Here is a 57,671-nt window from a genome sequence, read left to right on the forward strand (position 1 = left end):
CAGTTGGAGTCATGACTTAATGGTATATAGCTGGGGCTATGTATTCCGTTGTCATGCCGGTAGAAAGCCTAAATCCACCCCTGATAAAAGCGATTGCTTTTTCATTAGCCTCTGAATTCCTTGACTTTATGGCTGGAATCGGCTAACTTCACTCTAAGTTTTTTAACGGTCTCTACCGTTTAGAAGCACGCTGCTTCCACGGCTCGCCCGCAAAACTTAGGCCTTTTCAAGGCTAATCAATCCGCTTTTTATGCCCTCTTTCTGCCAACTGCCTAGCAGAATAATTTTAAGAAAGGAATTAAATACAACGCCTACATAAAACCTGTTTGCCTATGTAAGCTATGAAAAGCTAAACTAAGCAATTTATGTGGTTTCCACCAAGGCAGAATGTTGATTAAAGTGGTACTGTCCAAATACGGCAGGTCCAGTGGGTCGGTAAAATAAGGTCCGCCCGCTGATGGCAAATAGTTGAGTTGATTGAATTACTTTAACAGCTTTTGAGCCCTACAATGTCCAGTCCGCCCGTTGATGAAGATGCCACAAAGTGAAAGCATAAATTGCTGGCTAGTTACTGCTGAGTGTGCTACAAGGTGCTGAGCAAATTGGTTTTATGTGATGTTAGCTGTATGCTTTAATCTGCTATTTTCCGCATGTAGAAATCTCCGCTATCGTACTGGTCAACATACTCTTCTTGATAGCCTTTTTGCTGTTCGTCTAAATGGATTTCCCATGTTCCGACAAAAGCTTTCTCCTCCTCATCATAGGTTGCGATGTAGTTAATTTCTACTGATTCTGAATTATCGTCCGCAACTATATTTCCGTCCTCGTCTTGGAAAACTAAACGGTGATATTTCTTAATAAAACTAAGGATTCCATTTTCATAAAATCCATTAATAGTTCCAGGTTCATTTTCTAAGTCCAGATCGATTGACTTGCCTTTAACTTCTCCCTCAGTTTCAATAAGCTCAAATTCAAAAGAGTCAATATTTAGGTCTTCTTGATTGTCCATTCCAGTCTGCTGAACATATTGACCGATCCATTTGCCGTTTAAATTATCCATTGTTTCGTAGAGTGGTTACAGCTAACGCCACTGTATAAATTCGTGGCTGATTAAAAGTATAAAAATTTGCGTTAACTACCGAGGCAATCCGCAGGATTGGCTTATTAAATTAACTTTTACCAATAAGGCAATCCTGCGGATTGCTGGGCTATCTACAAAGAGCGGAAGTAAGAATAACCTACAGAACAGCCATGATTTATACAGAATGTTGTGGTTTTTTTATCTGTCCCAGCCGTCAATTAGATATGTCTTTTCGGTCAGTTTTTGCTCTGTTCCATTCTCAGAAGATTTGAACCAAAGCTCAAATCTTGCTGGATAATATTTTTCAAACGTCCCCTCATAAATAACTGATTGTCCTTTGTACATTTGATACTTTGATGAAAATTCAACGATGGAATGCATTGTCCTCTCGGTAAGTTCTTCTGAGGATAGCCTCTCATTAGTAGTCAGTTCAAAGGCTTTAATGTATAACTCTCCCTTTTCTGTTGGTTTATGCCACATGTAGAAGTCATATCCTGTGTAGCCAGAACCTACGATTTCAATTTTGCTTGCATTTGCTTGAATTGCCTCGAGCGAGTCAGTTTGGACCGCAGTAAGATGCTCAGGGGCTATCTTAAAACCGTGTCCTTCTGCTAACTCGATGTTTGTGAATTTTCGGTCATGCGCTGACGAACCAAAATAGTATCTCTCCCCTAATATGAATAGGAATCCAATAATTATCAGTGCTATTAGTCTGATTTTCATATGCTCTAATTAACCACAACGCCACTGTATAAATTCGTGGCTGATTAAAAGTATAAAAATTTCAGTTAACTACCGAGGCAATCCGCAGGATTGGCTTATTAAATTAATTTTCAACAATAAGTCAATCCTGCGGATTGACGGGCTTTCTAGGAAGAACTGAAGGAACAATAACCTACTAACAGCCATGATTTATGACAGAATGTTGGCAGTAGTATTTTACTTCATAATCCATTTCTTTCAGTCTTTATATTGAGTCGCTTTAATTCTATTTCAAAAAGGTCAATATTCTTTGTCTTGGTTTCAATTCGAAAATCATCATTTTTTAAACTTGAGATTACCGTCAAATGTGGACCACCAAAACGACCTTTAATATTATTAAAACGAATTTCTTTAATTGAAGAAATAGGAAATCTTGCTTCAGCTATGGGAAACGGTAATAGTGGTCGCTTTATAATCAAGTCACTGTCTGTTAAGTGGAATGTCTTAAGCTTCCTAATCAATTGAGTTAGTCCGAAAATCACAAGTCCAACTCCAAGATAATACATTGAATCTACAGTCGTAGACCTTACCAATAACACTATTCCAATTCCGATTTCAATGACTGCATCAAGTACAAAGGGAATGTTTTTAGCTAAATCTAATTCAATTTTGAAATGCTCTTTCATTTTATTACTGCCAACGCTAAGAATATGGCTTGGTGGCGGTTTTCGAAGTGGTTTCCTCTCTGCTCGCACCAAAGTTAATTAAATGTACAGAATTTTCTTTTACCGTTTCTCCCGCCATAAGCTATATTTGATGTTGGCGGCTGGCTCTTTTTATTACGCTTTTATCTATTTATCGATTCTCTCCAGTTCAACATTTCAGCATAAATTGCATTCTCTGATGACGTGTCTGAAATTATCATGTCATATGAAAAACTCTTGATATCAATCAAATACTCTGTCATAAGTCTTGATTTGTAATAGTAGTTGGGGGCTTTACATCCGCCTTCATCAATGGCTATCCAAATGTCTGCTGATTTGCTCTCAAGGTCAATGTACCTATCAATCTCTTTAGTCAAGCTGTAATCTCTATCTAAAAGCATTTCCCGCCTTGAAACATATTCAGGATAGCCTTCTAACTTCCAGAATTCGGGATGTCTAAATGGATTGAATTTCCACTTACCGTACTCGTAGTCCTGTAGGCAATGAACAATTTCATGAGCAATCAAATAGGTTAAATTCCCTTCACATTTTTGATAAAATGTTGGGAAGAACAAGTTCCTTTGTATATCAACTTCCACCTTAATTATAATATTATTATCGGTGGCTCTTGCAGAGGGGCCATGTCCCAAAAATTTGCCGTCTATATTATTAAAGAATGACTTGTTAGCTAGAAAGATGTCATATTTGTATCCTTCGTCATAAAGTTCAGATTCCTTTATAAGGTTTAATGCATCGTCCAATAGTGATTTGATTTTATCGTCAATTTTTTCGTTGGAATAAACATTAAATTGTTTGTGTTCGATCTTGTTGGCAAACAACGGCTCTGGAAAGAAAATAATGGTTGCCAGTCCTGAAATGCTAACCAATCCCATTAATAATGTACCTGCAAAAATTCTTTTGACTGCTTTTTTCATAATTTATCAATTTAATTGCTCAACTGCCCTACCTTGCCGCCAACATTTCGATAGTGACATAAAAGCTGTCACTATATCTCTTGTAGTTTCACCCGCAATCTAGTGGATTTTTAATTCTTTTAAAAGTATCGGTAGCTACGTGTGTATAAATTTCTGTGGTTTTTGTTGAATTATGGCCTAATAGAAGTTGAATGTGACGTAGGTCAGTTCCAGCCTCAAGTAAATGAGTTGCAAAAGAATGTCGTAGCATGTGGGGTCTGACAGCCTTATTAATATTGGCATTTTTGGCAGCTTTGGCAACTATTTGCCGAACACTACTCCCGCTATATGGCTGTCCTTTTTTCCCTTCAAACAAATAGTGAATTGGCTTATACTGTATATAGTATAAACGCAGTTTCAAAAGTAGTTTTTCACTTAGTATACTAAATCTATCCTTTTTACCTTTTCCTTGATTTACTCTGATTGTCATTCGCTTACTATCTAAGTCGCTTAACTTTAAATTTAATAATTCACCTCTTCTTAGTCCTGAAGAATACAATAAGCTGATGATGCATTGATGTTTGATATTATATGTTTTATTAATCATTGTTAATACTTCCTCTTTGCTCAAAATTTCAGGGAGGCGTTCAGTTTTCATGGGGCGTTCTATGTCATAAAAGCGATTTGGCATTCCTTCAACTACTTCATAATAAAACTTTATGCTGTTTATGGATAAGTTAACGAATGAATCAGAGTACTTTCTTTGAGCTAATCCTTTTAGGTAGTTTTTAATATCTGTTTCATCTATGCTCATTAGTTTCCTAGTAGGAAAGTGCCTTCTAAAACGGTCAAAGCAAGCTGTATAATTCTCTGCTGTTTTTAATGCATACCTTTTCAGTTCTAATTTTTGAAAGTATACTTCGGGTATTTTAGGGTATTTCTGTCTTAAGTCGTCAATTTTTAACCCTTCTCCATACGTGTTGACCGGTTTGTTCCGCGCGAAATACTTCATATTTACCCAGGCCACACCTTTAAATGTCTTTATTACAGTATAAAAATTCTGTTGTGTATTTGGTAGGTACACCATTTGGTATTTTTCACTCCATTTGACACCTGATAGTGTTTTAATTAAAGCCTGAATAACCTTGTCAGGATAGAATTGAATCCCTATCTTCTTTTCATTATTAATTAATAAGTGCTTGAGCGTTATTTGTTTTTCGAAGGCCATAGCTTGTTTTTTCACAAACACCGACAAAAATTTATATAAATGAAAATGTATCCGTAGATTTAAACGTTTAATAAACGTTAAAATCTACGGAAATGAAAACATGTTTAAACTGCGGGAAGGAGTTAGAAGGTCGAGCAGGGAAGAAATTCTGCACCCCTTATTGTAAATCGAGCTACCATTATGAGCGAAATAAGCAAAAGGAGAGTAGCCTATTTAAAAAGATAGATAAACAATTAAAACTCAATAGAAGAGTATTGAAAAATTATAATCGAGCAGGAAAAGCTACTGTACGTGCAGAGGAGTTATACAAACACGGCTTCGACCCAAAGTTTTTCACCCATTATTGGAAGAATAGTAAAAACCAAGTTTACCTCTTTTGCTTTGAATTTGGTTTTCTTTCCTTCAAAGATGATAAGGATGTCAGAAAATTTACCCTTATCAAATGGCAGGATTATATGGAGAATTAGAGTTTAAAGCCTAGTTGCTGGGTGCTAGGTTCTAATAATACACCCCTATAATCCCCTCAAGGGGATAGCTTTGTCCATGCTTTTTAATTAAGGTATCTATCCAATAGATGACAGGTTTAGAATTCTCGTAATCAAATAAATCAAAGCCAATAAAAAAACCCTGAAATTCTCATTCCAAGGTTGTAAATAATTTGTGAATCAGTCTAGAATCTAGATTCTAAAATCTAGCATCTTATTTTCTACTATAATTCGGTGCTTCTCTGGTTACATGCACATCATGTGGATGGCTTTCTGCCACACCTGCAGCCGTAATCTTAACAAATTTAGCTTCTTTCAGCTGCGTTAAGTTTGCAGCGCCACAGTAGCCCATTCCGGCTTTCAAACCGCCTATCATCTGGTGCAAGACCTCTGATACTAACCCTTTAAATGGCACTCTTCCGGTAATTCCCTCTGGAACCAATTTTTTGATGTCATCTTCCGCATCTTGAAAGTAGCGGTCTTTACTTCCCTCATTCATGGCTTCAATGGAACCCATTCCTCTGTAAGACTTGAATTTTCTTCCTTCAAATAGAATCATCTCTCCAGGTGCTTCTTCCGTTCCTGCTAAAAGAGAACCGATCATAACGCTATCAGCACCACCAGCTAAAGCTTTGACGATGTCACCGGAGAAACGAATACCCCCATCGGCTATAATCGGAACGCCTGTGTCTTTAATTGCTTTATAGGTTTCGTAAACTGCGGACAATTGCGGGGCACCAACTCCAGCAACAACCCTAGTAGTACAAATACTTCCAGGACCCACTCCTACTTTCACCGCATCGGCACCTGCCTTCACTAAAGCAATAGCCGCTTCGGGTGTTGCAATATTGCCGACAATCATTTCCAAATTAGGATAAGCTTTTTTGATGCGAGCAGCCGTGTCAATTACGCCTTTGCTATGTCCATGTGCCGTATCAATTGTTACAACATCAACTCCGGCTTTTACTAGCGCATCGATTCTTTCCTCAATGTCTCCTGTTACGCCCACCGCAGCGCCAACTCTCAGCCTTCCGTATTCATCTTTACAGGCATTCGGCTTATCTTTTTTCTTCAGGATATCTTTATAAGTAATCAAGCCCATCAAAATACCTGCCTTATTAATGATTGGCAATTTCTCGATTTTATGCTCTTGCAACACTCCTTCAGCACCTTCTAAATTGATGCCTTCTTCAGCGGTAATCAATTGCCCGCTCGTCATTACTTTCTCGACAGATACTTTGCCGTCTTTCTGAAATCTTAGATCACGATTGGTTACGATGCCCAATAACTTCTGACTGGAATCTACCACCGGAATACCACCGATTTTATTTTCCCTCATGATTTTTAGCGCATCACCAACGGTGCTCTCGATATGCAAAGTGATCGGGTCTAAAATCATCCCGCTTTGAGATCGCTTCACTTTTCTCACCTCCATTGCTTGCTGCTCAATGGTCATGTTTTTATGAATGAATCCAAGACCACCTTCCAAAGCTATAGCAATGGCTAAATGGTGCTCTGTTACCGTATCCATAGCAGAGGAAACCAAGGGAATGTTAAGCGTAATATTTCTAGTTAATTTTGAGGAAGTGTCAGTGTCTCTAGGTAAAACGTCTGAATATCCAGGAAGCAATAATACGTCATCGTATGTCAAAGCTTCGTAAACGAATTTGGATGTGTCTAAGCTCATAATGCAAATAATTAGCTGTGATTATTTGCAGGGCAAAAGTACGAACATACTTTCATTATTTAAAATTTGTTGCTAATATTATTTTGTTAAGCATTCATAAATATTATCTATATGAGTTTACCCCTTCTGCTACTGCTCTCTGCTGTTATTTTAACAGTTGCTTATTTCACCTATGGTCGATTCATCAGTAAAAAATTTGAAATTAAAAATGACAAACCCACGCCCGCTCACCTACAAGCAGATGGAGTCGATTACGTTCCCTCTAATAAATTAGTAGTATTGGGTCATCATTTTGCCTCTATTGCGGGTGCTGGCCCAATTGTAGGCCCCATTATAGCTGTCACTTTTGGCTGGATTCCCGCAGTTATTTGGATTTTAATAGGCGGCATTTTCTTTGGAGCTGTTCATGATGTAGGCAGCATGGTGGCTTCCTTGCGCCATAAAGGAAAATCTATAGGTGTAATCATCCACCAATATATTGGGAGAAGCGGAAAAAGGCTTTTTCTAATTTTCAGCTTTTCTACTTTAATTCTTATCATCGCTGTTTTTGCAGATATTATTGCTAAAACCTTTGTTAAAAATCCGGGAGTAGCCTCAACTTCTGCCTTATTCATCGCACTTGCAGTGGCTTTCGGCATTTTCAACAGGAAATTTGCGCATAATAAATCCAGTTTTACTTGGCTTTCAATCATTGGCGTTTGTTTAATGTATTACTTCGTGATATTGGGAAACAGCCTTCCCTTCGAATTATCTTATGTTTTTGGGTGGTCCTTTTACTTGCCTATGCTTTTGTAGCATCTGTCACGCCTATGGCTGTTTTGCTGCAGCCAAGAGATTATCTCAGCAGTTTTTTATTGTATGGGCTTATTTTACTGGCGATAGTGGGTGTAGTAGTAGCTAATCCTGAAGTAAAAATGGACCACAATATCATTTTTAAAAGTGAAGACATTGGCTATTTGTTTCCGGTACTGTTCATCACTGTTGCTTGCGGAGCCATCAGCGGTTTTCATTCTCTTGTGGCTTCAGGCACAACATCTAAGCAGCTCAACAAAGAAACAGATGCCAAAGTGGTCGGCTATGGCGGCATGCTAATTGAGTCATTCTTGGCCATTATTTCTGTTTGCGCAGTAATGGTGATTAGCCGTTCTGATTATGCAAGTAGTTTAGCAACTGATGGCCCTGTTAATATGTTTGCCGATGGAATGGGCTTTGTCATTTCTTCTTTAGGCATTGAAGAAAGCCTAGCTGTAAATTTTGTAGCGCTCACTATTTCAGCTTTTGCGCTCACTACTTTGGATACTTGCACTCGCTTAGCACGTTTTACTTTTCAGGAGTTTTTTGAAGAGACAGAAGATCGAAATGTCCAAAAGCTTACACAAAATAGGTTCTTGTCAACTACTGTAGTCGTTCTGCTATCTTCTCTATTTCTATTATCCGGGGAATTCACCACCCTTTGGCCCATTTTCGGTTCTGCTAATCAACTATTGGCTGCTTTAGCATTATTAGCGGTTTCCGTATGGATGATTAAGTCGGGTAAGAAAGCTGGTTTTCTACTCATCCCTATGTTTTTCATGTTTGTTGTCACACTCAGTTCTTTATTTGTTCTGGCATTTCAAAACTTTAACAAAGGGATTTATAGCATATCCATAATAGCAGGACTACTATTTATACTGGCTATCGTGCTGCTGATTTTGGCAAAGCGATGTTTGAAGAAAGAAGATGAGGCTTTGAAAGTGTAGCTATCATAACATTCCATTTTCATTGACTATTTCAGCTGGAATTTCCTGACCTATATCCCATAGTTCCACAATTTTCCGCTCACTGAATTTAAAAATGTGGACTAATACAAAGCCTGAATCCTGCTGGTTTTGTTTCACCTGAGAATGTACGGCTACCAGTTCCCCATCAGCTAAAGCTCTTAGAATTTTCAGTTCTTTTTCGGGATTATTTTGTGCATCTTCCAGCATGGCGGTCATTAGGGATTTAGCATCTCCTTTGAAATAAGGATTATGATGTTTGAAACTTCCTCCCACAAATTTTTCAAAGGCGGCTTTTATTTTTCCTTTACCCACCATCATTAAAAATTCCGTAGCGATCTGTTTTTCAGTTTGCATGATTAAAAACTTTAATTGAAGATAAGAGATTACTACTATTCCGTATAGTTTCAGCTTGAATTTAAACTTTTTTGATACTAACTCTTTCCATTTTTAGTAACTTCCGTTATGGAAAACCAAAAACATCTTTTCAGTATTCCTGAAGATATGCATTATCTAAATGGTGCGTATATGTCTCCCAACTTAAAAGCCGTGGAGCAAGCTGGCATTGCAGGAGTCATGAGAAAAACAGACCCTACTTCTATTCAAGAAAATGATTTTTTTCAGCCTGCTGAGGAAGTTAAAACGCTTTTCGGAAAGTTGATCAATGCTTCCCCTAAACAAATAGCACTTATCCCATCTGCTTCTTATGGATTAATGAATGCTATCCGGAACGTGCCGATTCAGAGCGGTCAGCATGCGATTACGGTAAGCGAAGAGTTTCCGAGCGATCACTTAACGCTAAGGAAATTTTGCGAAGATCACAAAGCAGAATTGAAAGTGATCAAACCTCCACACATCATTAAGGGCAGAACCCACGGCTGGACAAAGAAAATTGTTGACAGTATTAATAATGAGACAGCAGTGGTGGTGATGTCCTCTATTCATTGGATGGAAGGCTTGAAGTTTGATTTGAAAGCGATAGGTGAGAAATGCAGAGCTACCAATACCTATTTCATAGTAGATGGCACTCAGTCAGTGGGGGCTTTGCCGATGGATGTGAAAGCATTCCATATCGATGCCTTAATATGTGCTTCCTACAAATGGCTATTGGGTCCTTACTCATCCGGCTTAGCTTTTTACAGCGAGCAATTTAATCAAGGCCAACCGATTGAGCTTTCTTGGATGACAAGAAAAGATGGCAACGATTTTAGTAAACTCACAACTTACCCTGAAGAATTTGGAGATGGAGCAATGCGCTACAATGTGGGTGAGTTTAGCAATTTCATTGCATTGCCGATGCTTAAGGCAGCACTAGAACAAATCCTTGGGTGGGGCGCAGGAAACATTCAAGACTATTGTTTTGAATTGCTGACACCCTTGAGGAACTACCTTGAAGCAAAAAAGCTTGAAAAAGATGAGGACCAAATGGTAAGTGCCCATTTATATGGTTTATTCTTAGCTGAGAATACTGATTTGAACAAACTAATGGACGACATAAAAGCGCATCACATTCATTTGTCTGCAAGAGGAAACTGTATTCGAATATCCCCTAATGTTTATAATGATACAGATGATATTCAGGCATTGATTGAAGTTTTAGATAAGCATTTATAATTTTGTCTTGAATTTTAATAGTTAACCTGACTCATTCTAAAAATCGATATGGCCAAACAACTCATCTATACAGTTAAAGAAGGGAAATCAAGAGGTGCTAAGTATTGCGCTATGCAGGAAAGGAGCCAACAGCAGCTGAGGGACAAACTGTATGACTGGGGTTTACATGGCGATGAAGTAGAAGAAGTAATCTCCTGGTTGATATCAGAAGATTTTATCAATGAAGAGCGCTTTGCACAAAGCTATGTAAGAGGTCATTTTAGGCAAAAAAAGTGGGGAAGGCTTAAAATTAAACAGGGCCTCGAGCAAAAGAAAATATCTACTTACTGCATAAAGATTGGAATGAAGGAAATTGATAATGAAGCTTATCAAGACACCATCAACTCCTTATTAGAAAAAAAATGGAAAACGCTAAAAGAATCTAATCAATACATTAAAAAACAGAAAGCAGTGCGCTATTTATTGCAGAAAGGATACGAATCTGATCTGGTTTGGGAGGCTATTAAGAAATTGGCTGATTGAATGTTACAAACCTAAAATGTGATTTTGGAGGACAAAATTCCTTAAATAGACAGAAGCATAATGATTTTCAGCAGGAGCTTATAGTACTACTATCCATTTTTTTACTTTGATTTGCCATTATCATCACCCAATGAATCCAAGTTTTTGATGTTTATAGGTATTGGATTATTCTCCTGATATATTTTAAGCTCCAAAATATCAGCTGGCATAGAAAACCCTTCAGCTATAAGTGCTTCAACTACTGCTTTCATAACAGAGCTCTTTAATACCGTGATCGATCCCAGGAAATCATTGGTATTTATCCAGAAATAAATCTTTAGGTTAATGGTACTGGAAGCAAATTTCTCAATGATTACAAATGGCGTCAACTCCTTAGAAGAAGATATATCTTTTTGGGCATTAAGTGTGGTCAATATTAGTTCTGTAGCAGCACTTAAATCAACACCATAATCCAACCCTATAACAAATTCATGGCGCATGAGTCCATCGCGTGTATAATTAATTAGCGGATTTTTAATAATGAGGGCATTGGGAATAAAGATATCTCTTCCATCAAAGGTTCTAATATGGGTATTTCTAAACGTCATAGCTTGCACTTGACCCATGTGGTTATTGATTTCAATAATATTACCAATATTGAAGGGTCTACTAAAGGCTAAAAAGAACCCTGCAAGAAAATTTTCTCCTAAATCCTTAAAAGCAAAACCTAGTATAAGCGCTGTAACACCGGCACCTGCCAGTAATCCACTTGCAGCAGTCCCCAAACCTATTTGATTAAGAAAAAAAACGATTCCTACTATTATGAAGAGCAATAGCACTGATCTGCCAATAAAATTGAGAAGCAATTTATCCTTAATCCTATTGCTCAATCTGTTTTGGACGAGTTTTCTGCTCAGTATACCAATGAAAATAAAAAAGAGTAGTAAAGCAAAGCCCACCGAAAATTCCGGGATTCTTTCAATTACATTCCCGAAATAGTTTTCAAAAGCAGAGAGGAGTCTTTCTTTCATTATAAAAAGTTCTTTTAGAAAAGTTACTATTATTGCACTTAATAATTACTGAAAATACCAACTTCTTATCAAATTCAAGCTTCTAGCATTAAAATTATCTTTCCAATATGCTCACTGCTTTCCATCAGTGAATGTGCCTTGGAAGCTTCTGCTAAAGGAAAGGTTTTATAAACAACCGGCTTGATTTCTCCTGTCTCTAATTTTGGCCAGATTTGTTGCCTCAGTTGCTCGGCAATATCCCCTTTAAAAGCTGGTGAGCGAGCCCTTAAAGTGGAACCTGTAATCGTCAGTCTTTTCACCATCACTTTCTTCATATTGAAGCTAGATTCCGCGTCTTTCATAGTGTTAATAATGACTAGTCTCCCATCTGGCTTCAAAATATTGATATTTTTAGCCGTATAATCTCCGCCCACCATATCTAAAATCAGGTCGACTCCCTCCGTGCTGTCTTTAATAACTTCCTGAAAATCCTTCTTTGTATAGTTAATAGCCAGTTCAGCACCTAAATCCATCGCAAATTTACATTTTTCATCTGTACCTGCTGTAGTGAAAACTCTGCCTCCCATGCTTTTTACCATTTGTATGGCTGCGACACCGATACCTGAAGTGCCTCCATGCACTAAAAAGCTTTCTCCCTTTTGAAAATGCCCTCTATCAAAAACATTGGACCAAACCGTGAAAAAGGTTTCGGGCAAAGAGGCCGCTTCTATAAAACTTAAGCCTTTGGGTATGGGTAAGCACTGCACTGCTGGAGCAGCAACTTCAGTAGCATATCCTCCACCAGCCACTAAGGCACAGACTTTATCTCCAATTTGCCAATCTTGAACATCATCTCCAACTTCTTTAATAATTCCGGCCACTTCCAGTCCGGGAATGTCATCAGGTGCTCCCTCAGGTGCGGGATAGCCGCCCATTCGTTGGAAGACATCAGGCCGATTTACCCCTGCCGCCTTCACCTTTATTAAAATTTCATTTGCTTGAGGTTTCGGGCTTTCCCGTTCTTCTAGTTGGAGCACTTCTGGCCCACCTGGGTTTTCGATTATGATTGCTTGCATAGTTGAGTAGTCTGTATTGTGCTTTAATAAACGAGTATTACCTTATAAGTTTAGGTTTAAATTAAAATGATACGAGGATAGCGTATATAGATAATTCAGAAAATATTTCACCTTTAATTCTAGTCTCTTCGGTATATTTCTAGATCTGTGGCATCGTTCTTAACCTGATAACTTTAAAACCCGACAACCTAGAAAGGATACCCTATCCCGAAATTCCAGGTTATATTTTCCTCTCGCCAACTCTTATCCCCTAATTCAAAGCTGTCCTGCCATTGAAAGCTATTTGCACCAGGTTTACGAATAGGGGTGGCAACATCCAGTCGAATAACAAAAAATTCAATATCCAATCGTAAGCCAATGCCGGAGCCGATAGCGACCTCGTTAATCCAATTGGAAGTGAACTGCCCATTTCTATTGTCTTCATTTTTTAGCCAAACATTACCTGCATCTGTGAAAACGGCCCCTCTCAAATAGGAGATCAAAGGAAAGCGATATTCGATATTTGCTTCTATTTTAATATCTCCAGCTTGATCAAAAAAGCTAGTCCCATCCGTTTGATCCTCAGGCTGGTAATTACCAGGCCCAAGCCTTCTAATCCTAAATGCCCTTACAGAATTAGGCCCACCAGAAAAGTACTGTTTGGAATAAGGAAGGCTCACAGAATTCCCGTATGGCAAACCGATTCCTGCAAATATTCTACTGACAAGACGACTATCATCACCTAGCTCCTGATAGTTCCTTAGGTCAAAATCAAAGCGTGAAAATTGTGCATAACTTTGCCCCCAGAATTTTTTATCATCACCCGTAACCCCCCCTATATTTTGCGCCAAAGCCAAAGCATTACCTGCGAAATCAGCATTGAATGAGAAGTAAAAACGATTGCTTTTTATATTTCTTACTAACTGACTCCACTGGAAGCTATAATTCAGGCCCGGAATAAACTGTTGCTCAAAACTTCGAGCTAAGAAAGGATTGCTATTTTTTAAATTTATAAAGGCCTCACTTTCATTTCCAATATTTATATAGTTTATGGACACGGGATTTAAATTATGCGTTACAAAAATATTGGGGTTCCACTCGAAACCATAAACAGCTAAAAAGGAATTAAGATTGAACCACTGCGAACGATTCAGTAATTCATAAGAAAGTTTAAATTTAGTCTTAGGAATCGAGTAGCGAAATTTCTGACCAAGTGGCAAAGGAAAAATCATCCTAGGCACAATTAATTCCGCTGAAACCCCCGTTTCTATAGTGCTTAGGTTCGTTGAAACATCTCCACTGTTGAGCTGTGCTTCGTAGCCTATTTTGCTAGATAGCCTCAGAGCCTCCCCTCCTTTAAAAAGATTTCGGTTCAAATATTCAAAATTTAAAGAAGGACCTACGAAATTATTAGATTTACTCACAGCTTGTAATTCTGCTCGGAATGAACGCTTACTCAGAGGAGACAGGAAGACATTCGCTGTTAGCTGGCCCTTTCCATCTGTTAAAACACTATCTTCTCTATAGCGAATATTAACAAAACGGTAAGTCTTCAAAGAATTCAGTCTTTTATTCGTCCATTTTTCTTTTTGGGGATTGTAATAGTCTCCTTCTTTTATAAAAAGGTAAGGATAAAGTCGATCTGGTCGGAAGAATTCTTCAGATTGAATAAAATTAACTCCTTTTAAATTCGTAGTATCGGAGCTTTTAGGATCTCCTGAGGTATCTAAGGAGTATTTAGGAAAAACATTTATATTGTCTATTACATAGGGAACCAAAGCTAATTCTGAAGCATTATCTTTTATGCTTAGCTTCAGATTTGCGGTGTTTTCTCTTTCAGAATTAAGGGTGTCTGCTTCGAAAATCAAATTATTGGAAGTGAAATAGTAGTAGCCTTCCTTTTTTAAGAATTCTGAAATTTCTGTTCGGGTTGATTTTAGTTCTTCTAAGGAAAAAGGAGTACCTTTTTTGATTGGCTGCTCCAGCTCAAGGTAATTCTGAATCAGGCTATCTACTTTCTTGTTGCCCACTCTTTGAAAACTTATAGAATCTATCATTAAGCGATTTCCTGGAGCTATTTCATATTTAATAAAGCCCGTTTTCTTATTCTTCTTGATTTCATACTGCACTTTACTGTTGAAATAACCCAAATTTTCCATTCGGTTTTTCATCAATTTCTGCACATTATTGGTGTTCACTTTATCCAAGAGTACTGCATCCTCTCCAATGCGCTTATTGACCCATTTTGCGTAGAAACCGGCTTCTTCATCTTCCACTTTTTGATGAGCCCAAAGCCCCAGTCGCAGGCCGCCAATCTTTTCATTGGGTCGGGGTTTGTTTACTTCCTCTAAGCCTTCAAGTAATTCCTTTTTATATTTGATGTTTTCTGCATCTTTTATATTCAGTTTTCCACCCGTGTAGAGTCGCGTGCCTTCCTCCAGTTTTTGAGTAGTTTTACAAGAATAAAAACTCCCTCCTAAGAGACTGACCAATGCGATATGTAGGAACACTTTTCTCACTTTTCTTTCTCTTCTTTTGACTGCGACCAAAGCTCATTGAATTTTTCAAATTCTTTACTGAATTGAATGGAAATGCCCGTTACCACCACCTGACCGTCAATTAAGCCCTCGTACTCATTTTTTCTGTAGCCTCTTAGCTTATAGCGACCATCTTCAGTTAATAAATATTCCACCATAATATTTCCAATGATGTCGGTGGCTTCCTGTTGAGTCCTTTGCTGACCTTCCAAGTCAACCTGACTTCCTACCTCTACCCTAAAACGGTCATTGAATAAATTCTTGCTTAAACTGACATCCAATTGCGTTCTATCCTGAGGTGTCCCGCTTTGATAATCCTCATAAGAATTGAGGTCAAGGTTGAGATTTACGCCTTTTACATATTGACTACTTAACTTATTTAATTGGTTACTCAAAATCTGACTGGCACTGTTTCTTGCAATGGATTCAGAATTCGGTCCTCCGCTACTGCTGCCGCTTGGGAAGAACTGGTTTAACACTAACAAGGAGAAAACCTGCTTGTTAAGTCTAGTTTCATCTGCATTGATTGCTTGAATTTGTTGATAAATATTTCCGCCCAGTGCTCCACGGCTTGTTTCTGGCATATCCAGTCCGAAGGAAATTTCAGGCTTGCTTAAGTTGCCGTCCACAAATAGTTGAACCAGAAAAGGTAGTTTCTGACGATACTGTGTTTTGACCTGATCAGATGCGGAGGATATTTGATCCTGCATTAAGGTATTTACTGGCGTTTCCGTCTTATATAAGGCAGTTATATCCAAAATAGCTTCATAAGGATCACCAGACCAGCTTATTCTACTACCAGATTCTATGTCGAATCTGCGCTTTACTAAATCATAAAGGCTTAACTGATAATAGCCATTATTCACCTCTACATTCCCGTTCAAACTTATTGCTCCATTTTTTCTCAAAGTGAAATTTAAATCCGTATCACCAGAAACGGTTAGGTAATCACCTCTTTTCTCATCCACAACTACCTTGAATTTTGCGTTTTTATCCGTATTGATAATAGCATTCAAATCGACCCCATCAATATTTGCACTTCTCTGTAATTCTGATTCATTTGAAGGAATAGTGTCGGAAGCTTGAAAGGGCTTAGTAAACCTGACGATACCCTCTTGTTCCACAACATCTACTTCCGTTTCAGGAATGATGTATACTAAATCCGTTTTTTCATTTAAACCAACCTTAGCCTCAATCTTTGGCTGATCAAGACTTCCTTTCCATGTTATTGTGGCATTAAAGAAGGCTTGCCCGTAAAATAAGTCGCTATCTTCTTTTGTGGTGTTGAGCAGTTGAAAGTTATCAGCAGTCAGGCTTAGATCGAACTTCGGATTGAGAAGGTTCTGGGTGGTGATCTGACCATTCAACTGCATTTTTCTGCTCTGTTCGTCTAAGATTGTGAAATTATTCAGATTTATTTTTTCGTTCTTTAAAGAGATGACTTCATTGGGCAGTTGATAGGTCATATTAAGATAAGGAAAGAAAAGTGAAGCATCTTGGAAATTAAGGTTTCCATCATAAATGAAATCTTCTGGCGTCCCACTGAAATTGAAATGCCCCACTAAATTTCCGCTTGCTTCTTTTATTAAGCCTTCAGAAAAACTGGTTAAAAAGGGAAGAGAAACGCTGTCCATGTCAAGCTCCAAGTCAAATTCAGGAATCTCAGAGTTGTTGTCAAACCATCCTTTGCTTCTCAAGCTTACTTCGCCTTTAGAGTTCAAGCTAAATTGATATCGGTTTGCAGATTCTTGTCTGGCATCTAGGCTCAAGTTCCCTACTTCCTGATCATAAATATTTAAACTATCTAACTTCAATGAGGCAGAAAACTCTGTCAGATCTTCTAAGTTTTCCAACTCTATCCCACCCTTTATAATACCTTTAACTGGACTTTCTTCAGCATTAATAATAGCAAAGAAGTTTTGAATTCTGAAATTCTCGAAATTCAATTGCAAGGAGTTTATTTGATCTTTCAGTTCGGTTTTCAGTTCGAATGATTGCTTTTTTCGCTCAAAAATCAAATTGCGAATTTGCAAACTAGCCGTATCAAAATAAATTCTGTTTTCAGGATGCATATTCCAGTGTGCAGCGTTCAGAATCAGATTTTCAGGCTTTATTGACCAAAACAAAGAGTCTGATTTCCTTTCAGAAATAGCATCCACATGGAACAAGCTATCTGATGAAGCGTCCTCTATAAATAAATTAAAAAACGCTTTCTGAGGCGTAATGTCCGCTTTCAATATAGTAGGGTAAATATTTAGATCGCCAGAAGTAATTCGCTGAAAATTGGTATTTATATGGAACTCCTTAGCTGAATTGTTGACAGTTAAATTGAAGCTATCCAAATCGATATTTTGATAGTGAAAATCAGGAATCAGCAACTGGAAATCGATTAACTCCTTATTGCTATTGTAGTGTGCTTTAGCATCAATCGGTTTAAAGCTGATGTCCAGCGGAAGAAAATCCAGAAGGTTTTGACTTTCTTCAGCCCGCATATTGAGCGCAAAACGCATAGGTCTATCAGTGGTGTCAACTTGAAAGATCTTTGCTTGCTGAAGCTTCGAGGCATCCAAATCTGCTAAAGCGAGCTGACTAAAAGCATGATTCATATTGAAATTAAAGTCAATATTTTCCCATTTCAATTTCACTGCAGCACTGTCATTAGAATTAAACGCTTTCAAATCTAAAGGACTGAATCTGATAGTTTGCAAAGGGCTGGTCAAAATCGTTTCAGATAAATATGCTGTCATCGATTGGTGTAAACTATCCAATTCAACATTTATGTTGGCTTTAGTGCCTACCCAAACGGCTGTGTCAGTGATATTGAATGCCAGCAAGTCTAGTTGCTTAATGGTAGCTTTTAGACTCATTTTTTGCTGAACAGAATCTATAGTTCCCATCGCGGATAAATCAAAATCTGCAATAGAATCAGAATAATTACTTTTGAAATCTAACTGACCTCTAACAAGCGAAGCCGACATATTAATCGTATCAAAATCATTAGCCAAATAACTAAAATTACGAATAGTGACTTCAGCCTTGGTGTCCATTTCTGAAGGCTTTAATCCTTTTCCTTTTATAGCAATGTCAATATCTGCTGTACTGAAGTTTAAACTATCTTGTAACCATTTATCCAATTCCAAATCAGATAAGTTGATGTTAGCTTCATAACTTTCTGGTTCATCGGAATTGAAATTACCCTTTAATTTTAGTCTACTTTGGTCGTCTATTTCTGCTCCAAAGTCCGCATTTAATTGTCCTTTATTATAGGCCCCGTTTCCTGTTAATATGATCTTTTGAGGATAATATGAAGGGTAATCTGGAGGCATAAAATAGGAGAAATCGGAGACATTACTTTTCAATTCCACGTTTTCTACTGAGGCAGATATTTTCTCAAATTCTTGCCAATTTTCAAGTTTCGCCTTGAGGGCAACCGAGGTTTGCTTTCCGTATAGCAAGCGGAATTGTTGTAAATTCATGTTTTGTGGATCACCCTTTATCTTACCGTAAAGCTTAACGGGATATTGCGACAAGGCAAGCAAACTGCTATCGTCCTTTAAGCTTGGTGCAAAATAAAAAGCATCTTTTATATTTAAAGTGGTCGGCAATCTTAAATCAAGGTTGAAGAAAGTTTTATAAAAGCTCCCTGCGAATAAAGAATCAATAGAGGAAAAATCTATGTTGGCCTCTGTATTTAGGATGGAGTTGGAAGTCTCCAGTTTAAAGTCTTTTAATTTCGCAGATTTGGAATTAAAATTGATGCCCCCGCTTAACTCTTTCAATTTAAAATTACCTCCATCAATAGCAGAGAAATTGATGTTCTCAATGCCTAAATTCTTTGGTTTATATGTAGCATTTTGCAAGTTCAACTTGATGTCTTGAAACTGCATATTTTCAGGATTAAACCCTGCAATATTCTTTATTTTTCCCGGTGATTTGATAGCTAAATCTGAAAGTTCAAAACTGAAAGCATTTAGATTAATTTCAAAATCAGGAAATTCAAATGGAGTAGGCACGGTATCGCTTTTTTGAGTTGCAGAATCAGTAGAAATAGGAAGTCTCATATGAAAATGATTGATCTTATTTTCAAACTCTTCCGCTCCAATTTCATTCTTGCTCAGATCTAATTCTGCATTTCTGATTTTGAGGTAATCAACGAGTGTTGATAATTGCAAACTGTCAAATAGCGTTTCATATTTTACATCAACAGTGTTCAAATTCAGCTTTTGCACAGTTATTTTCGGCAAGCTGCTTTCTGTACTGTCTGCTTCAGTTTGTTCAAAAGCTTTTCCTTGAGAATAATGTCCTTTCACATTTTGAAGTACAAATTCTTCAACATCAAAATGCAAGCTATCCAAATCAAAAGCATCGAAAGAGATGTCCAGTTTATCTAACTTCAGATCAGTATCCATTTCTACACTTACATCACGATACTTTAGATCAATGTCTGCTAACAAAAGCTGGCGAACATTGATTTTCGTAGAGGAAGTTGTATCGGATTCTATATTCTGCTTTTGATTATTAGAGCTTTTAGTGCTATCAGTAGCAAAGGCATCGATCAAAAACTGATAGTTAAAGCTGCTATCAGCAGAGTTGTTATGAACTCTTCCTTTAACTCCTTTCAGCTGCAGATCCTTCACGTCCACATTTCCATCTAAAAGTGGTTTCCAAGCAACATCCACTAAAATGGAACTGGCATAAATTAAAGTGTCTTGAGATTTATCTTCGGCATATAGCCCCTCAATCTGAGCAGCTCCAAGGAAAGTGATGTAAAGCCGCTCGATTTCAAACTTGGTCTGGGTTTTATCGCTTACATATTTAGTGGCGTAATTGGTGATTTTCTGCTGCACTGCCGGCAACCTTAAGGAAAGGACGAAAGTCACCAATAGCAAAAAAATGCCACTCAGAATATATAATATGATTTTGCCGGTTTTCTTCAATCTAATAGTAAAAGTACGATTTTAGTTATTAATACAGCTTTAACCTAACGGCAGAATTCACTTTAAGATATGTATTGCACACAAGATTTCCTGTGGTACCTACTTATTAGACTTAGCAGTAGGTAAAGAATTTAAAAATATGTATTAGAAATACGGAATAATCTAATCTTGATGGAAGAATTAGAACCCCTCTTGTAAGCATCCACACTTAAAAACCATTCATCTTTGAAATTTTTATGCCGGGAGTGAAAAGTTCCTTGAGTCTTAAACATAGCAATACGATGATTGTAAACTTAAAAAATGCTGCACTATGTCAGCAAAAAAGTTTACTCTAGATTTTGCTAAAAAAACCAATTAGTCGACCCCTGATTTCATGAATTTTATTAATTCAATCTTTTTATGTTAACGCTGGTATCAAATCTCTAAATTCAATTCCATATTTTTTGTAGAAAGCCACTCAAGATGTATAGCCTTATTCGCTAAGACTAAGTTGCCATTCTATATCAAATTCTTCTTCCAAGTATGTATTCAAAGACCTCAACCCGATCTTTTTTCTTCTCCTATCCACTTTTTCAGGTTTTCTTATAGCGACTGGACTTGCTGCTCCATATCTATGTTCAATTTGAGTACCATAAAGCTGTTCTCTACCTTTAGAAATTAAGAATCTGTCTTTAGCATTGGCATAAACCGAAGCGCTTACTTTGTCATCTCTGAAGGCTTCGCTTAAATATGGAAAGCACTGTAACATTAATACATCTGGTGCTTTTATAACTATTTCAACTATAGCATCTGAAGCTAATGGGGTAACATCTGCAGCTGTAGGCCAACCATAATTAACTAATAAATATCTGAGTCTTTCAATATTTTCTTTTCTAAACTTTTCCTCTTCAATCGAAAGCATAGGATATAAAGAGGAGGAGCCAAGACTGCTGTTCTCTGATGAAAAACTTGCTAATTGGGTCCTTCTGACATAGGTAAATCCTTGATCTTTTATGATCATTCTGAAAAGCTCCTTAGCAAATCTTGGATTGTTAATTTTTGAATGATTCCTTTCATATCTCTCTATTTGGAGATCCTCTATTTTTTTCCATCTTGGATCTGAAAGCAAATTTAAAAAGCTTGGGTCCTGCAAAGCAGCTAAATTCTGGTCATATTCAACTGCAAAAGGTAAATAATAGAAAGCAGTATCTCGCATTTCTGGCTGCCACATTAGTGCTGCGGTAGTTGCAATTCGATATGCCGTCTCTCTTGAGGGTATTTCGCTCATGGATTTTTTGTATTTCTCAAGAGCTGGTTTTAAAAACCCCAATCTTTTAAGGCTATCTGCCTCTTTTAATAAGTCTTGACTGTGGCTGACTTTGGTTGCTAAGATTAGCAAGACGAAAATGAGTGTCTTTTTCATAATTGTATTTGTTTTAATGATACCACAAGCTTACCATCAATTCTTCTTCTATGAGGAAATAGTCGATGGATAACTTCTTTCGAAAGTCACAAGGCAAATATTGCTGTCTAAAATGCTTATTTGATAAGTCAGGAAAATAAATGCCTTAATCATCCTTTAAGCCTTTATATTATGAGATTCACCTAATCTAGATTTTAAAGAGATATCAACTCGAAATAATATTATATATGAAGAAATGGAATCTGGCTATCAATTTTTTTCCAATTTCATTAACTTGAGATTAAAATTTGAAATATGGATTTAGGCGTAAATATTACCGGAGCGTATCATTCTTCATTTGGCAAGCTGGAGGGTGAGACGCTCTATTCTTTATATGAAAAAGCAGCCATTGGCGCTTTGCAAGATGCAGGAATTGAAGCAAAAGCTATCGATGGGGTTTTTGTTGGAAATTATAGCGGAGGATCCTTCAATCATCAGGAAAACATTGCGCCTTATGGTGTGAATGCATTGCCCGAAATGCGTCATAAACCAATGTACAGAACAGAAACTGCCTGTTCTTCAGGCTCTTCTGCGATTCACATGGCGATTATGGCCATAAAATCAGGTATGATGAAGCGGGCTTTAGTAGTAGGTCTGGAAAAAATGACCCATTTAGAAATTGCCGGAGTAACTCAAGCTTTATCGCTGGCCACCTATTGGCCGGAAGAAGGCAGCCAATCTGTAACCGCTCCCTGTATGTTTGCAGACTTAGCGAAAGGTTGGATGAAAAAACACAATTATTCCGAAGCACAATTAAGACCATGGCTAGCTCAAATTTCAGCCAAAGCCTATACAAATGGTGCCCAAAACCCCTTGGCCCATTTGCAGAAACCCAAAAGCGCAAAAGACATTCTGGCACTTCCTGATGAGAAGAATCCTATCATTCATGCCCCACTTCGATTACATGATTGCTCTCTAGTTTCTGATGGATCCTCTGCTTTGGTCTTGGAACATGACAGTTTAAGCATAGGAAAGGGAGTATCTATGAAAAGTTTTTACAGTGCTAGCGATTATTTGGATAGTTTCGGCAAACATAAATCTGACCATTTTCTAGAAGGCGCTGCTTTTGCAGTGGATAAAGCCTTAAAAGATGCAAGCATGAGCATAAATGATATTAATATTGCCGAAGTACATGACTGCTTTACCATCACAGAGCTTTTATTGTATAGCGCCATGGGAATTGCTCCTGCAGGCAAAGAATTTGAAGCCTTGGAAAATGGGACTGTTTTTCCTGAGGGAAAATTACCCGTAAACCTATCGGGTGGATTGAAGGCAAAAGGTCATCCCATTGGTGCGACCGGTGTTTCTATGCATGCTTATATTTACAAACAATTGATGCAAGAAGCCTGGGGTCATCAAGCCAAAAATGCACAAACGGGTTTGGTTGTTAATATTGGCGGTTCGGGGACTAGTAATGCGGTTTCGGTATTGGGTCGGTAGATACACCATGCATCGAATATAAACACATCATTTATCATGAAACCCATCATCAGACCAATTCCGAATATTATTTTTAATGTATTCTGAAATCCGGTGAAATGATTTTTTATCACGAATAATATGATCATGAAAACGGTCTTGCCATCCAAAATCAGGGTTAATCAATCGTGCACCAACGGTTACACCCGATTTAAAACCGCGAATAAAGGATCCTAAATTTTTTGATTGTGGTCCGAATGTAGAGACGCGATGCCTCGCGTCTCTACCGCGCCCATTCGTACCATGATCCGTCCCCAACGTATTATACCGGTTTTCACCAATCCCAATAATACCATGAAAATGGTTAGGCATCACAATATAGTCGACACACATAAATTCATGTCCGGTCGCAATTCAAATGTTTTTACCCATTCCGATTCTACAATTTTCCCGACATCATTTAATAACATTTCCCCGTTTCTAATTTTACCAAAAAAACATTCTCTAGTTTTTGTGCAAATGGTTACAAAATATTTTGCTTTACTCCTGTAATCCCAATTTTGTAATCGTGCTGATTCAATACGGTATTTGTTTTTGAATTTGTCAGGCATGGTTGATTCGTTTGTTCTATCTAGATAATAAATTTTAATTTCGTAAAAAATTGGTGGAGACGCAATGCATTGCGTCTCCACTGCCCATGATCATCACCAAATTAAACCCAATGCACATCACAAACGCCCACCAAAACAACCAAATACACATTGAACTAACCCTGTAACGACTAAAAACTAGTTCTTAGCCAACAAACTGCTGGATTCTACCAGCTTGATGAATTCTATTCTATACCCATTTTCATCTTTTCCTTTGGCACTTTTTGCTAAGTCTGTCACCAGCTGATAATCGCCATTTTCGATATAATCAGAATCTTTCAACAACATCCCGTAAGTAGCCACAGCCGCTGACCAACGAAAGTTCTCAGACGTTTTATCAAGAGACTTAGCGGTATTTTCTACCGTTGTCACAATTAATTTGCTGACCTCTCCATCAGGAGCTTTGTATCTGAATTTTACCGTGAGTAGCTCATCACCATACGTCACCTTTTCTGTTTTTGGCTTGTTTTGCTGATATTTCAAATCATCAATAGGCTTGAAATAACTATCCACCCCTTTAGGGATAATTTCATATAAAGCAGTAACCGTATGACCAGAACCGAGCTCACCTGCATCTTTTTTATCGTTATTAAAATCTTCATTATTAAGCTTTCTATTTTCATAGCCAATCAATCGATAGGCCGTGACATTGGCTGGGTTAAACTCTACCTGGATTTTCACATCCTTAGCAATGGTAAAGAGAGTACCTCCAAACTCATTCACCAATACCTTTTTCGCTTCTAAAATATTGTCGATATAAGCATAGTTACCATTTCCTTTATCAGCCAATATTTCCATTTTTGAATCTTTGTAATTACCCATGCCAAAGCCTAAAACAGTAAGAAAAACACCTTCTTTTCTTTTTGCTTCGATCAAATCTTCCATGGCTTCATTTGAGCTCGCTCCCACATTAAAGTCTCCATCAGTGGCCAAAATGATTCGGTTATTGCCTTCTTGCATAAAATTTTCTTTAGCGATTTTATAAGCTAATTCAATCCCAGCTCCACCAGCAGTGGAACCTCCAGCCTGTAAGTTTTGCAAAGCTTCAATTATTTTGCCTTTTTCTTTGCCTGAAGTAGGTGGAAGCACACATCCAGCGGCACCAGCATATACCACAATAGAAACCTTATCCTCTTCCCTCAGCTGATCAACCAACATTTTGAGACCTGATTTTAGCAAGGGTAGCTTGTTTTGAGCGAACATAGAGCCTGACACATCTAAGAGAAAAACTAGATTTGAGGCAGGCAGGTTTTGTGTGGGAATTACCTTTCCTTGTAAGCCAATATGTACAAGTTGATGTTTTTCGTTCCAAGGCGCTTGCGACACTTCTGTATTGATCGAAAACGGATCTTGACCAGTTGGTTGTTTGTAGTCATAATTGAAATAATTAATCATTTCCTCAATTCTTACTGCATCTTTAGGAGGATTTTGACCATTGTTGATAAATCTTCTCATATTGGAGTAAGAAGCTGCATCTACATCGATAGAAAAAGTGGACAATGGATTTTGGGTAGCTTCCTGAAAAGTATTTTCGTCAAGACCTTCATAATCCTCTGTATTTGCTTGAGGATAGGGTGATTCAGCAGGTATAGGCCAATAACTTTGATCAGCTTGATAGCTAGCCACTTTTCTTTTTGAAAATATATTCCGCACTGATCGATCAGTGACCACTACTTCCGACAATTGGGCAACATCAGCTTCCAATTGCACATCGATAACACTTCGCCCTTTTATAGGCACTTCCTTTTTCGTCATCCCAATGTAGCTAAAAACTAATATGCCTTTTAGAGAGGGTAATTTGATGGTATAGTTGCCATCTAAATCAGTAGTTACCCCTGCAGCGCTACCCTTCAATAATACATTCACGCCTGGTAAATTCTCGCCACTTTGGGCATCTGTTACTTTCCCGCTTACAGTGATTGATTGTGCGGCTAACATAGCTGAGCTGATCAGAATTAGGCAGCTTATTCTTATTACATCCATTAACTTTTTCATGATTGATAATTTTATGTGAAACATTTTTGTAGACAGGATGCACCCACTCTATAAATTCCATAAAATTATTTTCAGTTTTTTATTTTTTATAAGGAAAATAGGGTCAAATGCATGCTGGAATCCATTAAAGGGCTTTAAATAAAATAGATTTGCCTAGGTAAAACTTCGTTATTTTGCTTTACCTTAAAGCTAGAATTCCACTTTTCTGTATTTTATTGAGCTATAAAAATTAACTTAGCAACTTCCATAGCAGCATTGAGTGACAGATAAAAACGACATACCAGAAGAAAAACGACTGCTTGAGCAATTCTGCGAATCTCAAGATCTTGATTTGTTGGGCAAGTTATATCAGCCTTATATGCACCTGGTCTATGGAGTATGCCTAAAATATTTGAAAGACAAGGATTCAGCTCAGGATGCTGTGATGGCTATTTTTGAAGAATTAGTGTTGAAGCTTCCCAAGCACGAGGTAGAAAACTTTAAAAGTTGGCTTTACGTGCTATCCAAAAACCATTGTTTAATGGAATTGAGAAAGCAAAAGCGTAAAAGGACGGATAATTTTGATTATTCCGACCTTGAGCTTATGGAAAATGGACAAGTGTTGCATCATGAAGAAAACTATACTTTTCAGGAGGACAATCTGGAAAGATTAACTGCCTGTATAGCGCAATTAAAAATGGAGCAAAAGCTTTGTGTGGAGTTATTTTTCTTGGACAAAAAAAGTTATCAGGAAATCACGGACAGCACCTCCTATGAATTAAAAAAAGTAAAAAGTTATATACAAAATGCAAAAAGAAATTTAAAACTGTGCATGGAACAAGGTGGAGAAAGATAACAACCATATTGAACCAATTCGGGAATTAAGCTTAGAAAAAATGCGAGCTTATGTTGAAGGTAGATTGAGCTCTCAAGAGCAGCATCAAGTGGAAAAATATTTACTGAATCATCCTTTTGAAGCAGAAGCTATGGAAGGATATTTGGAAAATCCAGACGCGCTTGCTGACTTACGGATTCTGAAGGCTAAGCTACAGGCTAGAACCACTCCCGAGCAAGAACAAAGAACAATACCTCTGTGGAGAAAAGCTTTGCCATATGCTGCAGTATTTTTATTGTTAATCCTTTCTAGCATACTCATTATTAACTTTTTTCAGCAAGATGAATCTTTTGCCCCCTTGGCTATTAAATCGGAAGAGGCCGTAAAATTTGATCAGAACGAAAGCACTACGAACCCACCCATTGCTTTACAAGCCGAAGCAAAAGAAAAGGAAGCGGATGATCTACCAATGGCTCAAAGCAACGATTCTGAAAGTGAGAAGGAAAAAGAAGTGCCGATTCAAACAGTCGAAGATGCTGAGCTCCTTGCTCAAAATGAAGCAATTAATATTGAGGAGGATTTAATTGTATCAGAGACCGTAGTTCCATATGAAGACACCATTCAAGAGTTTAATGCAGACTCCATGGTGGGAAAAGTAGCAGGAATTGAGGCCGATCAAAACAAACCTTCCGTAGCAAGAAGTAAGAAGGCCACTGCTTTGGCATCGTCAATTGCTCCAACTGATGAAGAAACAGTTATCACATCAAGGAAGAAAAATGCTACTCCTCCAACTATTTCAGGAGAAGTGCTAGATGCTGAAACGGGAGAGGCTATTCCAGAAGCTAATGTAATGGTCAAGGGTACTGCAATAGCCACAAGCACCGGTTTAGATGGTTCGTTTGAGATTGCAGCAAAGCCAAACAATGTACTTATCGTGAATTTTATCGGTATGGAACAGCAAGAATTTGTTGTGAGTGAAGAAGCGGGTAATATAATATATCTAAACGCTGATGTTGCTCAATTAAGCGAAGTAGTCGTAACAACTAGCAAAGACGAAACGGAAAAAGATAATACCTACAGTGATGCTAGGCCCAGCATCGGCTTTTCTGAATACCGTGATTATCTCAAAGATAATTTAAGATATCCTCCAATAGCACTGGAGGAAGGTACGGAAGGAAAGGTCAGATTAAAATTAAGTATCAGTGTAACTGGGAACATTACGGAAGTAGAGGTTCTAAAGAGCGTGGGAGATGGCTGTGATGAAGAGGCAATCCGTTTAGTGAAAGAAGGGCCAAAATGGGAACCTGCTAAAAAGGGAGATACTCCTATAGCATCAAGCAAGAAGATTTCGGTTCGGTTTAAAATTGAATAAAACACCTTTTTTTGTGGCAAGGCTCTTAAATCTTGCTAAAAATGGACTAGTTTAGCAATTTAACTTTAGCCTAAGGTCTGAGGTGTTTTGTAATAGCATATATTATAAAAACCATTTTCAACTGCCACAACCTTTCTATATTTGTCCGTTCAAAAGAGAAACAATATTCCTAATGCGCATAACAAACGCCCATCAGAATAATCTTAGAAACATTGATCTTAGTATTCCTGAAGATCGGCTGATTGTGGTAACCGGTTTATCAGGCTCTGGCAAATCATCTCTGGCTATGGGCGTCATTGCTAATGAAGGTTATCGATATTTTTTAGAGAGTCTTCCGGCTTACAACCAACAAAATGGCCATCTGATCCCCACCGCTGAGGTTGATGATATACAGGATTTACCGCCTGTGATTAAAGTGGAACAATCAAAACGATTTCAGTCAATTAATGCAACTTTTGGTACACTATCAGAGCTAACCGCCATTTTCAGGATTATATTTGCACGCTATGCAGGAGAAGAAAAGATGAGCAAATCGCTCTTTTCTTTCAATCACCCACGGGGAGCTTGTGAAGTATGCAGAGGAATTGGAGAGGCAGAGTATATTGACCTTGACAAACTCATTGGCGATGAAAATAAAACGCTAAGAGAAGGAGCCATCACGACTACCCTTCCAGGTGGCTACATTGTCTATTCACAGATCACAGTTGAGGAGCTCAACAAAGTATGTGAAGCACATGGTTTTAATGTGGATATCCCTTGGAAGGAGCTTACTAAAGAACAACAAGATGTAGTTCTAAACGGAAGTAATAGACTTAAAGTGTTTTATGGTAAACATGGCTTGGAGTCTCGATTGAGATGGGAAGGCATTAAGGCAAAACCAAGAGAAGAGGGCTATTATAAAGGTATGCTGCCGATCATGCATGATATTCTCAGAAGAGATAGAAACCCTAACATTCTGAAATTTGCCAGTTCTAAAGTTTGCCCGAGTTGCAAAGGCGCAAGGATCAAAGCGGAGCATCTTAAGCTCAAATGGCAAGGACTAAATTTTCAAGACTGGATGGCGCTGACTTTAGGCCAGTTATATGAAAACCTGAGTTCGCTTCAGCTTTCGGCTGGTGAAAAAGTGCTCGCAGATAAGATCACCATCCAATTATATGACCTCATTCGACTAGGTATGGAAGATTATCAGTTGAGTACAGCTAGCACCGAAATTTCTTCCGGTGATGCGCAACGAATCAAACTGATCAATCAGGTGAATAGTAATCTGCAGGGCATTTTATATGTTTTTGATGAGCCCTCAATTGGCTTATCGGCAGATTATCAGCAATATTTACTCCACATCCTAGACCGCTTGATTCGCAGAGGCAATACGGTGATGGTTGTGGAGCATGACCTAGAATTTATTAAGTCTGCTGATTGGATTGTGGAATTAGGCCCCGAAGCGGGCGTTCATGGTGGTGAAGTTATTTTTAACGGCTCTATCCAAGATTTTCTAAAGGCCAAGAGTATAAACAGTCCAACTTTAGAAGCCTTGAGACATGGAAGTATAGATGAAAATAAGCCTCCTAAAAATGTGTCGGAGACTAATTTTACTCCTGAAGCACAAGAACTGACAGTCATAAGTCGAAAGACTCCCGGACTACTTCAAAGCATTTCGAGCTTTTGTCAAAGGCAAGATTTAAGCTTGCTCACGGTAACGGATCAGCCAATAGGAAAGACACCAAGAAGTAATCCCGCCACCTATACGGGCTTAGCTGATAAAATACGTGATTTGCTGGCTAAAACCTCTGAAGCCAAAGCGCTAAAGTTAGCTAAAGGAGCTTTTTCTTTTAACAACAAAACCGGAAGATGCGAGGCCTGCGAAGGAGCGGGAGTGATTACGCTATCGATGAGTGCGCTTGGAAATATTAATCAGATTTGTCCGACATGTAACGGTAAGCGATTTAAGCCGGAAGTGCTTCGTGTTCATTGGCAGGATAAGAACATTGCAGACCTCTATAACCTCAGCATTGAGGCCGCTTTTGATTTCTTCAAGGGCGAAAAGCAACTGACCAAAATCTTGTCTTTGATGGTGCAACTTGGGTTAGGTTATATCAAACTAGGACAACCTTCTAATACCTTATCGGGAGGAGAAGCACAGCGAATAAAACTTACAAAACATTTTGCCAAAAATTCGAAAAGGACACTTTTAATACTGGAAGAACCTAGCATCGGATTGCATCACAAAAATGTGAGACAACTGCTTGCTGCTCTGCACCAACTAAAGGAACAAACGGCAGGTATTGTATGCTTTGAGAATCATGCGCTCTTTCAAACAGGATGTGACACTTTAGTGGACAATGCATTGAAAGTACAACCCATTGAAGTCAAAGAAGAAGCAAAACAGCAGAGGGAAAAGATTATCATTCAAGGTGCACGAACACACTCATTAAAGGACCTGAACTTGGAACTACCTAAGCATAAGTTATCTGTAGTCACAGGAATTTCGGGTTCGGGTAAATCCTCTTTAGTAATAGAAACACTGCATGGTTTCGGCCTGCAGGAAATGACTAAGCAATTCTCCAGCTATCAGCAGTCGAGAGTGGGTGTGAATTTTCAGTTTGAAGTGAACCACATTGAAGGCCTCACGCCTACGATTTGTATTACTCGAAAGCAAAAGAACTACTCTATTCGAACGGACATTGCCAAGCAAACGGGCATCGATAAGATCTTACGGTTCGCCTTTTCCCGAAAAGCGCAATATGAAGAGGAGGATTTATCCGCCAGTCATTTTTCAAATAATCACGAATTAGGTAAATGTGCCGTCTGTGAAGGTATTGGACAAGAATTGCTGCCCGACCTCCAAAAATTGGTGTTAGAAGAGAACAAAAGTATTTCCGATGGCCTCTTTGCTCATAATAAAGCCATTGGTTATTATGGCGATCCGGCAGGGCAATATATGGCAATCCTGAAGAAAGTAGCCTCTGAAAATGGCTTTAGTCTAGACACGCCTTTCAAGGAATTAAGTGAAGCACAAAAGGATATTCTATTTCGTGGAACGGGAGAGAAAGTATGGAAAGCGACTTGGGAATACAAAACGAAAACACGTTCAGGCACTCAAGACTTGAACATGAAATGGGAAGGCCTCTTTCAGTATCTCCAAGATGAATATTTCAAAACTCGAAAGAACAAGAACATCAGTCAACTGACTGCTCTCTTTTCTTATAGCAAATGTAGCCATTGTGAAGGCAGCGGATTAAAACCTGAAAGACTGTCTTTTACCATAGCCGGAAAATCTATTCATGCTATTAAATCCATGGACTTTAGAGAACTGGGCGAATGGTTAGAAGCCGAAGACACAAGTGAAGATATTGATGGAAAGTTACTTGCTAAAATCTATCCTCACTTAATCAACACCATTAAGAGGGCGAAGCAATTGCATATTGACCATCTGCAACTCAACAGAAAATCTCCTACGCTATCCGGTGGGGAAAACCAAAGAGTAGAACTCATTAAACAGCTCAATAGTCCGCTGAAAGGAGTCACTTATTTACTGGATGAACCTTCTGCAGGCTTATCGAATGATAACATTCCTGACCTCATTCAAATTCTGAAAGAGTTGATTGAGAAAGGAAATACCGTCATCGTGATTGAGCATAACAAAGCCATTATTCATGCGGCCGATCATTTGGTACAGATTGGACCAAAAGCCGGAAAGCTGGGGGGATATATCACTTATCAAGGCACTACCGAAGGTCTGCTACAGCGAGACGATTGCCATCCTTTCCTGAAAGCACCAAGTAAACCTGTGAAACTAGAAGACAGCAATAAACATATTAGTATTCGCAAACTGGCTAAACATACCTTGGTGCGAGATGCACTTGATCTTCCAATTGGCGGTATTACAGCACTGACAGGAAAATCAGGAATAGGAAAAACCACCTTAGTAAAAGACATAATTATTCCGAGTATTGAAAACGGAACTGCGGTGAATTGTGACAGCATTGAGTACCCTAAAGAATATAATGGCGCACAATATTTTGAGCCTAAAAAGCTAAACAGCCATAATGCCACTTTACTGGTTTCCTATTTGGATTTGTTGAAAGACATCACGAGAATTTTTGCTACAGAAACAGGTAGAAAAGCAACCGACTTTTCCTATAAAACCAAAAGTAGTCAGTGCCCGGCTTGCAAAGGAAAAGGATTTGTAGAAACTAGCCTGGATGTTGCCGCCAATGCAATTGAAAAGTGTGAGGATTGCGATGGCAAGCGCTATCAAGACCACATTCTAAAACTTGAAGTCCAGAAAAGGAATATAGCAGATGTATTGGCTCTCAATATTTCGGAATTACACACTTGGTTTACGGACTTTAAAGTGTCGAATTCTACACTTAATTTTACTAGAAGTCTAGAGGAAATCGGCTTGGCACATTTAAGTTTAGAGCAGACAGTGCAATCACTTTCTTCTGGTGAAAAGCAACGCTTACTTCTCTTGACCTGGCTACAAGATGCTCCGCAGAATCAATTATTTATTTTGGATGAGCCGAGCACAGGACTTCATTATGCGGATATTGATTTACTATATGCAATCTTAGAAAAACTGAGCATTCACAATGACATTTTGGTGATTGAGCACAATCCTTATCTACTGGAGAAGATTGGGGTTGGAAAGGTATTGAGGTGATTGATTTTTGAAAATTAACCCGAGTATTCGATTCTGCTAATAAATGCTACTGATTCATCTGTTTCTTGGCAGGTGAATCAGTAGACTTTTAAATTTTAATGTACAGTTATCCTATATTAAACATATACAATTATTCCTTCGAGTTTTCATTTTTGATTAAATGCTTCATATGGTCAATAGCATATGCTAAAACGTCAACTTTCTCATCGACATACACATCGGGTGCAATGCCGTAAGGATCTATAGGATTTTCTTCTAGATCGGGTGCTCTAAAGGAAGTTGGGAAAACAGCTGTAAAACAACCAAGGTCCAAAGGGAAACCATTAAAACCATCCACAACACCTGCTGTATTTTGCCCATAAACCACTACTTTATCACTCTGATTGGCACGGTAGACAAAGGTTTCTCCTGAGCTCCCCACTTCTTCATCGGTTAATATAATTACCTTATCAGGACCTTCTCGATAGATCGTATCTGGAGTAAAGGTCCAAGTACTGTCCCCTTTAAAGTAGGCAGTTCCCTTATTGTTGATAAACATTTCATACTCTTTCTTCTCTTGCTCTGCGTATTCTTCAACGGACAAACCGTTATAGGCAGCCATGCCATTGATTAGATACTCCGTATTATCCTCGCTTAACCAGAAGCCATTGGCAGGCAATATGACTGGGCCGCTCAAAACATAGGGAAGCACGGGAGAATAAGTACCATCGTTTCCTCCTCCATTTCCTCTCAAATCAACAATCATAAAATCAGCCGCTAAAATTCGATCATGATGAGCTTTCATGAGGCTATCCACATAGCTTGCTGGCACTGAGTAAAAGTCTGGAAGTCGCAAATACGGGATCTCATCTATGTAGGATATATGAAACTGGTCCATTTTCATTTCTAAGTCACTGCGCTTTTTTACGTTTTCTACTTGAGGCCAAAGTTTTACCCACTCACTCAACCCCTCTATTTCCAGCATTCCAAAATCTGTTTGTTCTCCATTGCGCTTTTCTACTGAATGGTCTCCCATTAAGTAGTTGACTTTATAAGAGGTGCCAAATACATTTCTCAGCTCAAATTTAACCTCTCCTTTTTTCCAATCAGGATTACTACTTTCTATAATTACCGCAACATAATCTCTTTCTCTATTACTGGGCTGTGGGCTGGGCATTATGGCCACAGTATAACCACCATTTTTCCAGATTCCTAAAATCGTATTGAGCTCGTAAGATTTCTCTTGATACTCTCTTTTAAACTGCTTTTCAGTGATCTGAATTTCTTCGCTATAGGATTCCTTGGATTGTTGGCCTGAGTTCACAATGTACGTATGACCATCCCTAAAAAAGTCAAGCCACTGCTCAAGTAATATTTTACACTCATCAAAATCTTCCGTCTTCTTGGCTTTTTCGAGCATCAAGTCTGTATGCGCATCATATAAATCTCTGTTTTCATCAGTCACTTTATACATAAACAATGAGTAATTCTTTTCATAGGCTTCTAATGCTATGTTAAAGGACTCTTCACAATTACAATCCTGCGCCTTCAAGGGCAACATGCTGAAACAAATCAAAGAAAAACTGCATACTAATTTTAACAAAGGGCTCATTTTTAGGGGTGTTATAAGTTGAATGATTTTTATTTAAATATTACTTTACTCCAGTAAAGTATGGTTCTGAAGTGTACAAATATGCAGTCAACTAATGCCGTAAAATTGTATAAGATTTACCCTGCTGTAAAAATCCAATTTATATTATCACCATTTGTTGTAGAAAGCCTTTGGAAAAATGACTTAGGCGCGAAGCCCGTCAAAGACTTAAAACTTGCCACCATATGCGACTGATCGAAAAAATTGGAGATATAGGCCAATTCAGTTAATCGATTGCCGTCAAATGATTTTTGCTTTTCACTGATCGCTATCCTGAATCTTAAGATCTTTTTGAATTCTGTTGGGGTTTTGCACAAATGCTTTTTGAACTGTTTAATGAAAGTCTTTTGACTAACTCCCAGGCCTTTTGCTAATTCATTGGTAGTGATGTTCGGGTCTTGATGAATGGCGTCAAGCGCTGCATGCAGAAAGGGATGCTTAAAACCGATTAGTTTGTCCAGCCAATACTGTTCAATGTTTATAGCTAAATCAGCATCATCGGCCATTTTTAAGATACTTTGCATCCTCATTTCGTAATCTGGAAATGGTATAAATTCATCTACGAAGCTATGGCTATAATTTTCAAGTGGCTTTTCTAGAAAGGCATTGAGTCCCAATGGCTTAAAATAAATACATATTTCTTTGATTTCTCCTTCATATTCAACAAAAATCGGCTTGTTAAATCGGCATACCAGACTAGTATCAATAGCATCCTCCTTGCTAAATGAAATGGTCACTTTTTGATCAGTAACGATGTTTTTTGCGTTCATTACTGCACCTACAACTGAGAACAAAGTAGGGAAAGTTAAATAACTTACCTTTTCTTCCTCTTTAGAGTTCGAAAGGATGTAAAAGCATTCAATATACTTTTGAAGTTCTTGACTAAGAGGTTGAAATGTCTTGATCTTCATTGAAAGGATTTGGGGTGATTCATGTATAGAATTTTTAATTAATATATAGCCATATAGTAACTGTACTAAAGTAGTGTTACAAATCAATACTTACAATTATATAGTGTAAAAATCTGCCAAATCAGAAATCCATAATATCCTTAATGATTGATTAAATACTATGGAAAATGGAACTTAGTTAAATATTTCAGTGAATGCATTTGGGTGGCTTAAGAATACAATTATCTGTTTTAATTGCATTAGACAGTTTTATATCAAATACAAAAACAGCAAGCAAAAGCTCAAACAAAGGAAGCAGGTGCCAATATATTGATAGGAAGGCGAAGGTTATTTTTTGTAGAAGGTGAAAAGTCCTGTACTAACAACCCTGGTTTCAAACGGCAACTAGCTGGGCATAAAGCATTTCTTTCTGCAAAACATTCGTTTTATGAATATTTTCCATGTATAATTGATAGCAAAAATAGTATTGAATTTATCCAAATATGATGCATTCTATTTCTATCTCCCGACATTTTCTCACTGCCGTAAGTTGTATTTTACTTTTAGGCTTCACTAGTGCATGTTCCAATTCAAAAGATGATCATCAGGCCTTAGACTCAAGTCCATACCGTTCAATATTTGGTGAAAATGTCTTGGTCTTTGACGATAGTATGGATCAGGATAAAATAAAGACTACGCTTCAGGCCTTACATAGGCAACAGAAGCATAATGAATTTGGCTCAGAACGATATGCACTGCTGTTTAAACCAGGAACCTATAATTTGGATGTCACAGTGGATTATTATGTGCAGGCTTTAGGATTGGGACGATATCCTGGAGAGGTGATCATTAAGGGAGCCGTGCAGTCCGTAGCCAGCACCAGCAGCAATGGTATTCCGAATAAAGTAACCACTATGTTTTGGCGTGGTGCAGAAAACTTCAAAGTCATCCCCCAAAATGACGAAACGATCTATTGGGCAGTATCTCAAGCAGCTCCTTATAGGCGTATGCACGTAGCGGGCGACATAAATTTTGACAAAGGTAGTTGGGCAAGTGGTGGGGTACTCGCTAATTCTATTGTAGAAGGTAGAGCAGGATTAACATCAGGCCAGCAATGGATGAGTAGAAACTCTAAAATCGGATCTTGGGAAGGCGGAAACTGGAACAGGGTATTTATTGGAGTGGACGGAGCCCCTAAAGATGCCTGGCCTGAAAAGCCTACTACCATCATTGATAAAACACCAGTTATTCGGGAAAAACCCTTCTTAACTTATACCGAGTCGGGAGATTATGCCGTCTTTGTTCCGGCACTCATGCGCGAAAGTTCCGGGCCGTCTTGGATTAATACTAATGAAGAAGGGGAGCTGATCCCGATTGACTCATTCCATATTGCCTATCCTGAAAAAGATAATGCAACTACGATTAATCAGGCCTTAGTGAATGGGAAGCATATTCTTTTGACTCCCGGTATCTATGAACTTAACGAAACACTAACGGTCGGCAAAGCCAATACAGTAATGATTGGACTGGGATTACCTACCCTTATTCCTCAAAATGGAAATATAGGACTAAAGACAAAAGATATCCCAGGAGTGAAATTAGCAGGCTTTATGGTGGATGCGGGACCAAAGTTATCTCCCTCTCTCATTCAAATTGGATCTGAGGCCTCAAATGCTCAATACCCCGACAATCCTATCTCGCTGCATGATATTTATTGCCGAGTAGGGGGTGCTGTAAAAGGGCAGACAGAAACCAGCCTTACTATCAACAGTAATTATGTAATTGGCGATCATTTTTGGTTATGGCGAGCTGATCATGGTGTGGGTACTGAATGGATGGAAGGTCAAAACAAACATGGACTAGTGGTTAATGGGGCACACGTAACTATTTTCGGCTTGTTTAACGAGCACTTTCAGGGCTACCAAACGCTATGGAATGGTGAATACGGCAGCACCTATTTTTATCAATCTGAAATCCCCTATCACCCTCCAAGCAATGAGTTATGGAATGATGAAGGAAAGCCTGGTTATGCTTCTTATAAGGTAGCCGATACCGTTCAAAACCATAGAGCCTTTGGACTTGGCATCTACAGTTTCTTTCACGATGAGCCCACGGTCTCCAATAATGTGAGGCTGGAAAATTCTATGGAAGTCCCTGATCATTCTGGCATTGAAATCATGCATATTTCCACCTTTGCGGGGCTTAAAGGAGGCATCAATCATATTATTAATGGCCTAGGCCCCTCCACTGAAGTGGGTGAACTAAAGCATTTCGATGGATTTAAGGGAAATGAAAAGCTGTCTCAGGACAAGAAAAGCAGATGATGACGCAATATCGTTTACCGTAGCTGCCTAATCCCGAAAATAACGCAAAGACCTCCACCTACCATCCCTATCCATGCCTCAATTGGTGTGTCACCACTAAGCGCTCTACTGATTTGTGAGCCTGCAGAATCATATACATCATATCCCCAAACCACTAAAGCGACACCCGCCACAATAAGTATTACTCCGATTATCTTCTTATTCATAGTTCTGTTATTTGATTTCTAAATTTTAATATAGGAAATTATCCTGTACTATAAATAACGAAGTTGTAATCCTTATTAGAAAGCAATGCAGATTTAAATTTTGGTAACGCATAGCACTTAAATAAAAATGAGACTGAATTTACAATCTGACGAGCTTTGAATTTTCATGAAATTTAATCCATGAAAACCAATATTCATCTGAAATAGCAATTGGTTCCAAATCTACTCTAAGATCTCCGGAAATATATTTGCCTCTGATATTCCACTTTGTATTGCTGGTTGCATCGCATAATTCGATACCCTCTAATCTAATTGTTAGCTTTTGAGCTTTCAAAGTATCTTTAAACGCATTTACTGTTTTTCCAGCCCCAATAAGGACAAATCCATATTCGTTATTCTCCACTACCTTTTCTGACAATACTTCCTTCTTTAAATAAACCAATCGGTCTTTTATCGAGCTATCCGTTATTCCAATTACATGAGTACGTGCAGGGAATGTTTTATCACGGTTTTTTGAGGCCAGTCCTGGAGTAGCTTCAGAAGCCACTAGTTTTTTCCAAATACCCGGGATAGGTAATTCAAAATCTTTAAAATCTTTTTCGCTGACTTTAACAACATTGGGCGATTCGCTTGTTTGTTTGACTTCTCGCCAGGAAAGTATTTGAAATGGGATCATTTTCAACTCATAAGGATGCAGCTTACCTATTAATGATTGAAAGGTAGATTGCTGGAAGAAAGTATTAGTCCTCACATCTGCAACTATCATATTGGCATTTTTAAATGAGCCTACTTTTAACGGCCCTAAAGTGGCAACATCAAAAGGGATGATGCTTCTACACATCGCGCAATAGGTTAGAGCCACAATTTTGTCTGCAAAATGGTCATTGATGATATGATGATGAATGACATAGTCCAAGGGGTAGCACTTAGTAATACCTTCATACTCAATCACGGCCATTTCCATTTGATCATCAAGAGGTAGTTGATTAGGGTCTTTCGCCATTTCTGGAAAGAACACAGCAGGAAATGCTTTCTCCTGATGCATTTTATAGGTTAAAATCAAGGCAAACCCTGTGATCAATAAGGGGGCAATGGCCCACAATGGCATTTCATTGTTTTGGTAAAAAATTATGCCTGTACATACTAATAGCCCTATAAAAATGGACCAATTGAGGGGCTTTCGTAAAAAATAATGGTAGTACAGCCAACTTATGGGGAAAGCTTCTATTAAAGCCATGTAAATGGCAGCAGTTCCAATTAGTAATGATGCAATAGCCAATCCATAAAAAAATACTAATTCCATAAGCTTAATGTTTTTAGCTCAATCCAAGCTATTGGATTAGCGCGACATCTAAAAGTGGGAATTTCCTTTCAAGAAATTATCCGATGCTATACTAAATTTAATCAAAAATAGGGACTTCTGGAAATGCTATCTGAAGCTGCTTAAGACCCAAGACCTAAAAAATTATCATGGTAAAAGCAGCAGCAATTACAGTGAATTTATAGAAAGCACAAGTGGCAGCTATCCGCCAAAGGGGTAAGCTTTTTAGAAAAATACATTTGTGTTGTCCTGAAATAGCTTTACACAAATAAAGCTATTTCAGGACAACACAGCTGCACAATACGTGCTAGTGGATAAGCATCTTACTTTATTTATCCTCTTTTCTGTGAACTACCATTTCAATTAGGCAATATGAATTTTTGTAAAGATCTGACAGAATTTGGATTTCATAATCTTGCAACTCAATTATAAAATCACCCTTGATCTCAGAACTATAAAAACTGAAATTTTTCACAACATCCTTTACTTTCACTTTTAAAGTGTAGTGTACATCCGTAAAGTAATTTCTGTTCTCATCTTCAGGCGGCCCATCGTATCCCGATTCGTAAATATAATCGGTAATTGCTAATTCAATCGCATGATGGGGATTGCCTATTGTAGCACTTCTATTACTTGAAAGTGCAAATTTCTTTCCAAAGTCTGCTTTTTCTATGATAAGATATCTATTGCTGTTTTCAATCATAAAAGTTAGCAAGTAATTCTTATATATTTTGGTTAGGTATTCTTTTGCAGACGTGTCAATCTCAACATAAAAGCTAGCTACCTCTTCACCGTCATGTTCCAAACTAAGAAACAGATCTCCAATTAAGTGCGTTGCTGATTCTTCATTATAGACTTGAAGTAATGCGGTTAAATTAAGATGATCATATTCGATGTTATGAATACCTTCTTGCAATGCTATCTTTTTCATAGGTTCTTGGCCACAAATATTAAATGACACCAACAGCACGAGCATTAAGATGACTACTCTTCTCATTCAATATGTATTTGTTTGTTAAGGAAGATCATTGACAAAGTGAAAGGTAGTAATTGACATGACTATTGCGCAATCCTTAAAACTAAAATAGTGCTAAAGCTCATTTGTGGTTTTTGATCTAAAACCCAATATAGGTGTAAAGCTCTTATTTTCATAGCTGACAGCGGGCGTTTTGCTAGGCAATGCACGCTAACCGGCAATTAAAAATGAAGATGCTTAACACACTAAACTCATTTACCACAACTATTCATATTAGTAAAGTTATATTAGGACTATAATGTAAACTGTAAAGTAAAATGAGGACGAGACAAGAGATCACACGCGGCACGCGTGCGCCAAAAGGGAGTGTACCCTTTAATTGTATCCAAATATCTTTTAAGTTATTTATCATGTATCAATTCAATTTCAACCTCCAAATTATCTCTAAATACGATTACAGAACTCGGCTTACCATGACTGAAATTAAATTTTAACAAGTTAGGATAATCTATTATTTTAAAAAAACCGTTTTTTAAACCTATCAATTCATTTTCATTTTGTCCTTTATAAAATTCAAAAAATGGGGATTCTACAAATAGCCGATTATCTCTAACTACAATTTTAACGTCCATCCCTACTCCAAAGAGAAAATCATTGTAATTACCTGTCAATTTTTCTCGAGTCTCTAAGGGTATTTTTTGAATGTCTTCTGTCGGTAAAGTCTTTTTCCAGTCGGTAAGGGCTAAAAGTTTTATTTGAACTTGGTTAAATACAGGGAGTCGATTTGGCTTTTCGCCATTTGCCATGTAAATCCAGCCATTACCATCTGCCATGGTGGCAAAAATTTCACTCCCAACCCCTGTATTGGAGCCACCACATCTTATCCAATCGTAATTGTTATATCCGAAAGATCTCTGTGGCCCGTAGGCCCAACCGCCAACCGCATTTTTCAAGGCTGTTACTTCCGTGATCTTTTTAGCAATATTGTTAGAGATAACCTTATTATTCTTGTTTCGAAGCGCATTCTGAATTTCAATTGTAAGCTTGGCCAAATCAGAAGGTGTAGACCATAAGCCTGAGGGTGCAACTTGTGGAGTGATAGGCAGTCCAGTTTTTATAACTTTATTTTCCTTATCGTGAACTAAGGCTACATTAGTTAGAAAACCTTTTTCATTTGGCTGAATCATTGTTGTATTTTTCAAATCAAGTGGGACAAAAATATGTTCCTGGGCAAGCTGAGCAATTGATTTGTTCATTTTGTCTTCAAGTGCCATTTGAATAATTACATATCCACCTCCGCTATACTGCCAACTTGTGCCCGGTGTAAACAAGAATTCTATAGGTTTATCGTATCGTGGAATTTGACCTAATAGGCTCTGCTTGAGGGTAGGAATTTCACCTCCCTCATAAAAGTCGGCAAAACCATGTTGGCTGGTGCCGGCAGTATGATTTAGAAATTGCTTCCACGTTGGATTATTGTGTTCAGTAAATGGGCTCTTTGGCAAATGCCACCTTTTGAGATAATTGTCTATTGGATCATCCAAATTAATAAACCCTTTTTCCTCAAGTATATGGCAAAGAAGGGATGTGATTGGTTTTGCAATTGAAGCCGTTGAGAAGGCAGTCTGTTCGTCTATCATTTCATTAGAAATGACTGATTTAACTCCAAATTGCTTAGAATAAACTATCTCGTAATTTTCAAACACTACAAGGCTGAATCCAGCAAGATTATGGTCTATTAATTGTTGTTCTATGTTTAAGCTATCTGTAAGAAAAGAATATTCAGTTCCTTCTTCTGATATTTTTGATTTGTTTATCTGACAACTTAAAAGGGCTACTACAAAAATTACAAAAAGACATTTCTTCATTTTATAATACTTTAGGTGTATAAATATTTTGATGCAAATATGAAGAAGGGGCTACTTTTATGCGACCGACTAAAAAAAGTCGAACGCATTTTCATAACTAAATGCGTTCGACTCTAAATAATACTTTCTTTTAGAATTGATTTCGATATGAAGTAGGCGTGATACCAGTATGTTTTTTAAATGCAGTATTGAAGGAAGACTTTGAATTAAAACCAACCTCATACAATATTTCTAAAATATTCATTTTACTTTTTTCAGGGTCTTTTAAAATACGCATTGCATTTTCTATTCGGTAGGCATTTATAAAGTCAAAGAAATGCTGGCCTAGTTTATGATTTATTAAAAGCGATAAATCACGGACAGGTATTTGAATTTCATCTGATATATATTGGATTGTAATGGATGGATTTAGATATGGTTTTTCAGTTTTCATGTATTCATTAAGTAGTAATAAAGTTTCTTCGTAGTTATTTTCAACCTTATCAAAATGATTGCTTTTTTGTCTTTCTGAAACAATATCAGCTACAGGCTTCAATCTCGAATTTACATTTCTAAAGACGTTAGGATTGTTTAAAGCCTTAAACAAATACCAGCAAATAATAAGTATTTCAAATAGAAAGAGGCCGATTTTTATCCATTCAGAAATGTTTGTATAATCAGAAAGCTTAAAAATATTTTTGAACAGTGCTATGCAATAGAAAATAGTTAGTGCAATCGTAAACTGAAGTAGCCAATTATAAGAATTGATGCTTGAACCCGCATTATTTTCCAGATAAAGCTTCTTTGTTTTCTTTAAAATCATAAAAATAGCAATCATATATGCAACTATTTGAATGTGCAGAAGTGTATAATTAAACTTAAGCTCCACACCATTTAGATTGTTCTCAAAAAAGCTGATTTTAGAAACGGTATCTACAAGATAATAATTGGGCAGTAAGATTAGATTTACAACTAAAAATGGAATTATATGAAATAAGTGTTTAAGTTTTAAGCTAAAATCCGAATAACAAACGGATAAAACATATAGATAAAAAACAGGGAGTTGCAAAAATGTAATCGAGTTATTAAGCATTCCTAAGTTGGAAGGATTCTCACCAATAAAATCGATAAAAACTCCACCGATATCAATTCCAATTAATGTTAAAAACAGAGCAAAAAGTCGGTTGCTTATTTTATGTTTAGTTTTAGCTATTATCAAAAATAACGCTAATAATAATGTGATGAATAGCGCTATTCCAGGGATAAAAATTAACAAGTTAGTTTCCTTCATTCTATTTCAGATTGCAAAAAAGGTATTATCAACTATAGCTCCTTTCATTTATCTAAATTTAGAAATTTAACTTGCCGAATTGATGTTAACCTTATTCTCTTTTAAAATCTTAGGCTTCAAATTACTTCACCAGTTTGATAGTAGTTCACTGGGTCATTTTATTGATTAATTTTAATCCCTTGTTAAAAATTTCCCCGAGATGGAGTTGTTTAGCAAAACGCGCAATTGCAATAATTTTTAACTATTGTTATTGATTTCAATTTCAATATTGTTTCTCACACTATCCATCACTTTAATGATTGATTTATATTTATCTAATTTATAATTTCTGTTCTTCTCTAGTCTCCACAAATAACTTAGGATTTCTTTTTGTTCTCTAGTACTTAAATCATCCGGACTATTGATTCTCACCAAATCGCCACTATCATCGAATTCCATGTAGGGATGTAAAAGTGAATTGACAGGTTCAAAATAGTTTTCAAAGGACTGCATTTCATTGATCTCATCTAAAAGTTGAATTATACCGTAGTAATAATCATATAGAGATATAATTTGAAACCTGAGCGTATCATTACTAATTGTTTTTAATCCAGCTTCTTTTAATGATTCGTAACCTGAGCCATTTATTACTGCAGTATAGTCCCGAAATAAAGACGTGTAGAGTACCTCAACTGAATCCTCTCGAATACTTTTGCCCTTCAATAACTCTCTAAATTTATGATTAGCTTTTAAGCTTAAGTTATGTCCCGTTATATTTACTTTAAAATCTTGTTTGTCCATTCCAATTCCGTTTTTGATTTCAGTAAGAATCTTTAATTCGGAATTTTTATTATTTCTATTATTGCTCCAGTTCGTAAGGCCAAAGGCGGATATTACCGCTATGAAAATTGACAAGAATTCAAATATAAATTTTCTCCATTTTATCTTTTTCATTCTTGATTTATATTTCTTTTTCAAAATATAAATAAATGTACATTGCCGCTCCAAAATTACTGGCATCTGTAGAGGTCAAACGGTAGCCTTCTTTAGCGTACTCATCTAATTTTTCTTGAATTTCCTTCTTTGAAGACTTTATAATATGTTTGGAATCAGTAGTAATTTTAGAGTAGTAGATAAGTGCTTCCACTTTGTAATCTTTCATTTCTTCTTTTTTATAATGTTTAGGTACTAGCTAAGTATCGATCAACATACACTATTCTCAGACTGTATCTAGCTTATTAAGAGCAACAAAATAGTACGAGTTACTAAGTAAAATGCAGGATCTGATTTTTTATACCTATATCATAAATATAGTAGAATTATTCTTAAATCCCCCTTAAATCGCACAAGTCCTCTTTTCTTTGAAACTTACCTGAGCCCTCGAGTTGTTTAGTATGCTCGGACTTGTTTTAAATGTCTTGTCCTGGAATAGCTTCACTCAAAAAAAACTTCAAATGAAAATAAAAAGTAGATTCAATTTGCATTAGAGGCATGCGACAACTTGGATTCCATCAGTATGCAAAGCATGTCTGAAACGGAGTTTTCTTAATCCTGCAATAATTGAATTGGAGTAGATTCCTTTGTGAATAGAAGAGCATCATAACACTCTCCACCAGGACAATAATTAAATTGAGAGGTTTGCTGAGGATTATCCTTAGCTGGATTGAAAACGGCACCAATTGTGTGCAGCTTGTATTCGCCCACCACTTGCTTATTTTCACTAAAGTCAATAAAAACAAGTTCTTCTTGAAGATTTCTTAATTTTTCACCATAGGAGCCAGCAATACTCTTATCTATCATTACCTCACCTAAATCGTAATTTTCAAAGTTTTCATTTTTTGAATCATTGATCTTGTGATAGGCAATGAAAGACCCATTATCAAAATCTTGCATAATGGACACATATTGCTCTTTAATGGCATGTTTTAATACACCACCTGTGATTCCATGCTGCTCCGCTCTTTTTTTATCATAGTGAGATAACACCTTATATACGTGTTCGTTATGAGCCCAAAAAATGGCTTTTGTGTTTGGTCGCTCTCTTAACTTACTTAGCATATTTTGCGCCATAAAGCTGTCTCTCAAAGTGCTACATTTCGAAATCCTAGTTTCTAGCGACTGTTCTAAATTCCTGATCAAAAGCTGATACTTTTGTTGGTCTTCTTTCGAGAAATCAGATACATCTTTCTCTTTATAGGTTCTCAGGTAGGCGAGCATATCTTTATACTCCCTCTTTCTTAATTTTTGAAATTCCTGATTGGACACAATAGGAAATCGATTGCTATCTAAAGGCTCCAGTTCATAAGACAAAAGTAAATCATTTATTTTCATGCTTGCATTATCTGGCCATTGACCGTCAACACCTACAAATTGTAGTTGATCCTCTAGTGCTCGCTCTTGATTATAGGTGCGCATCCACTCTATTAAAGTTAAAAGTTCTTCTGTTTGCCACGGCCAATATAGTGCCTTCATGGCCTCTCTAATGTCAACAGATTCTCCAGCCACATAATCGCTAATTGGCACGCAATCGGCATAATCGGCTTCCAGAAATAAGGTGTTAAAATCTTTATTTTCAATCAGGTATTTGAATAGCTCAGCTCTGTAAGTATGAAATTCGGAAGTGCCATGGGTAGACTCTCCCAGCCCAGCTATTGTAACGTCATCAAAGTAGCTATCTATTGCTTTAAAGGCATCAGCGTCAATTTCTTTTTGTCCTGCCTCAGCCAAAGGAACATATTGTATATCTTGGGAAAAAGCGAAAAAAGAATTGAAAGTTGAACATAAAAATAGGGCAAGTAGGAAGTGAGGTTTTATCATTTTTTCTTTTACTGGTTAAGGTTAATAGTTTGATTACAGAAGTACGAACGGGCTGTTTAAATAAATATTGCTCTATCTCGGTCGCGATGGTGGGATAACCGGGTGCGCCAACTGCATAGTCTAAATCTACTCGTCTTCTTTTACAAGGAGGCTTAATAAAATATAAATTCTCCACTTAAGAAGCTAATCATTACTTAATCAGTTCTTCTAATATAATCTCTTGCTGAACTAATTAAATATTCCTCTGAATTGACTACAATTTAGGCTTTTGGTGGATTCTCATGAATATAGCATTTCAAATGCTCAGATTAGGTATCTTTCTTACGAACGAGGACGAGACACAGGCAAAGAAATTATGCGCATGGCGATTTTATAAAATAAAATATGCGCGAACAAAAATTCCTTTTCTGCATATCAAATTTTTAAGGTATGCATATATGCGCACTGTAAAAGCAGTACACATAAAAACGCATGCCTGCGAAATACTACCAATACTGGCCTAAAAGCAATTGAATCACCATCCAAAGCAGGGCGGCAACGAGATTGAAATTACAAGGCTATAGCTATTATAGTTACCACATCAGAAACAAGCATTAATTACCATCACATCCCGGCTTGGCGTCAAGGTCAGATGCTAATCGAATATTGCTCAGGCCTATATCAACACCTTCTCCGGCTGTAATCATGAAAGCAGAACTTATAGTAGTCATATCAACACCGAGATTATCAAAGCAGCTTAAGCTTATTCGATATTCTTGCCAATCTCCGGCAGCAATGCTGATTTCAAGGGTTTCATTGCAAGAGGCGTCTGAATCGCACATTCCGATTTGGACAACAGCCTGCTCTTCGGTAAATGATTTTGCTGAGAAAGCAAGTTCCATAGCACCATTTGCCTGTCGTGACATATCACTTGGTGAAGCTGCACTTATTCGCATTTGATCTCGATCTGATTTAGTCCATTTAATTCTCAGGGCATCTTCTTGCGCCTCATGATCTGTTTTGCTAACAATCAAGCCTCCTACGGAAGTAGGGAAACTAGCAATTTGTTTATCTAAGTCACCTGTACTCAACCATAATCCCCATGGTGCAACAGCAGTACCTTTATTGAAAAATTCCCCCGTTGATTTTAGGTTATTATTTTCTAAGCCAGAGTACTCTGAAAGTTGATCAACCACTGCTGTAGTATTATAACTTAGACCATAGCCCAATTCAAACAAGGGTTCGGCATCTTCTGATACCAGTGCAGTTGAAGGCCAGGCGAAAGACAGACGGCCAGTAAAATCAAAGGCTGGATTTCTTTGAAATAACAAATCGGAAACACCACCGCCTTCACTTCCAGGCAACCATGCCGCAATAAAAGCATCAGAATTGTTTATTTCAGGATTGCTCCACAATGGGCGACCCGATAGAAAAACAGATACAACAGGAATGTCTTTGCTTTGAAATTCCGCCAATTTACTGACGTCAAATGCATTTGGCACAAAGTCTAAGTTTTCTATATCGCCTTGAAACTCTGCGTATGGATCTTCTCCATATATAGCAATTACAAGATCAGCCTCAATATTTGTATCTCCATCAGCCGAAAAAATCACTTTGCCTCCAGCGGTATTAACTGTTTCTTCAATGCCTTCTAATATAGATTCACCATTTGGAAACTCATCATTGGTATGACCTGTGCCTTGCCATGATAAGGTCCAACCGCCTGATGCCTTGGAAATGCTTGCTGCGCCATCACCAATGACCAGAATAGTTTTGCTGGGGTCAATCGGTAAGGTGCCTTCATTATTTTTAAGTAAAACCATTGACTCCCTCACTGCTTGGCGTGCAATCGCTCTGTTTTCGGGTAGTCCTAAGAGACTTTCATCTCCTGCGTTTTTACGTGTGCTAGGTGCGCCTTTGGTAAATATGCCTGAGGCAATTTTCACTCTCAAAATCCTGCGGACTGCATCATCTAAACGAGACATCGGAATTGTTCCGTCCTGAACATGTTGTAATGTGCTTTCATAAACGCCTTTCCAGCTATCAGGGGCCATATACATATCTAGCCCTGCATTCAGAGATTGTGCACAATCCGTATTGGTACATCCGGGCACCTGACCATGACCATTCCAGTCACCCACTACAAACCCATTAAAGCCAAGCTGCCCCTTTAATACATCCGTTAATAATTCTTTGTCGCCATGCAGTTTTCTGCCCTGCCAGCTAGAGAAAGAAGCCATCACCGTTTGCACGCCAGCAGGTATTGCGCTATAATAACCGGCAGCATGTACGTCAATTAATTCCTTTTCACTGATTTGGGCATTCCCCTGATCAACACCATTTTCAGTAGCACCGTCCGCTAAAAAATGTTTAGCACTGGATATGACGCGGCCTGCTCCCATAAAATCATCTGTACCCACTTGGCCTTGTAGTCCGTAGACAATCCGATCTGCGTAGGACTTCACAATTTCAGGGTCTTCAGAGAATCCTTCATAACTTCTGCCCCAACGCAGGTCTTGAGGCACCGCTAGAGTGGGGGCAAAAGTCCAATCATGACCGGATACAGTCAACTCATGAGCGGTTACTGCTGCAATTTTCTCGATTAAATCGGGATTATTCATAGCGCCAAGCCCGACATTATGCGGAAAGACTATTGCTCCACTGAGGTTAGCATGCCCATGTACCGCATCTATGCCCCATATAGTGGGTATGGCAATTTCAACCCCTTCGGTGTCGATAGAGGCATAATAATATTCATCCGCCAGTTCTAACCACTTTTTTGTATCTGCATAGGGTAATACACCCGGTGCCGAATTCCCACCACTTAACACGGAACCCAATCGGTATTGCTTTACCTCCTCAGGGGTGACAGATGCATTGTCCGCCTGAATTACCTGACCCACTTTTTGTTCCAGGGTCAGTTTGGGTAGTATGGAATCAATTTGTGCCTCTATTGCCGGATCTAAAGGTATCGGCTTGATGCTTGGCCAATCTTGAGGGTTTACCAAATTTTCAGATGTATCCTCAGCGGTACTGCTCTGCTGTTGAGAGCAGCTTGAAATCAAAAGGGCGAGGAGAGGTAATAAAAATACAGCTAAAAATGATGACTTGATTACAGAAATTTTACTATTCATTTTAAATAAGGTTTACATGCAGTAGGCATCCTTTCGGATTGTAAATTTTGAGGAAAGTTAAGGTATTTTATATTATTTCAATATGGTTATCAGTCATTTTGTAATGGTGTAATTGCCTGACGGATAATTGATGTTAGGAAAGGGGACTTGTAGGGTGGTGTAGCTGAAGAGAACGGACAGAGGGGAGTCTACAAATAGGTTATTTGTACTTACGAATTCAGGTAGGGTTAACAGCACAAGCGGATGCTTGCGCTATTGCAGTCTGCTTCAATTTAGCACCGGTTCAAGCGTCCGCTTGGACCAAAAAGTTTCAAGCTCGCCTGACATGGTTTTGGTTGATTAATTGCCTTTTTGCTTTTCTTACAAAGGAAAGGCTTTTTGAAAAACATCTACTTGCTTCAGATAAATTATGCCTTTTAAGCATTGCAAATGCTTGGTTTAGGCATCCTCGTTCCCGCTACGCTCAAACGAGGACGAGCGGGGGAAATCAGAAACATCTTTCTCTTTGTAGGTTCTCAGGTAGGCGAGCATATCTTTATACTCCCTCTTTCTTAATTTTTGAAATTCCTGATCGGAAACAATAGTAAATCGATTGCTATCTAAAGGCTTCAGGCTGTAAGACAAAAGTAAATCATTTATTTTCATACTTGCATTATCTGGCCATTGACCGTCAACACCTACAAATTGTAGTTGATCCTCTAGTGCTCGCTCTTGGTTATAGGCACGCATCCACTCTATTAAAGCTAAGAGTTCTTCTGTTTGCCAAGGCCAATATAGTGCCTTCATGGCTTCTCTAATATCAACAGATTCGCCAGCCACATAGTCGCTAATTGGCACGCAATCGGCATAATCTGCTTCCAGAAATAAGGTATTAAAATCTTTATTTTCAATCAGGTATTTGAATAGCTCCGCTCTATAGGGATGAAATTCGGAAGTGCCATGGGTGGACTCTCCCAGTCCAGCTATTGTAACGTCATCAAAATAGCTATCAATTGCTTTAAAGGCCTCAGAGTCGATTTCTTTTTGCCCTGCCTCGGCCAAAGGAACATATTTTATCTCTTGAGAAACAGCGAACAAAGAATTGAAAGTTGAACATAAAAATAGGGCAAGTAGGAAGTGTGGTTTTATCATTTCTGCTTTTAATGGTTAAGGTTAATAGTTTAATTACAGAAGTACGAACGGGCTGTTTAGAAAATTATTGCAGATGGTATTTTTTAATGAAATTCTATCTTGAAATGAGGCGCGATAATGCTAAGATCTTGTCTTACCCTAAAATAGCCTTACACCAATAAAGCTAATAATGGGAATTTGCTGAACTGTATTTGTACTCCTCAAGATTATAAACTATTTCAGATTCCCCAGGAGCCAATGGGCTAGCATAGTAATTTTTTGGTTCCTCTTAGTGCATTTTCATATTTTTTGATTTATTTGTACTTTTCATTTTTACGTTTCGTATATGGTAGCAGTTATTACTTATGTTTTTTGGATCTTTTTCTTTCTAGCTTCTTTTGTTGGTATGAAATACTCTAGAAGTAGGAACAAAAAGCTATTCTTTCAAAATGGAGCTTACAAGGCATTTGTTGTTTCTACCCTCATAATGATTGTGGGAGTTCTATTATATTTCATTTTACCAGCAACTGCAGTAGATCTGAGTTCTTTCAAACTGCATTCAGATGAAATTTCAATAGCGTTATCTAAAGCTTCAGGCTTTAGTAGATATTGGTTAAAGAGTTTGTCCATATTTACCGAACTCAACATCTTGGGCTTAATTTCTGCCATTTTAGTTACCGGCATCTGGTGGTTTTATCTTCGGAATTTAGATTTCTATAATAGGGAAAAATTAGAGTTTAGTATTTTAGGTTTTGTCTTAGGCGCATTTATAACGTTTTTTACTTTTCCCCTGTCTGATTTTGTGACTAGTACTTTTTCTATTGAATATTCAACTAATACTTTTTATAATCTTTTCGTCTACAGTTTTCTTGGTATTGGGCTAGTTGAAGAATTAATAAAATTGATCCCTGTCTTAATTATTTTAAAGTTTACTAAAGAAATTGATGAACCGATCGACTTGATTTATTATGCCTCAATTTCTGCATTGGGCTTCGCATTTATAGAAAATCTATTATACTTCCGAGATATTTCAGGTTCATTAGTGATTGGTAGAGCCCTTACTTCTTCCGTGGGTCATATGATTGATTCTTCAATTGTAGTTTATGGAATAATCCTATACAAATTCCGAAAAGAGGGATTTAGTATTATACCTTATTATTTTTTATTAGGTGCTTTTGCTCATGCTCTTTATGACTATTTTCTATTTGAAGACCTGATCTTTTTCTTCTTCGCTAGCTTTGCATTTTTTATTCAAGCATGGGCCATCATGATTAATAATGCAATCAATAATTCAAAGTATTTTGATTATTCCGTTCATTATAGACATGACTTAGTTAGGTTTCGCTTAGCATTGCTACTTAGCTTATTAATGATTACTTCCTTTGTTCTCAATGCTTTTTTAGTGGGTAGAGAAGAAGCGCTATTTGCTTTTATGGGTTCTTTGCTTTGGTGTAGCTTACTCATTGTTTTTTATGTCAGCTATGCTAGCAGTTTTGATCTATTCAAAGGATTTTGGAGGCCCATAAAAATCAGCTTTAGGTCACCTAGTAATCAAAGTTTACCTGGAACGAGAGGTCTTAGTACACTGACTGCAATTTTTACTGAAAACACCATTATTCCGCAAAATCATGTGGGTAAAAAGATAAAGCTTCACTGCCCTCGATTTAATAAATACCTGCAAGATATTTTTCACATTGGAGAAGGAAAAATTAAGGAGAGAATAAAGCTGGTTTCAGACAGAGGAGTTGATCCTGATTGGTTTGTAGTTAAGCTTGATACCCCTTTGAGTGTTACTGACGATTATAATAACTCTGCCATTTTGATAAAAGTCCAAAGCAAGTACTTGTCTTTAGTGCATGATAAACATATAAGATGTTTTTTAAAATTAATTCCTACCGAAGTCAATCCGTTGCAGGAGGAACGTAGTTCCGAATATATCAGCTATGGAGCTATAATGATTAATGGGCATGACTATCAGTATAAAGGACAGAATTAAGCTTTAGGGTAGGAGCAGGAAATCATTGTAGGCCTTTTGACTTGCTCAGATTGTCAGCCTTATTTCCCTATTATCAATGGTATTCCGTTTATGACCCCTGATGAATAGGACAAAAAAAACTAGAAGCTGCAGTAATCAAGAAGTGGGGATTGGAAATTGCCTGCAGGGGATCAAATCTTTTGCTTAGATGGACCTTCAAATGCACCAGCATTATGCTACACAACGCGAGCCAGAAGAGGGCTGAGGCTTACTGTTGTTTTAGGCAACTTATTTTAATGCTTCTTTATTGGTATTTTCTCCAATTTCAGACGAAAAGTGAAGAACATTGTATTCTATCAAAACTCCATTTTCCATAATTGTGGGAAAACTCTCTGGACTTGCAGAAGTTTGGGAAGTTCCATAATTATTTGAATTAGAACCATGTCGTTCATAATTCGTCAAATTAAAAAATCTTTTTTCGATCGATTCCATTACTTTACAAATTTAGTCATTTTCTTCATATTTCCACCCTTCAAACTGCAATTGATTTTCAATGGCTGTTCTTTGAATCGGTGGTAAACCTTGTCCTTGATTAATGTTTTGTCTCGTTTTAACTAAGGTGCCTTCTGTCACATAAACGTCTGTACCACCCGCTAAACTCTCAAGAAGCACTCTCCTACATGAGTATGTTGCAGTTGGATTCGATCCAAGTTCTAAGTTATGGTTAAATGGTTCTAAAAGCTTTAGTTCATCTCTTATGCTATCAAAGACTAATTTGATTTTTGAATATTGCTCATCATCCGGTTTTTCAATACTTAAGCCTAGCTCATCCCTTGCTTCATTTCGATAGATCGCATAATCATGACTACCGGAATCACTACATAAAAATGAAACTATCTTATCAATTTTATCAGATTGATCTGCCCCTAATTGTTTTCGAAGTAATTTTCTTGCGACCATTTGTATTTGCGTCCTTGTCCTATAAACGTTACCAAGAACCAAAGGATGTACTTTTCCTGCCAGATTGAGTAGTATATCTTTTAAGTTTTCCTCATTATTTACGTTCAGTTCGTTTTTTGCTAAATCAAAAAACCCTTGGATAGACTCAACGCTAACTGGGATTCTAGCTTGTGGATTATTTGGAATCTGTGGGTTCTGAGGGTTCAAAGGACTGTTTAAGGAAGGGTCAATTGGGCCAAGAGTAGCCTGCTTTGTCATCATAATATTGTCTGCTCCTAGGCTTATGATTGTTCCAGAACTTCTAGCTTTTGACGGTATTATAACCTCAAATGTATTACAGAACTGCCTAATTAAATTCACCAAGCTCCAAGCAGCCATAGTATCTCCACCACGTGTGTATAAAAAAAGGCTGATTTTATCTACTTTCCCAATTTTATCAAGCTGTTCCGAAAAATATTCTAGAACATCAGTTGCTATTTGAGATTCCATCCCTCTTCTATCTCCTGTAAAATAAACAAGTAGCTTAGACTTGCGTTTTTCTTCTAGCCAGCGATATAAGTCTTTACGGTTCTCCATCATATTTCTTAATTTTTAAACAGAACTCTATTTTCATTAACTGCTAGAAAATAGTAGCTTTTCCAACTCTCAAAAAGCAATTTGAATGGATTCAACACAAAGGTTTCGGTTATTGATGATTTGTAAATATAGAAATACGGTTATAATATTCACCATAAAAATAGCACTTTTCATCGAAAAAGCATTATAAAAATCATTTGTCTCTACTAATAATTTAAATTTACTGACTATTCTTGACAAATAAGCAATGTTTTTTGAATCGCTTAGGTCGTAGAGACGTGATACTATAAAGTGGTTATTCCTCTTTTGATTAAATGCATAAGTTTCGGGTCTAGGACATTATATATTTTTTCATTATTAGGCCCTAATTTTGAATCCTCCTCAACTAATCTATATCTGACCATATTGTCTAACTTCCCTTGACTCCATCTAGTCTTTTGATTGAATGTTGCGTTTAAATCTAGAATAGTAATATTCATTTTACGTGTTCTAAGTATCAAATTAATCATGCTTAAAACATCTTTATTTTTACCTGTTCTTGAAGGGTACATTGAAAGATAGTCATATCTCTGAGCAAATTTAACTAAACCTTTCGAAACTGAATCGCCCTCAAATACAGATGAATTAAAATTGGACGTCTGATAGTCATAAATATCAGATAAGCATGAAATCAAATCCCTTGGTGATTTGTTAGAAATATCTATTACCTCTTGTTTATCACCACTAATATTAAAGATACTAGAGAAATTTCTTTTACCCTCTGAAAAATAAGATATGCGTTTATCTATTAGTGGTTCCATATCACTTTTTTTCCAACTAATGTCAATTTCTTTAAACTTATCAAATCGTACTTTCTTTGAAAGAATGGGTTTAACTTCAGACCATAGGCTAAATGCGATAGCAATATCATTTTGCAAAAGAAGCTCGGTATCAGTCAGAATATCTTCAGTAAAATTCGCTATTTTACTTATTTCCTGATTCAGATCCTGAAATTCATCTACTTTATCGAATAAAACTACTGAAGATTTATAGTAAGTTTTTTTTGAAATAGAATTTAGTCTATTAAGAAGTTCCTTCAAATGCCTTTTACTTTTTTTCAAGAGTTGCTCATGGTCTGTTGCAGAAGTGTCAATCTTCTTAATCTCAGAGAAAAACTCTGTATAATAATTACCTGAATGGTATTGATTTAGGTTCAGCGAATCTGCAATAAACTTAGATGTGATAAGAATTCCCGTTCCTATCAACGAATTAGTTGGTTTGACAATCTTATTGTAGATTTTAATAAACCAATTTCTGGCCTTTATTTTTTTTATGTTATTATATCTGGATTCATATTCTGTTGTAGTAAGAGGTTGAAAAAACAACTTAAGTAGTAGACTCAACACTTCTTTATCTTCTTTACTAAGCTTTTTTAAGTAACTTTTATTCTTATCTAGAAACAGAACATATTTAGTTACGAATTCTTGTAAAATTAAATTTAGTAGTTCAATCTTATTTTCAGTTAACGAAATTTCATCAAACCGATCAATTATAATTGTGAGTACTTGTGATTTTTCTAAGTCAGTTTTGAGCTTATGAATAATTGAAGATTTTCCATGTCCTCTTTGACCTAATATAAATCTGCTGGTACCAGTTTTTAAGTCATCCAAAAGGGTTTGATAAAAAGTCGGTTCATAGAATATCTCATTATGAAATTCCATTTCCTCCTCAGCAGAAAATTTGGAAAAAGGATTCTTTGAAAATCCTAAACTGATATTAAGTTTATTTGTCATTTATAGCTTTTTAATTTTGAATACATAAAATTATGTTTCATGTACAATCCAAGAAAGCTTTATGAATTGATTGGGGATCCTCCTCTACTTAAGTTCCGGAGGAATTATAAAGATTTCGGTTATTGATGAATTGTAAATATAGAAATACCGTTCTAGTTTTCACCATACAAATAGTACTATTCATCGAAAAAATTCAATTGATTCTTGTTTTTAGGCAAGTTGGAAAATGGATGGGGTAAATAGGTGAGGGGTTTTGAGGGTTTGAATGCGGTTTTGAGAGACCTGTTTTTACATTCAGTAGTTAAATTATGAATCCATTTTGTCTTATTGCTCTCATGATGCTTCATACTTTTTCCATTGATGAAAAAGTATGCAAAAAATCTAGGTAAAATGATGCTACTACCCGCTAAGGCCAACGCCTGCCCACCATTTTACACTCCAGCCCGCTTTTTCGCTTTAAGCAAAAGTCGGGGAGTTAGCTTTAAATTATTTTAATACTAATATTAAATGCATCCTTAACTGTATGAAACTTAAGCCAACTCAAAATTACCCTCACTTAGCTTTGGATTATTGAGCTTTTCAAGAGAGTTTTTTATTTTCATCTTATCTGCTGGAGCTAAAAAAGTAGGGATCAAGTAAGTCAGGTCGATTTTCAACAGTCGGTTGATGACAATCAAATCCTTTAAGGAAAAAGGGCTGATCCCATTCATTAATTCTGACATATAGGATTTACTTCTATGTCCTAAAATTTCACCAAGGTCTTGCTGCGTTAAATTTAAACTTTTAAGCTTCTTCCGGATTAACTCTTTCCTCTTTAGTATGAATTGCCTTTCCTTTTCCGCAATAACTTCTGCCAGATCACTTTCTTTTATCTTTTTATCCGTTATTCTTGAACCAGAAGACCAATTTTTATTTTCATAAGCAGCTATTAAGTCTCTTAATTTCTTGCGAACAGCTTTATATTTTGAGTCTTCTTTAGCAAGAACTCTTAATTTTCGATCGGCAATTAAAGCTCTTTCAAACTCCAATTCACTTGCAATTTTTCCTGCTTCTAATATTTTCGATATGTCGAGTTGTGTTTGCATAAGTCTAAATCCAATCGTTAGCGGTTAACCACTTTTTTATTGTATTCTTATTGTTTTTGAATGTCGTTTCATATTCTTGATGCGTACCGACCCAAACTACTGACGCCTCATCATCTTCAAACTCAATAAGTATCATCGTCCTGTGAATATTAATATCAAAAAAGAAGAATCCATCGCTGTGGACACAGTCTGCATCTGATCTAGTCTGATTCAGCTCATTTTGGTTTTTCCAGGTGTGATCTTCAATATCTTTTATCAGTTTATCAATGGCAGTTGTTAATGGAACATTTCCTTTATTCTTCCTTTTTAATTTTTCTAATGCCTTTTTATTGACTAGCCTCATTAGTAATGCAAATAAACAAAAAATAGTTCGGAAAATTTCCGAACTTTCGAAATATTAATAATCTTAATCGAAGAAACTATTGAATAGTGCCTTGATCCCTTAATCTTCTGAAAATTACCAAAAAGCTGAAAATACATTGGTGATAGGGACTTTTCAGGTTTTGGCGAATGTTGAATTAGAAAGATAATTAATTCATTACAAAATTAGAAATTGCAAATATAGAGTTGATAGGAAAAACTCAATTACTCCTTGTTTTTAGGCTAGTTGGTAAATGGAAGTGGCTGTAGAATATTAGAGAATAGTCAAAAGCACAAGCGGATGCTTGCGCTATTTGTTGCTATCTTCTCTGTGTGAGCTATTATTGGAGGAAATAAAAAAAGCACTAGCGGTTTTTATAGTAATTTATCCACTCCAACTTAAACTAAAAGAAGGAAGTTCTTGATCACCTTAACCGCTAGTGCTCTTATTCAATCTAGAAAGTTTTCTTATTTACTTTCTTTCATAGGACAGCTTGAAATCCCGAAAGGTGCGTAAAGAGGGCAAAAGCTTATCAAGCTGGTTAGTACAAAAACTCCTGCTAGTACTAAAAGCACTATACCTACTGTTCCTGAAATGATTCCCGTGAAATAAAGTACTCCTACAATTGCAGCGATTATTACTCTAATAATTCTATCTGCTGATCCCATATTTTTTTTCATCTTCTTAAAATTTAAAGTGTTTTGCTTTATTATAGTATAAAGATAAGTGGTGCTTAGTTCCTAGTCAGTGACTGCGGTCACCACTCGCCAACAATTTCTATTTCCCCAGCGTTTTGTACAACTTTTTCTTCATTTTCAAGCTTTTTCAGCACTCGGGTGATCACTTCACGAGCTGTTCCTAATTCGTTCGCG

The 57,671-nt window shown here is 37.2% G+C and carries 41 protein-coding genes and 1 pseudogene (1 of these 42 running past the window's edge); 10 read left to right on the plus strand and 32 right to left on the minus strand.

All coding sequences use genetic code 11. The features are described 5' to 3' along the window. Positions 1–631 precede the first annotated feature (631 nt). From B9Y84_RS18565 to B9Y84_RS18585, 5 genes are all read right to left on the minus strand, one after another. Positions 632–1,060, minus strand: a complete 429-nt coding sequence (locus tag B9Y84_RS18565) for a hypothetical protein (protein WP_085518905.1) — start codon at positions 1,058–1,060, stop codon at positions 632–634. Between the two features lie 219 nt (positions 1,061–1,279). Further along, the gene (locus B9Y84_RS18570; RefSeq protein WP_085518906.1) at positions 1,280–1,804 is read right to left on the minus strand and encodes a hypothetical protein; all 525 of its coding nucleotides are present in this window, start codon (positions 1,802–1,804) and stop codon (positions 1,280–1,282) included. Between the two features lie 221 nt (positions 1,805–2,025). After that, positions 2,026–2,469: a hypothetical protein gene (locus B9Y84_RS18575; protein WP_085518907.1), complete on the minus strand. Its 444-nt coding sequence runs from the start codon at positions 2,467–2,469 to the stop codon at positions 2,026–2,028. A 161-nt stretch (positions 2,470–2,630) separates the two neighbouring features. Continuing rightward, positions 2,631–3,422, minus strand: a complete 792-nt coding sequence (locus B9Y84_RS18580) for a hypothetical protein (protein ID WP_085518908.1) — start codon at positions 3,420–3,422, stop codon at positions 2,631–2,633. An 88-nt stretch (positions 3,423–3,510) separates the two neighbouring features. Next, the gene (locus B9Y84_RS18585) at positions 3,511–4,644 is read right to left on the minus strand and encodes a tyrosine-type recombinase/integrase (protein ID WP_245830888.1); all 1,134 of its coding nucleotides are present in this window, start codon (positions 4,642–4,644) and stop codon (positions 3,511–3,513) included. Positions 4,645–4,721: 77 nt separating this feature from the next. On the opposite strand from B9Y84_RS18585, the gene B9Y84_RS18590 reads away from it, so the two are divergent. Further along, on the plus strand, positions 4,722–5,096 hold the full coding sequence (locus B9Y84_RS18590) for a hypothetical protein (protein WP_085518909.1): 375 nt from the start codon (positions 4,722–4,724) through the stop codon (positions 5,094–5,096). A 232-nt stretch (positions 5,097–5,328) separates the two neighbouring features. Here B9Y84_RS18590 and guaB read toward each other — a convergent pair whose 3' ends face one another. Then, positions 5,329–6,801 (minus strand): IMP dehydrogenase, encoded by a 1,473-nt coding sequence (guaB, locus tag B9Y84_RS18595; protein WP_085518910.1) that lies wholly within the window; start codon positions 6,799–6,801, stop codon positions 5,329–5,331. 111 nt (positions 6,802–6,912) lie between these two features. On the opposite strand from guaB, the pseudogene B9Y84_RS18600 reads away from it, so the two are divergent. After that, a pseudogene (locus tag B9Y84_RS18600) lies at positions 6,913–8,540 on the plus strand (carbon starvation CstA family protein). A gap of 3 nt (positions 8,541–8,543) precedes the next feature. Here the strand turns inward: B9Y84_RS18600 and B9Y84_RS18605 are convergent. Then, complete coding sequence (locus B9Y84_RS18605; RefSeq protein WP_085518911.1) at positions 8,544–8,915, minus strand: nuclear transport factor 2 family protein; 372 nt, start codon at positions 8,913–8,915, stop codon at positions 8,544–8,546. 108 nt (positions 8,916–9,023) lie between these two features. Between B9Y84_RS18605 and B9Y84_RS18610 the strand changes: the two genes are divergently transcribed. Then, positions 9,024–10,172 carry an aminotransferase class V-fold PLP-dependent enzyme gene (locus tag B9Y84_RS18610; RefSeq protein ID WP_085518912.1) on the plus strand — a complete coding sequence of 383 codons (1,149 nt, stop codon included), beginning with the start codon at positions 9,024–9,026 and terminating at the stop codon, positions 10,170–10,172. A 48-nt stretch (positions 10,173–10,220) separates the two neighbouring features. Beyond that, positions 10,221–10,694 (plus strand): regulatory protein RecX, encoded by a 474-nt coding sequence (locus B9Y84_RS18615; protein WP_085518913.1) that lies wholly within the window; start codon positions 10,221–10,223, stop codon positions 10,692–10,694. A 101-nt stretch (positions 10,695–10,795) separates the two neighbouring features. Here the strand turns inward: B9Y84_RS18615 and B9Y84_RS18620 are convergent, their stop codons facing one another. The 5 genes from B9Y84_RS18620 to B9Y84_RS18640 all read right to left on the minus strand — a co-directional run bounded on the left by B9Y84_RS18620 (position 10,796) and on the right by B9Y84_RS18640 (position 21,614). Continuing rightward, entirely contained in the window at positions 10,796–11,704 is a 909-nt protein-coding gene (locus B9Y84_RS18620) for a mechanosensitive ion channel family protein (protein ID WP_085518914.1), read from the minus strand. Between the two features lie 74 nt (positions 11,705–11,778). After that, the gene (locus B9Y84_RS18625) at positions 11,779–12,759 is read right to left on the minus strand and encodes an NAD(P)H-quinone oxidoreductase (RefSeq protein WP_085518915.1); all 981 of its coding nucleotides are present in this window, start codon (positions 12,757–12,759) and stop codon (positions 11,779–11,781) included. Positions 12,760–12,947: 188 nt separating this feature from the next. Next, positions 12,948–15,287, minus strand: a complete 2,340-nt coding sequence (tamL, locus tag B9Y84_RS18630; RefSeq protein ID WP_085518916.1) for a translocation and assembly module lipoprotein TamL — start codon at positions 15,285–15,287, stop codon at positions 12,948–12,950. Then, a complete protein-coding gene (locus B9Y84_RS18635) occupies positions 15,254–20,122 on the minus strand; it encodes a translocation/assembly module TamB domain-containing protein (protein WP_139828097.1) in 4,869 nt (1,622 codons plus the stop codon). The genes tamL and B9Y84_RS18635 overlap by 34 nt, the downstream gene beginning before the upstream one ends. Before the next feature lie 562 nt (positions 20,123–20,684). Beyond that, on the minus strand, positions 20,685–21,614 hold the full coding sequence (locus tag B9Y84_RS18640; protein ID WP_085518918.1) for a DUF6624 domain-containing protein: 930 nt from the start codon (positions 21,612–21,614) through the stop codon (positions 20,685–20,687). A 294-nt stretch (positions 21,615–21,908) separates the two neighbouring features. Between B9Y84_RS18640 and B9Y84_RS18645 the strand changes: the two genes are divergently transcribed. Further along, the gene (locus tag B9Y84_RS18645; protein WP_085518919.1) at positions 21,909–23,093 is read left to right on the plus strand and encodes a thiolase C-terminal domain-containing protein; all 1,185 of its coding nucleotides are present in this window, start codon (positions 21,909–21,911) and stop codon (positions 23,091–23,093) included. Positions 23,094–23,860: 767 nt separating this feature from the next. On the opposite strand, the gene B9Y84_RS18655 is transcribed toward B9Y84_RS18645, so the two are convergent. After that, positions 23,861–25,717, minus strand: coding sequence for a vWA domain-containing protein (locus tag B9Y84_RS18655; protein WP_085518920.1), 1,857 nt, complete (start codon positions 25,715–25,717; stop codon positions 23,861–23,863). Between the two features lie 259 nt (positions 25,718–25,976). On the opposite strand from B9Y84_RS18655, the gene B9Y84_RS18660 reads away from it, so the two are divergent. The 3 genes from B9Y84_RS18660 to B9Y84_RS18670 all read left to right on the plus strand — a co-directional run bounded on the left by B9Y84_RS18660 (position 25,977) and on the right by B9Y84_RS18670 (position 32,566). Next, complete coding sequence (locus tag B9Y84_RS18660) at positions 25,977–26,552, plus strand: RNA polymerase sigma factor (RefSeq protein WP_085518921.1); 576 nt, start codon at positions 25,977–25,979, stop codon at positions 26,550–26,552. A 40-nt stretch (positions 26,553–26,592) separates the two neighbouring features. Then, a complete protein-coding gene (locus B9Y84_RS18665; protein ID WP_139828098.1) occupies positions 26,593–27,903 on the plus strand; it encodes an energy transducer TonB in 1,311 nt (436 codons plus the stop codon). Between the two features lie 172 nt (positions 27,904–28,075). Continuing rightward, complete coding sequence (locus B9Y84_RS18670) at positions 28,076–32,566, plus strand: ATP-binding cassette domain-containing protein (protein ID WP_085518923.1); 4,491 nt, start codon at positions 28,076–28,078, stop codon at positions 32,564–32,566. A gap of 130 nt (positions 32,567–32,696) precedes the next feature. Here B9Y84_RS18670 and B9Y84_RS18675 read toward each other — a convergent pair whose 3' ends face one another. Continuing rightward, a complete protein-coding gene (locus B9Y84_RS18675) occupies positions 32,697–34,106 on the minus strand; it encodes a S41 family peptidase (protein ID WP_245830889.1) in 1,410 nt (469 codons plus the stop codon). Between the two features lie 167 nt (positions 34,107–34,273). Further along, positions 34,274–35,107: a helix-turn-helix domain-containing protein gene (locus B9Y84_RS18680; RefSeq protein ID WP_085518925.1), complete on the minus strand. Its 834-nt coding sequence runs from the start codon at positions 35,105–35,107 to the stop codon at positions 34,274–34,276. 482 nt (positions 35,108–35,589) lie between these two features. On the opposite strand from B9Y84_RS18680, the gene B9Y84_RS18685 reads away from it, so the two are divergent. Then, the gene (locus tag B9Y84_RS18685; RefSeq protein WP_245830890.1) at positions 35,590–37,410 is read left to right on the plus strand and encodes an adenylyl cyclase; all 1,821 of its coding nucleotides are present in this window, start codon (positions 35,590–35,592) and stop codon (positions 37,408–37,410) included. A 14-nt stretch (positions 37,411–37,424) separates the two neighbouring features. Here the strand turns inward: B9Y84_RS18685 and B9Y84_RS18690 are convergent, their stop codons facing one another. From B9Y84_RS18690 to B9Y84_RS18740, 10 genes are all read right to left on the minus strand, one after another. After that, a complete protein-coding gene (locus B9Y84_RS18690; RefSeq protein WP_085518926.1) occupies positions 37,425–37,616 on the minus strand; it encodes a DUF3185 family protein in 192 nt (63 codons plus the stop codon). A 139-nt stretch (positions 37,617–37,755) separates the two neighbouring features. Further along, the gene (locus B9Y84_RS18695; RefSeq protein WP_085518927.1) at positions 37,756–38,919 is read right to left on the minus strand and encodes a DUF3179 domain-containing protein; all 1,164 of its coding nucleotides are present in this window, start codon (positions 38,917–38,919) and stop codon (positions 37,756–37,758) included. 346 nt (positions 38,920–39,265) lie between these two features. Next, positions 39,266–39,934, minus strand: coding sequence for a hypothetical protein (locus B9Y84_RS18700; RefSeq protein WP_139828099.1), 669 nt, complete (start codon positions 39,932–39,934; stop codon positions 39,266–39,268). A 380-nt stretch (positions 39,935–40,314) separates the two neighbouring features. After that, complete coding sequence (locus B9Y84_RS18705; RefSeq protein ID WP_085518929.1) at positions 40,315–41,781, minus strand: serine hydrolase domain-containing protein; 1,467 nt, start codon at positions 41,779–41,781, stop codon at positions 40,315–40,317. Between the two features lie 130 nt (positions 41,782–41,911). After that, positions 41,912–43,051, minus strand: coding sequence for a helix-turn-helix domain-containing protein (locus B9Y84_RS18710; RefSeq protein ID WP_085518930.1), 1,140 nt, complete (start codon positions 43,049–43,051; stop codon positions 41,912–41,914). A gap of 237 nt (positions 43,052–43,288) precedes the next feature. Beyond that, positions 43,289–43,984 (minus strand): hypothetical protein, encoded by a 696-nt coding sequence (locus B9Y84_RS18715; protein WP_085518931.1) that lies wholly within the window; start codon positions 43,982–43,984, stop codon positions 43,289–43,291. Between the two features lie 7 nt (positions 43,985–43,991). Continuing rightward, entirely contained in the window at positions 43,992–44,192 is a 201-nt protein-coding gene (locus tag B9Y84_RS18720) for a DUF4177 domain-containing protein (RefSeq protein WP_085518932.1), read from the minus strand. Between the two features lie 383 nt (positions 44,193–44,575). Beyond that, on the minus strand, positions 44,576–45,847 hold the full coding sequence (locus B9Y84_RS18725; protein WP_085518933.1) for an erythromycin esterase family protein: 1,272 nt from the start codon (positions 45,845–45,847) through the stop codon (positions 44,576–44,578). Positions 45,848–46,440: 593 nt separating this feature from the next. Then, on the minus strand, positions 46,441–48,960 hold the full coding sequence (locus tag B9Y84_RS18735) for a glycoside hydrolase family 3 protein (protein WP_085518935.1): 2,520 nt from the start codon (positions 48,958–48,960) through the stop codon (positions 46,441–46,443). Between the two features lie 438 nt (positions 48,961–49,398). After that, positions 49,399–50,091, minus strand: a complete 693-nt coding sequence (locus tag B9Y84_RS18740) for an erythromycin esterase family protein (RefSeq protein WP_085518936.1) — start codon at positions 50,089–50,091, stop codon at positions 49,399–49,401. Between the two features lie 325 nt (positions 50,092–50,416). On the opposite strand from B9Y84_RS18740, the gene B9Y84_RS18745 reads away from it, so the two are divergent. Continuing rightward, positions 50,417–52,066: a PrsW family intramembrane metalloprotease gene (locus tag B9Y84_RS18745; protein WP_085518937.1), complete on the plus strand. Its 1,650-nt coding sequence runs from the start codon at positions 50,417–50,419 to the stop codon at positions 52,064–52,066. 267 nt (positions 52,067–52,333) lie between these two features. Here B9Y84_RS18745 and B9Y84_RS18750 read toward each other — a convergent pair whose 3' ends face one another. The 7 genes from B9Y84_RS18750 to B9Y84_RS18780 form a co-directional block, all read right to left on the minus strand. After that, the gene (locus tag B9Y84_RS18750; protein ID WP_085518938.1) at positions 52,334–52,537 is read right to left on the minus strand and encodes a hypothetical protein; all 204 of its coding nucleotides are present in this window, start codon (positions 52,535–52,537) and stop codon (positions 52,334–52,336) included. A 12-nt stretch (positions 52,538–52,549) separates the two neighbouring features. Then, entirely contained in the window at positions 52,550–53,584 is a 1,035-nt protein-coding gene (locus tag B9Y84_RS18755) for an SDH family Clp fold serine proteinase (protein WP_085518939.1), read from the minus strand. A gap of 281 nt (positions 53,585–53,865) precedes the next feature. Beyond that, positions 53,866–55,353 (minus strand): P-loop ATPase, Sll1717 family, encoded by a 1,488-nt coding sequence (locus B9Y84_RS18760; RefSeq protein ID WP_085518940.1) that lies wholly within the window; start codon positions 55,351–55,353, stop codon positions 53,866–53,868. Between the two features lie 530 nt (positions 55,354–55,883). Beyond that, complete coding sequence (locus B9Y84_RS18765) at positions 55,884–56,438, minus strand: helix-turn-helix domain-containing protein (protein WP_085518941.1); 555 nt, start codon at positions 56,436–56,438, stop codon at positions 55,884–55,886. A 4-nt stretch (positions 56,439–56,442) separates the two neighbouring features. Continuing rightward, positions 56,443–56,781 carry a type II toxin-antitoxin system HigB family toxin gene (locus tag B9Y84_RS18770; RefSeq protein WP_085518942.1) on the minus strand — a complete coding sequence of 113 codons (339 nt, stop codon included), beginning with the start codon at positions 56,779–56,781 and terminating at the stop codon, positions 56,443–56,445. A gap of 485 nt (positions 56,782–57,266) precedes the next feature. Beyond that, complete coding sequence (locus B9Y84_RS18775) at positions 57,267–57,479, minus strand: YgaP family membrane protein (RefSeq protein WP_013454458.1); 213 nt, start codon at positions 57,477–57,479, stop codon at positions 57,267–57,269. A gap of 77 nt (positions 57,480–57,556) precedes the next feature. Beyond that, positions 57,557–57,671: the 3' end of a Crp/Fnr family transcriptional regulator gene (locus tag B9Y84_RS18780; RefSeq protein ID WP_085518943.1), read on the minus strand. It continues 512 nt past the right edge of the window; the window shows 115 of its 627 coding nt (coding positions 513–627); its start codon lies off the right edge, out of view; its stop codon occupies positions 57,557–57,559.

This window comes from Marivirga sericea (assembly GCF_900177665.1).
Lineage (GTDB): Bacteria > Bacteroidota > Bacteroidia > Cytophagales > Cyclobacteriaceae > Marivirga > Marivirga sericea.

Excerpts from the sequence above, each read along its gene's own strand:
- B9Y84_RS18705 (WP_085518929.1), bottom strand. The coding sequence starts at position 41,781 with ATGAAGAAATGTCTTTTTGTAATTTTTGTAGTAGCCCTTTTAAGTTGT.
- B9Y84_RS18715 (WP_085518931.1), bottom strand. The coding sequence starts at position 43,984 with ATGAAAAAGATAAAATGGAGAAAATTTATATTTGAATTCTTGTCAATT.
- B9Y84_RS18580 (WP_085518908.1), bottom strand. The coding sequence starts at position 3,422 with ATGAAAAAAGCAGTCAAAAGAATTTTTGCAGGTACATTATTAATGGGA.
- B9Y84_RS18625 (WP_085518915.1), bottom strand. The coding sequence starts at position 12,759 with ATGCAAGCAATCATAATCGAAAACCCAGGTGGGCCAGAAGTGCTCCAA.
- B9Y84_RS18620 (WP_085518914.1), bottom strand. The coding sequence starts at position 11,704 with ATGAAAGAAAGACTCCTCTCTGCTTTTGAAAACTATTTCGGGAATGTA.
- B9Y84_RS18740 (WP_085518936.1), bottom strand. The coding sequence starts at position 50,091 with ATGATAAAACCACACTTCCTACTTGCCCTATTTTTATGTTCAACTTTC.
- B9Y84_RS18750 (WP_085518938.1), bottom strand. The coding sequence starts at position 52,537 with ATGGAATCGATCGAAAAAAGATTTTTTAATTTGACGAATTATGAACGA.
- B9Y84_RS18615 (WP_085518913.1), top strand. The coding sequence starts at position 10,221 with ATGGCCAAACAACTCATCTATACAGTTAAAGAAGGGAAATCAAGAGGT.
- B9Y84_RS18680 (WP_085518925.1), bottom strand. The coding sequence starts at position 35,107 with ATGAAGATCAAGACATTTCAACCTCTTAGTCAAGAACTTCAAAAGTAT.
- B9Y84_RS18670 (WP_085518923.1), top strand. The coding sequence starts at position 28,076 with ATGCGCATAACAAACGCCCATCAGAATAATCTTAGAAACATTGATCTT.
- B9Y84_RS18590 (WP_085518909.1), top strand. The coding sequence starts at position 4,722 with ATGAAAACATGTTTAAACTGCGGGAAGGAGTTAGAAGGTCGAGCAGGG.
- B9Y84_RS18710 (WP_085518930.1), bottom strand. The coding sequence starts at position 43,051 with ATGAAGGAAACTAACTTGTTAATTTTTATCCCTGGAATAGCGCTATTC.
- B9Y84_RS18665 (WP_139828098.1), top strand. The coding sequence starts at position 26,593 with ATGCGAGCTTATGTTGAAGGTAGATTGAGCTCTCAAGAGCAGCATCAA.
- B9Y84_RS18655 (WP_085518920.1), bottom strand. The coding sequence starts at position 25,717 with ATGAAAAAGTTAATGGATGTAATAAGAATAAGCTGCCTAATTCTGATC.
- B9Y84_RS18690 (WP_085518926.1), bottom strand. The coding sequence starts at position 37,616 with ATGAATAAGAAGATAATCGGAGTAATACTTATTGTGGCGGGTGTCGCT.
- B9Y84_RS18565 (WP_085518905.1), bottom strand. The coding sequence starts at position 1,060 with ATGGATAATTTAAACGGCAAATGGATCGGTCAATATGTTCAGCAGACT.
- B9Y84_RS18605 (WP_085518911.1), bottom strand. The coding sequence starts at position 8,915 with ATGCAAACTGAAAAACAGATCGCTACGGAATTTTTAATGATGGTGGGT.
- B9Y84_RS18645 (WP_085518919.1), top strand. The coding sequence starts at position 21,909 with ATGGATTTAGGCGTAAATATTACCGGAGCGTATCATTCTTCATTTGGC.
- B9Y84_RS18570 (WP_085518906.1), bottom strand. The coding sequence starts at position 1,804 with ATGAAAATCAGACTAATAGCACTGATAATTATTGGATTCCTATTCATA.
- B9Y84_RS18720 (WP_085518932.1), bottom strand. The coding sequence starts at position 44,192 with ATGAAAGATTACAAAGTGGAAGCACTTATCTACTACTCTAAAATTACT.
- B9Y84_RS18675 (WP_245830889.1), bottom strand. The coding sequence starts at position 34,106 with ATGTTGCCCTTGAAGGCGCAGGATTGTAATTGTGAAGAGTCCTTTAAC.
- B9Y84_RS18765 (WP_085518941.1), bottom strand. The coding sequence starts at position 56,438 with ATGCAAACACAACTCGACATATCGAAAATATTAGAAGCAGGAAAAATT.
- B9Y84_RS18610 (WP_085518912.1), top strand. The coding sequence starts at position 9,024 with ATGGAAAACCAAAAACATCTTTTCAGTATTCCTGAAGATATGCATTAT.
- B9Y84_RS18745 (WP_085518937.1), top strand. The coding sequence starts at position 50,417 with ATGGTAGCAGTTATTACTTATGTTTTTTGGATCTTTTTCTTTCTAGCT.
- B9Y84_RS18575 (WP_085518907.1), bottom strand. The coding sequence starts at position 2,469 with ATGAAAGAGCATTTCAAAATTGAATTAGATTTAGCTAAAAACATTCCC.
- B9Y84_RS18685 (WP_245830890.1), top strand. The coding sequence starts at position 35,590 with ATGATGCATTCTATTTCTATCTCCCGACATTTTCTCACTGCCGTAAGT.
- B9Y84_RS18700 (WP_139828099.1), bottom strand. The coding sequence starts at position 39,934 with ATGAGAAGAGTAGTCATCTTAATGCTCGTGCTGTTGGTGTCATTTAAT.
- B9Y84_RS18755 (WP_085518939.1), bottom strand. The coding sequence starts at position 53,584 with ATGATGGAGAACCGTAAAGACTTATATCGCTGGCTAGAAGAAAAACGC.
- B9Y84_RS18640 (WP_085518918.1), bottom strand. The coding sequence starts at position 21,614 with ATGAAAAAGACACTCATTTTCGTCTTGCTAATCTTAGCAACCAAAGTC.
- B9Y84_RS18760 (WP_085518940.1), bottom strand. The coding sequence starts at position 55,353 with ATGACAAATAAACTTAATATCAGTTTAGGATTTTCAAAGAATCCTTTT.
- B9Y84_RS18725 (WP_085518933.1), bottom strand. The coding sequence starts at position 45,847 with ATGATAAAACCTCACTTCCTACTTGCCCTATTTTTATGTTCAACTTTC.
- B9Y84_RS18695 (WP_085518927.1), bottom strand. The coding sequence starts at position 38,919 with ATGGAATTAGTATTTTTTTATGGATTGGCTATTGCATCATTACTAATT.
- B9Y84_RS18770 (WP_085518942.1), bottom strand. The coding sequence starts at position 56,781 with ATGAGGCTAGTCAATAAAAAGGCATTAGAAAAATTAAAAAGGAAGAAT.
- B9Y84_RS18735 (WP_085518935.1), bottom strand. The coding sequence starts at position 48,960 with ATGAATAGTAAAATTTCTGTAATCAAGTCATCATTTTTAGCTGTATTT.
- guaB (WP_085518910.1), bottom strand. The coding sequence starts at position 6,801 with ATGAGCTTAGACACATCCAAATTCGTTTACGAAGCTTTGACATACGAT.
- B9Y84_RS18775 (WP_013454458.1), bottom strand. The coding sequence starts at position 57,479 with ATGAAAAAAAATATGGGATCAGCAGATAGAATTATTAGAGTAATAATC.